The organism is uncultured Paracoccus sp. (genome assembly GCF_947496875.1).
GTDB lineage: Bacteria > Pseudomonadota > Alphaproteobacteria > Rhodobacterales > Rhodobacteraceae > Paracoccus.
Genome location: NZ_CANMEH010000005.1, coordinates 111916 through 167414 on the forward strand (window position 1 = coordinate 111916; position 55499 = coordinate 167414).

Annotated in this window: 55 protein-coding genes, 1 tRNA gene, 1 pseudogene, 1 riboswitch and 1 other annotated feature (2 of these 59 only partly in view); of the genes and pseudogenes, 31 read left to right on the forward strand and 26 right to left on the reverse strand. The window is 70.4% G+C overall.

What is annotated here, in order from left to right:
• The 7 genes from lexA to Q0938_RS08520 form a co-directional block, all read right to left on the reverse strand.
• Positions 1 to 590, reverse strand: partial view of a transcriptional repressor LexA gene (lexA, locus tag Q0938_RS08490; protein WP_299360938.1) — the 5' portion only. Its footprint begins 133 nt before the window's first position; only the first 590 of its 723 coding nucleotides appear in the window; it begins with the start codon at positions 588 to 590; the stop codon falls past the left edge of the window.
• Between the two features lie 107 nt (positions 591 to 697).
• On the reverse strand, positions 698 to 1882 hold the full coding sequence (gene glp, locus Q0938_RS08495) for a gephyrin-like molybdotransferase Glp (protein WP_299360939.1): 1185 nt from the start codon (positions 1880 to 1882) through the stop codon (positions 698 to 700).
• Positions 1879 to 2352, reverse strand: a complete 474-nt coding sequence (gene moaC, locus Q0938_RS08500; protein WP_299360940.1) for a cyclic pyranopterin monophosphate synthase MoaC — start codon at positions 2350 to 2352, stop codon at positions 1879 to 1881. Before moaC ends, glp begins: the two co-directional genes overlap by 4 nt.
• Positions 2349 to 3155, reverse strand: coding sequence for an indole-3-glycerol phosphate synthase TrpC (trpC, locus tag Q0938_RS08505; protein WP_299360941.1), 807 nt, complete (start codon positions 3153 to 3155; stop codon positions 2349 to 2351). The genes moaC and trpC overlap by 4 nt, the downstream gene beginning before the upstream one ends.
• Positions 3142 to 3891, reverse strand: coding sequence for a uracil-DNA glycosylase (locus Q0938_RS08510; protein WP_299360943.1), 750 nt, complete (start codon positions 3889 to 3891; stop codon positions 3142 to 3144). The genes trpC and Q0938_RS08510 overlap by 14 nt, the downstream gene beginning before the upstream one ends.
• Before the next feature lie 7 nt (positions 3892 to 3898).
• Positions 3899 to 4930: an anthranilate phosphoribosyltransferase gene (gene trpD / locus Q0938_RS08515; protein WP_299360945.1), complete on the reverse strand. Its 1032-nt coding sequence runs from the start codon at positions 4928 to 4930 to the stop codon at positions 3899 to 3901.
• Positions 4927 to 5511, reverse strand: a complete 585-nt coding sequence (locus Q0938_RS08520) for an aminodeoxychorismate/anthranilate synthase component II (protein WP_299361171.1) — start codon at positions 5509 to 5511, stop codon at positions 4927 to 4929. Before Q0938_RS08520 ends, trpD begins: the two co-directional genes overlap by 4 nt.
• A gap of 235 nt (positions 5512 to 5746) precedes the next feature.
• Here Q0938_RS08520 and Q0938_RS08525 point away from each other — a divergent pair, with 235 nt between their 5' ends.
• The 11 genes and pseudogenes from Q0938_RS08525 (at position 5747) to Q0938_RS08575 (ending at position 16460) form a co-directional block, all read left to right on the forward strand.
• The gene (locus Q0938_RS08525) at positions 5747 to 6874 is read left to right on the forward strand and encodes a hypothetical protein (protein WP_299360946.1); all 1128 of its coding nucleotides are present in this window, start codon (positions 5747 to 5749) and stop codon (positions 6872 to 6874) included.
• Between the two features lies 1 nt (position 6875).
• Positions 6876 to 8051, forward strand: coding sequence for an aminotransferase (locus Q0938_RS08530; RefSeq protein ID WP_299360948.1), 1176 nt, complete (start codon positions 6876 to 6878; stop codon positions 8049 to 8051).
• 143 nt (positions 8052 to 8194) lie between these two features.
• Entirely contained in the window at positions 8195 to 10162 is a 1968-nt protein-coding gene (locus Q0938_RS08535; protein WP_299360950.1) for a peptidylprolyl isomerase, read from the forward strand.
• A complete protein-coding gene (trpE, locus tag Q0938_RS08540) occupies positions 10162 to 11676 on the forward strand; it encodes an anthranilate synthase component I (protein ID WP_299360951.1) in 1515 nt (504 codons plus the stop codon). The genes Q0938_RS08535 and trpE overlap by 1 nt, the downstream gene beginning before the upstream one ends.
• A gap of 97 nt (positions 11677 to 11773) precedes the next feature.
• On the forward strand, positions 11774 to 11947 hold the full coding sequence (locus Q0938_RS08545) for a hypothetical protein (protein ID WP_299360952.1): 174 nt from the start codon (positions 11774 to 11776) through the stop codon (positions 11945 to 11947).
• A gap of 29 nt (positions 11948 to 11976) precedes the next feature.
• Positions 11977 to 12162: a hypothetical protein gene (locus Q0938_RS08550; RefSeq protein WP_299360953.1), complete on the forward strand. Its 186-nt coding sequence runs from the start codon at positions 11977 to 11979 to the stop codon at positions 12160 to 12162.
• Positions 12163 to 12436: 274 nt separating this feature from the next.
• On the forward strand, positions 12437 to 12802 hold the full coding sequence (locus tag Q0938_RS08555) for a DUF2849 domain-containing protein (protein WP_299360955.1): 366 nt from the start codon (positions 12437 to 12439) through the stop codon (positions 12800 to 12802).
• Positions 12795 to 14450, forward strand: a complete 1656-nt coding sequence (locus Q0938_RS08560) for a nitrite/sulfite reductase (protein WP_299360956.1) — start codon at positions 12795 to 12797, stop codon at positions 14448 to 14450. The genes Q0938_RS08555 and Q0938_RS08560 overlap by 8 nt, the downstream gene beginning before the upstream one ends.
• A pseudogene (locus Q0938_RS08565) lies at positions 14443 to 15150 on the forward strand (phosphoadenylyl-sulfate reductase); the annotation flags it as partial. The gene Q0938_RS08560 and the pseudogene Q0938_RS08565, both read left to right, overlap by 8 nt.
• Before the next feature lie 87 nt (positions 15151 to 15237).
• A complete protein-coding gene (locus tag Q0938_RS08570) occupies positions 15238 to 15627 on the forward strand; it encodes a DUF934 domain-containing protein (RefSeq protein ID WP_299361173.1) in 390 nt (129 codons plus the stop codon).
• Complete coding sequence (locus Q0938_RS08575; protein ID WP_299360957.1) at positions 15624 to 16460, forward strand: ferredoxin--NADP reductase; 837 nt, start codon at positions 15624 to 15626, stop codon at positions 16458 to 16460. Before Q0938_RS08570 ends, Q0938_RS08575 begins: the two co-directional genes overlap by 4 nt.
• 40 nt (positions 16461 to 16500) lie before the next feature.
• On the opposite strand, the gene Q0938_RS08580 is transcribed toward Q0938_RS08575, so the two are convergent.
• Entirely contained in the window at positions 16501 to 17445 is a 945-nt protein-coding gene (locus tag Q0938_RS08580) for a LysR family transcriptional regulator (RefSeq protein ID WP_299360958.1), read from the reverse strand.
• Positions 17446 to 17597: 152 nt separating this feature from the next.
• On the opposite strand from Q0938_RS08580, the gene Q0938_RS08585 reads away from it, so the two are divergent.
• The 4 genes from Q0938_RS08585 to Q0938_RS08600 all read left to right on the forward strand — a co-directional run bounded on the left by Q0938_RS08585 (position 17598) and on the right by Q0938_RS08600 (position 22112).
• A complete protein-coding gene (locus tag Q0938_RS08585; protein ID WP_299360959.1) occupies positions 17598 to 18740 on the forward strand; it encodes a TAXI family TRAP transporter solute-binding subunit in 1143 nt (380 codons plus the stop codon).
• 65 nt (positions 18741 to 18805) lie between these two features.
• Positions 18806 to 20815, forward strand: coding sequence for a TRAP transporter fused permease subunit (locus tag Q0938_RS08590; RefSeq protein ID WP_299360960.1), 2010 nt, complete (start codon positions 18806 to 18808; stop codon positions 20813 to 20815).
• The gene (locus Q0938_RS08595; protein ID WP_366942739.1) at positions 20812 to 21480 is read left to right on the forward strand and encodes a 3-oxoacid CoA-transferase subunit A; all 669 of its coding nucleotides are present in this window, start codon (positions 20812 to 20814) and stop codon (positions 21478 to 21480) included. The genes Q0938_RS08590 and Q0938_RS08595 overlap by 4 nt, the downstream gene beginning before the upstream one ends.
• Positions 21477 to 22112, forward strand: coding sequence for a 3-oxoacid CoA-transferase subunit B (locus Q0938_RS08600; RefSeq protein ID WP_299360962.1), 636 nt, complete (start codon positions 21477 to 21479; stop codon positions 22110 to 22112). The genes Q0938_RS08595 and Q0938_RS08600 overlap by 4 nt, the downstream gene beginning before the upstream one ends.
• A gap of 61 nt (positions 22113 to 22173) precedes the next feature.
• Here Q0938_RS08600 and Q0938_RS08605 read toward each other — a convergent pair whose 3' ends face one another.
• The 13 genes from Q0938_RS08605 to pdxH form a co-directional block, all read right to left on the reverse strand.
• Positions 22174 to 23598 carry a hypothetical protein gene (locus tag Q0938_RS08605; RefSeq protein WP_299360963.1) on the reverse strand — a complete coding sequence of 475 codons (1425 nt, stop codon included), beginning with the start codon at positions 23596 to 23598 and terminating at the stop codon, positions 22174 to 22176.
• Positions 23599 to 23607: 9 nt separating this feature from the next.
• Positions 23608 to 24528: an SDR family NAD(P)-dependent oxidoreductase gene (locus tag Q0938_RS08610; protein WP_299360964.1), complete on the reverse strand. Its 921-nt coding sequence runs from the start codon at positions 24526 to 24528 to the stop codon at positions 23608 to 23610.
• Between the two features lie 11 nt (positions 24529 to 24539).
• A complete protein-coding gene (locus tag Q0938_RS08615) occupies positions 24540 to 24773 on the reverse strand; it encodes a hypothetical protein (protein WP_299360966.1) in 234 nt (77 codons plus the stop codon).
• A gap of 106 nt (positions 24774 to 24879) precedes the next feature.
• The gene (locus Q0938_RS08620) at positions 24880 to 25743 is read right to left on the reverse strand and encodes a MaoC/PaaZ C-terminal domain-containing protein (RefSeq protein ID WP_299360968.1); all 864 of its coding nucleotides are present in this window, start codon (positions 25741 to 25743) and stop codon (positions 24880 to 24882) included.
• Positions 25733 to 27826, reverse strand: a complete 2094-nt coding sequence (locus tag Q0938_RS08625) for an acetate--CoA ligase family protein (protein ID WP_299360970.1) — start codon at positions 27824 to 27826, stop codon at positions 25733 to 25735. The genes Q0938_RS08620 and Q0938_RS08625 overlap by 11 nt, the downstream gene beginning before the upstream one ends.
• 29 nt (positions 27827 to 27855) lie before the next feature.
• Positions 27856 to 29007 carry a thiolase gene (locus Q0938_RS08630; RefSeq protein ID WP_299360971.1) on the reverse strand — a complete coding sequence of 384 codons (1152 nt, stop codon included), beginning with the start codon at positions 29005 to 29007 and terminating at the stop codon, positions 27856 to 27858.
• Complete coding sequence (locus Q0938_RS08635; protein ID WP_299360973.1) at positions 29007 to 29408, reverse strand: OB-fold domain-containing protein; 402 nt, start codon at positions 29406 to 29408, stop codon at positions 29007 to 29009. Before Q0938_RS08635 ends, Q0938_RS08630 begins: the two co-directional genes overlap by 1 nt.
• A gap of 192 nt (positions 29409 to 29600) precedes the next feature.
• Entirely contained in the window at positions 29601 to 30464 is an 864-nt protein-coding gene (locus Q0938_RS08640) for a universal stress protein (RefSeq protein WP_299360975.1), read from the reverse strand.
• Between the two features lie 16 nt (positions 30465 to 30480).
• Positions 30481 to 31971, reverse strand: a complete 1491-nt coding sequence (locus tag Q0938_RS08645) for a SulP family inorganic anion transporter (protein ID WP_299360976.1) — start codon at positions 31969 to 31971, stop codon at positions 30481 to 30483.
• Positions 31972 to 32025: 54 nt separating this feature from the next.
• Positions 32026 to 32083: a sequence feature (sul1 is cis-regulatory element that is thought to sense ions involved in sulfur or methionine metabolism; They are found in Alphaproteobacteria), on the reverse strand.
• A 160-nt stretch (positions 32084 to 32243) separates the two neighbouring features.
• Positions 32244 to 32320, reverse strand: a tRNA-Pro gene (locus Q0938_RS08650).
• Between the two features lie 86 nt (positions 32321 to 32406).
• Positions 32407 to 32913, reverse strand: a complete 507-nt coding sequence (locus Q0938_RS08655) for a DUF192 domain-containing protein (RefSeq protein ID WP_299360977.1) — start codon at positions 32911 to 32913, stop codon at positions 32407 to 32409.
• A 31-nt stretch (positions 32914 to 32944) separates the two neighbouring features.
• Positions 32945 to 33667 (reverse strand): cold shock domain-containing protein, encoded by a 723-nt coding sequence (locus tag Q0938_RS08660; RefSeq protein WP_366942740.1) that lies wholly within the window; start codon positions 33665 to 33667, stop codon positions 32945 to 32947.
• Between the two features lie 143 nt (positions 33668 to 33810).
• A complete protein-coding gene (gene pdxH / locus Q0938_RS08665; protein ID WP_299360979.1) occupies positions 33811 to 34425 on the reverse strand; it encodes a pyridoxamine 5'-phosphate oxidase in 615 nt (204 codons plus the stop codon).
• A gap of 63 nt (positions 34426 to 34488) precedes the next feature.
• On the opposite strand from pdxH, the gene fabI reads away from it, so the two are divergent.
• The 11 genes from fabI (at position 34489) to lpxK (ending at position 45917) form a co-directional block, all read left to right on the forward strand.
• Positions 34489 to 35328, forward strand: coding sequence for an enoyl-ACP reductase FabI (gene fabI, locus Q0938_RS08670; protein WP_299360980.1), 840 nt, complete (start codon positions 34489 to 34491; stop codon positions 35326 to 35328).
• Between the two features lie 34 nt (positions 35329 to 35362).
• Complete coding sequence (locus tag Q0938_RS08675) at positions 35363 to 35974, forward strand: LysE family translocator (protein WP_299360982.1); 612 nt, start codon at positions 35363 to 35365, stop codon at positions 35972 to 35974.
• An 8-nt stretch (positions 35975 to 35982) separates the two neighbouring features.
• Positions 35983 to 36504 carry a xanthine phosphoribosyltransferase gene (gpt, locus tag Q0938_RS08680; RefSeq protein ID WP_299360987.1) on the forward strand — a complete coding sequence of 174 codons (522 nt, stop codon included), beginning with the start codon at positions 35983 to 35985 and terminating at the stop codon, positions 36502 to 36504.
• Between the two features lie 111 nt (positions 36505 to 36615).
• Complete coding sequence (locus Q0938_RS08685; RefSeq protein WP_299360990.1) at positions 36616 to 38148, forward strand: phospholipase D-like domain-containing protein; 1533 nt, start codon at positions 36616 to 36618, stop codon at positions 38146 to 38148.
• Positions 38149 to 38202: 54 nt separating this feature from the next.
• A riboswitch (cobalamin riboswitch) is annotated at positions 38203 to 38403 on the forward strand.
• Between the two features lie 127 nt (positions 38404 to 38530).
• Positions 38531 to 40408 carry a TonB-dependent siderophore receptor gene (locus Q0938_RS08690; RefSeq protein WP_299360993.1) on the forward strand — a complete coding sequence of 626 codons (1878 nt, stop codon included), beginning with the start codon at positions 38531 to 38533 and terminating at the stop codon, positions 40406 to 40408.
• A gap of 1 nt (position 40409) precedes the next feature.
• Complete coding sequence (locus Q0938_RS08695) at positions 40410 to 41285, forward strand: ABC transporter substrate-binding protein (RefSeq protein ID WP_299360995.1); 876 nt, start codon at positions 40410 to 40412, stop codon at positions 41283 to 41285.
• An 11-nt stretch (positions 41286 to 41296) separates the two neighbouring features.
• Positions 41297 to 42295 carry an iron ABC transporter permease gene (locus Q0938_RS08700; protein WP_299360997.1) on the forward strand — a complete coding sequence of 333 codons (999 nt, stop codon included), beginning with the start codon at positions 41297 to 41299 and terminating at the stop codon, positions 42293 to 42295.
• Positions 42292 to 43068, forward strand: a complete 777-nt coding sequence (locus Q0938_RS08705; RefSeq protein WP_299361000.1) for an ABC transporter ATP-binding protein — start codon at positions 42292 to 42294, stop codon at positions 43066 to 43068. Before Q0938_RS08700 ends, Q0938_RS08705 begins: the two co-directional genes overlap by 4 nt.
• Positions 43069 to 43309: 241 nt before the next feature.
• Positions 43310 to 43555 carry a DUF4170 domain-containing protein gene (locus tag Q0938_RS08710; protein WP_299361002.1) on the forward strand — a complete coding sequence of 82 codons (246 nt, stop codon included), beginning with the start codon at positions 43310 to 43312 and terminating at the stop codon, positions 43553 to 43555.
• 6 nt (positions 43556 to 43561) lie between these two features.
• A complete protein-coding gene (locus tag Q0938_RS08715) occupies positions 43562 to 44779 on the forward strand; it encodes a glycosyltransferase N-terminal domain-containing protein (protein WP_299361005.1) in 1218 nt (405 codons plus the stop codon).
• Positions 44780 to 44930: 151 nt separating this feature from the next.
• The gene (gene lpxK / locus Q0938_RS08720) at positions 44931 to 45917 is read left to right on the forward strand and encodes a tetraacyldisaccharide 4'-kinase (RefSeq protein ID WP_299361008.1); all 987 of its coding nucleotides are present in this window, start codon (positions 44931 to 44933) and stop codon (positions 45915 to 45917) included.
• A gap of 10 nt (positions 45918 to 45927) precedes the next feature.
• Here the strand turns inward: lpxK and Q0938_RS08725 are convergent, their stop codons facing one another.
• Positions 45928 to 46926 (reverse strand): A/G-specific adenine glycosylase, encoded by a 999-nt coding sequence (locus Q0938_RS08725; RefSeq protein WP_299361177.1) that lies wholly within the window; start codon positions 46924 to 46926, stop codon positions 45928 to 45930.
• Between the two features lie 168 nt (positions 46927 to 47094).
• On the opposite strand from Q0938_RS08725, the gene Q0938_RS08730 reads away from it, so the two are divergent.
• Genes Q0938_RS08730 through Q0938_RS08740 form a run of 3 tightly spaced genes read left to right on the forward strand, consistent with a single transcriptional unit; the run spans position 47095 to position 49446 of the window.
• Entirely contained in the window at positions 47095 to 47667 is a 573-nt protein-coding gene (locus Q0938_RS08730; protein ID WP_299361011.1) for a DUF721 domain-containing protein, read from the forward strand.
• Positions 47664 to 48335 (forward strand): DsbA family protein, encoded by a 672-nt coding sequence (locus tag Q0938_RS08735; RefSeq protein WP_299361014.1) that lies wholly within the window; start codon positions 47664 to 47666, stop codon positions 48333 to 48335. Before Q0938_RS08730 ends, Q0938_RS08735 begins: the two co-directional genes overlap by 4 nt.
• Before the next feature lie 4 nt (positions 48336 to 48339).
• On the forward strand, positions 48340 to 49446 hold the full coding sequence (locus tag Q0938_RS08740; protein ID WP_299361017.1) for a CaiB/BaiF CoA-transferase family protein: 1107 nt from the start codon (positions 48340 to 48342) through the stop codon (positions 49444 to 49446).
• Positions 49447 to 49524: 78 nt separating this feature from the next.
• Here Q0938_RS08740 and argF read toward each other — a convergent pair whose 3' ends face one another.
• The 3 genes from argF to metG form a co-directional block, all read right to left on the reverse strand.
• Positions 49525 to 50451: an ornithine carbamoyltransferase gene (gene argF / locus Q0938_RS08745; RefSeq protein WP_299361019.1), complete on the reverse strand. Its 927-nt coding sequence runs from the start codon at positions 50449 to 50451 to the stop codon at positions 49525 to 49527.
• A 125-nt stretch (positions 50452 to 50576) separates the two neighbouring features.
• The gene (gene rocF, locus Q0938_RS08750) at positions 50577 to 51497 is read right to left on the reverse strand and encodes an arginase (RefSeq protein ID WP_299361021.1); all 921 of its coding nucleotides are present in this window, start codon (positions 51495 to 51497) and stop codon (positions 50577 to 50579) included.
• Between the two features lie 109 nt (positions 51498 to 51606).
• Positions 51607 to 53325 (reverse strand): methionine--tRNA ligase, encoded by a 1719-nt coding sequence (gene metG / locus Q0938_RS08755; RefSeq protein ID WP_299361024.1) that lies wholly within the window; start codon positions 53323 to 53325, stop codon positions 51607 to 51609.
• Between the two features lie 142 nt (positions 53326 to 53467).
• Between metG and Q0938_RS08760 the strand changes: the two genes are divergently transcribed.
• Positions 53468 to 54136 carry a hypothetical protein gene (locus tag Q0938_RS08760; protein ID WP_299361027.1) on the forward strand — a complete coding sequence of 223 codons (669 nt, stop codon included), beginning with the start codon at positions 53468 to 53470 and terminating at the stop codon, positions 54134 to 54136.
• A 15-nt stretch (positions 54137 to 54151) separates the two neighbouring features.
• Here the strand turns inward: Q0938_RS08760 and Q0938_RS08765 are convergent, their stop codons facing one another.
• Positions 54152 to 54826 carry a GcrA family cell cycle regulator gene (locus tag Q0938_RS08765; RefSeq protein WP_299361030.1) on the reverse strand — a complete coding sequence of 225 codons (675 nt, stop codon included), beginning with the start codon at positions 54824 to 54826 and terminating at the stop codon, positions 54152 to 54154.
• Positions 54827 to 54949: 123 nt separating this feature from the next.
• On the opposite strand from Q0938_RS08765, the gene Q0938_RS08770 reads away from it, so the two are divergent.
• A protein-coding gene (locus Q0938_RS08770; protein ID WP_299361032.1) for an ABC transporter permease crosses the window boundary here: on the forward strand, positions 54950 to 55499 show its 5' portion. It continues 281 nt past the right edge of the window; only the first 550 of its 831 coding nucleotides appear in the window; its start codon is at positions 54950 to 54952; its stop codon lies off the right edge, out of view.

Consider the following 55499-nt stretch of genomic DNA (forward strand, 5'->3'; position numbering starts at 1 on the left):
GTCGCCTCGGCGCCGTCGACCAGCGCCACGACGATGTCGCCGTTCTCGGCGTGGTCCTGTTCGCGGATGATCACCACGTCGCCATCGTTGATGCCGGCGTCGATCATCGAGTCGCCCCGCACCTCGAGCGCGTAGTGGTGGTCGCGGCCCTTCAGCATCGCGCCGGGCACGGCGATGTGGTGCGACACCTCGGAGATCGCCTCGATCGGGACGCCGGCGGCGATCCGGCCCATCACCGGCAGGTCCACCGCGGGGCTGTCCACGATCGGCATCGCGCCGTGCGGCCGGGGCGGGCGGAAATCGCCCCGGGCCGGGCCGTCGCCGGCGATCACCCGCGGCGTGAAGCCGCCATCGGCGCGGTCGTCGCCGCGCATGTTGTCGGGCAGCCGGATGATTTCCAGCGCCCGGGCGCGGTGCGGCAGGCGGCGGATGAAGCCGCGTTCCTCGAGCGCCGTGACCAGCCGGTGGATGCCCGACTTCGACCGCAGGTCGAGGGCGAGCTTCATCTCGTCGAAGGAGGGCGAGACGCCGTCCCGTGCCATCCGCGCCTGGATGAACTCGAGAAGCTGGATCTGCTTTCTGGTGAGCATGACATGTCGCCTGTTCTGCCGGTCGCGGGATGCTGCGATGTTCGAGGAATGTTCTAGGCGAATCACGGTTTGCCGGTCAAGCCCAAGGTGATTCGGCGCAGAGCGGGTCAGCCCTGTCGCAGCGGCAGATAGCGGACCGGCGCGCCCCGCTGCCGGGCCGGGTCGCCGGGCGGGCGGACCAGCAGCGCGTCGGCCTGCGCCATCAGCGCCAGCCGGGCGCTGTCCTGATCGGGGAACGGGGTGACCACGGCGCCGTCGGGTCCGTGCTGCAGCGTCGCGCGCAGGTAATGCTGCCGGTCGCCCTCGGCCGGCAGGTCGCGGCCCAGGATGCCGTGGCGCAGGTCGGGGCCGCCATCCTGCCCCTGCATCCGGTCCAGCAGCGGCCGCAGGAACAGGGTCGCGCAGACCATCGCCGAGACCGGGTTGCCGGGCAGCCCCAGCATCACCGCGCCGTCCGCCAGACGGCCCGCCATCAGCGGTTTGCCGGGACGCATCCGGACCTTGTAGAAGGCCCGGTCCATGCCGAGATCGGCGGCCACCCGCCCGACCAGATCGTGGTCGCCGACCGAGGCGCCGCCGATCGTCACGATCACGTCGGCGTCGGCGGCATCGGCAAACACCGCCCGCAGGCTGGCCTCGGTATCCCGGGCCAGCGGCATGATCCGCACCTCGGCGCCGGCCTGCCGGGCCAGCGCCGCCACCGCGATGTCGTTCGAACTGATGATCTGCCCGTCGCCGGGATCGGTGCCGGGGGGCACCAGCTCGTCCCCGCCCGCGATCACGGCGACGCGGGGCGGGCGGGCCACGGTGACGCGGGGCAGGTTCATCGCCGCCAGCAGCCCCAGATCGGCGGGGGCGAGGCGGCGGCCCGCGGGCAGGGTGTCGCCTTGGGCAAAGTCGTTGCCGCGCGGCCGGATATGCGGGCCGGTCGCGTCGGCGGCCACGGTGATCGCGTCGCCGTCGCGGGTCACGTGTTCCTGCATCACCACCCGGTCGAAGCCGGGCGGCACCGGCGCGCCGGTGAAGATCCGCAGCGCCGTGCCGGCGGCAGCGTCACCCGACCAGCCGCGCCCGGCCGCGGCCTCGCCCACCACCCGCAGCGGCCCGGGCAGGTCGGCGCTGCGCAGCGCATAGCCGTCCATCGCGGCGGCGTCGAAGGGCGGCTGGGTCATCCGCGACACCGCCGGTTCCAGCAGCACCCGCCCCAGCGCGTCGGCCAGCGCGCAATCCTGCGGCTGCGGGGCGGGGGCAAGGGACAGGACGGCGGCCAGCGCCTCGTCGACCGGGATCATGGCGCGGCCTCGAAGGTGCCGGACTTGCCGCCGGTCTTTCTCAGCAGCCGGACATTCTCGATCCGCATGTCCTTTTGCGCGGCCTTCAGCATGTCGTAGACGGTCAGCGCCGCGACGGTGGCGGCGGTCAGCGCCTCCATCTCGACGCCGGTGCGGCCGGTCGTGCGGGCGGTGGCGGTGATCCGGATGCCGGGCAGCGCCGGGTCGGCGGTCAGGTCCAGCGCCACCTTGTCCAGCGGCAGCGGGTGGCAGAGCGGGATCAGCTCGGCGGTGCGCTTGGCGCCCATGATCCCGGCCAGCCGGGCCACGCCCAGCACGTCGCCCTTGGCCGCGCCGCCCTGGGCCAGCGCCAGGGTTTCGGGCGACATGACCACCGCCGCCTCGGCCACCGCCTCGCGCGCGGTGGCGGTCTTGCCGGAGACGTCGACCATGTGGGCCTGCCCGGCGGCGTCGAAATGGGTCAGGGTCATGCGACCTCCTGCGGGGGGCTGCGGCCGAGGATCGCGCGGGTCGCGGCGGCGACGTCGGGCTGGCGCATCAGGCTTTCGCCGATCAGGAAGCGCCGGATCCCGGCCTCCATCATCCGGGCCAGGTCGTCATGGGTGAACAGGCCACTTTCGCAGATCACGTGGCGGTCGGCGGGGACATGCGGGGCCAGCGTCAGGGTGGTGTCGAGGCTGACCGCAAAGCTGCGCAGGTCGCGGTTGTTGATCCCGATCAGCGGCGAGGCGAGGCGCAGGGCGCGATCCAGCTCGGCGCGGTCATGCACCTCGATCAGCGCGTCCATGCCCCAGTGGCGGGCGGCGTCTTCCAGCTCGGCGGCCAGCGTGTCGTCGACCGAGGCCATGATGATCAGGATGCAGTCGGCGCCCCAGGCCCGCCCCTCGGCCACCTGGTAGGGGTCGTGCAGGAAATCCTTGCGCAGCACCGGCAGGTCGCAGGCGGCGCGGGCGGCGGTCAGGAATTCGGGGGCGCCCTGGAAGCTCGGCCCGTCGGTCAGCACCGACAGGCAGGCGGCGCCGCCGTCCTGATAGGCGCGGGCCAATGCCGGCGGGTCGAAATCGGGGCGGATCAGGCCTTTCGACGGGCTGGCCTTCTTGATCTCGGCGATCAGGGCGGGGCCGGACGACGCGGCGCGGGTCAGGGCGTCGGCGAAGCCGCGCACCGGCGGGGCGGCGCGGGCCGCGTCCTCGACCACCGGCAGGGGGCGGGCGGCGCGGGCCGCGGCGATCTCGGTCAGCTTGTAGCGGCGGATCTTGTCAAGAATGTCCATGCGGGGGTGATACAGGGCCGGGGCGGGGCTGTGCAACGGGGCCGGTTCCGTCGATGCCGGTCCAGTCGATGGCGGGCAGGCCGCGGGACAGCAGCCAGTCGTTGATCCGGCTGAACGGCCGCGACCCGAAGAACCCGCGCCGCGCCGACAGGGGCGAGGGGTGGGCGGTGGCGATCGCCAAATCCCGGTCGCGGGGCAGACCGGACGCGGCGCGCTGGGCGTGGGCGCCCCACAGCAGGAAGGCCACCGGGCCGTGGCGCTGGCTGTCGGCGATGGCCTGCCGGGCCAGGTCGTCCCAGCTCCAGCCGGCATGCGAGCCGGCCCCGTTCGGCGCGACGGATAGTGCCGTGTTGAGCAGCAGCACCCCCTGGCGGGCCCAGGGGGTCAGGTCGCCCGACGCCGGGGCGGCGCCCAGGTCGGCGCGCAGTTCGGCGAAGATGTTGGCGAGCGAGCGGGGCAGCGCCACGCCGGGACTGACCGAGAACGCCAGCCCGTTGGCATGGCCGGGGGTCGGATAGGGATCCTGGCCCAGGATCACGACCCGCACCCCGGAGGGCGCCACCGCCTGCAGCGCGGCAAACACCCGGTCCGGGCCGGGCAGCCAGTCGGCGCCGGACAGGCGGTCGCGGATCGCCGGCCAGCTGTCGGCAAAGAACGGCAGATGCGCCCAAGCGGGCGGCGGTCCGGGTGGGGCCGGGGCGAGGTGAGCCCGAGCCGTGCCGCTTGCCGCGGTCACGGCGCGATCACGGGGCCGGGGCGCCGGTCAGGCGGATCAGGCAGGCCAGCCGGTCGCGGGCGGCGCCGGAATCGATCGCCTCGACGGCCCGCGCCACGCCCTCGCGCAGGTCGGCGGCGACGCCCGCCACCAGCAGCCCGGCGGCGGCGTTCAGCAGCACCGCGTCGCGATAGGCGCCGGGCGCGCCGTCCAGCAGGTCCCGCAGCGCCGCGGCGTTGTGGGCCGGGTCGCCGCCCACGATGCTGTCGAACGGGTGGACCGGCAGGCCCGCATCCTCGGGCGCGATGTCGAATTCGGTGACCTCGCCGTCCCTGAGCTGGGCGACGTGGGACGGTTCGGCGATCGACAGCTCGTCGGTGCCGTCGCCGCCATGCACGATCCAGACCGAGGTCGAGCCCAGCTCGCGCAGCACCTCGGCCATCGGGCGGACCCAGTCGTTGGAGAAGGTGCCGGTCAGCTGCCGGGTCACCCCGGCGGGGTTGGTCATCGGTCCCAGCAGGTTGAAGATGGTGCGGGTCCCCAGCTCGGCCCGGGCCGGGCCAACGTTGCGCATCGACGGGTGGTGCATCGGCGCCATCATGAAGCAGATGCCGCAGTCGGCGATCGCCCGCTGGGCGGCGTCGGGGCTGCCCAGCACGTTCAGCCCCAGGCTGGCCAGCGCGTCGGCGCTGCCCGATTTCGACGACAGGTTGCGGTTGCCGTGCTTGGCGACCGGAACCCCCGCCCCGGCCACCACCAGCGCCGCGGCGGTCGAGATGTTCAGCGTGCCCTTGCCGTCGCCGCCGGTGCCGACGATGTCGATCGCGTCGGCGGGCGCGGTGATCCGGTTCATCCGGGCCCGCATCGCGCGGGCAGCGGCGGCGATTTCCTCGACCGTCTCGCCGCGCACCCGCATCGCCATCAGCAGCCCGCCGATCTGCGCCGGGGTCGCGGCGCCGTCGAACAGCGCGGCAAACGCCGCCTCGGCCTCGTCGGCGGTCAGCGGGCGGCTGGCGGCCAGCCCGATCAGCGGCCGGATGTCGGTCGGATGGTCGGTCATGCGGCGGAACGCCCCGGGGTGGCGCAGCGGCGCAGGAAGGTCTGGATCATGGCGTGCCCGTGTTCGGATCGGATGCTCTCGGGGTGGAACTGCACGCCCTCGATCGGCAGGTCGCGGTGCGCCAGCCCCATGATGCTGCCGTCGGCGGCGGTGGCGGTGACGCGCAGCCCGGCCGGCAGGCTGTCCGGGTCGACGGTCAGCGAGTGGTAGCGGGTCGCCCGCAGCGGCGAGGGCAGGCCGGCGAACAGCCCGGTGCCGTCGTGGTGGATGTCGTCGACCTTGCCGTGCACGATCCGGGCCGCGCGCACGACGCGGCCGCCGAACGCCTCGCCGATCGCCTGATGGCCGAGGCAGACCCCCATCACCGGCACGCCCGCCTCGGCGGCGGCCCGGATCAGCGGCACGATGATCCCGGCCTGGGCCGGGTCGCACGGGCCCGGCGAGATCAGGAGCCCCGCGGCGCCGCGGGCCAGCGCCTCGTCCACGCTCAGCGCGTCGTTGCGCACCACCTCGACCCGGGCGCCCGCCTCGCCCAGGTAGTGAACGAGGTTCCAGGTGAAGCTGTCGTAATTGTCGATCATCAGGATCGGGACGGCGGCGGAAGAGGTCACCGGCCCCAGCACCGGTGGGGACGTCGGAGACGTCCCGGACGGGGCCGCGGGGACCGCGTGCGACGGCCGGGGCGACGGGGACGGGGCAGGCGCGTGCATGGGGGTGGCTCCGCAGGATCGGTGGGCTATAGATGGGCGAAAGCCCGACGGGGGGTCAACCCGCCGCGGGCCGGCATCGGCGACGGACCGGATCAGGGGCGGAATGATGGCAGGCGGATTCTGGACCGGGCTGGTGCATGGAACGGTGCTGTGCGGCGCCGCGCTGGCCGCGCTGTCGCTGGCGGCGCCGGGACCGGAGGGTGAGGGGCCGGACGCGGCGGCATCCGTGGCCGCGCCTGCGGCACCGGAGCCGGGGCCATCGGAGCCGTGGCCGCCGGAATCCGGGCCGGCGGAGTCGGTGACGCGCGCTGATGGCGGCGCCGGCAGGCCCGCCGAGAACCCCGACATGGACTCCGACGCGGACCCCGACGTGGATCCCTTGCCCGAGGCGGCTTCTCCGGCACCCGCGTCGCCTGGACCCGACGACAGCGCCGCTGTGATCGCCGCGCCACCGGCCGATGGCGTGCCGGGTCCGGACCCGCAGGCCGCGGCCGCCGATATCCCATCTGCCGACGGCTCCTCTGAGGAGGCAGAGCCGGGGCCGGCGACCGGCACGCTGCCCGATCCGGTCGGATCGGAATTCGCCCGCGGCACCGATCAGCCGCCGGCCGCACCGCAGCCGCTGGACGCGACGGTGGCCGCGACGGCCAGCCGCGCGCCGACGGTCCCGACCTCGGCCGAGGAACCGGCCCCCGCGGCCGCGCGCAGCCCGGGCGAGCGGCCCGGCGGGGTCGATGCGCCGCAGGCGCCCGCGGCCCCGGCGACGCTGTCGGGGGGACCGGCGCGGCCGGGGGCGGCGGACAGTCCGACGCTGTCCGTGGCCCGCCCGGATCTCGCCCGCGCGCCCGCGGCGGACCGCCTGCCGCGGCAGCAGACCGCCGGCGATGCCGGGGCGGCGGCCACCCCCGACAGCGCCGGGGCGCCGTCTGCGGACGCGGCCGATCCGGACGCCGCGGGAGACGAGCAGGTGCCGGTGACGACGGCCGAGCGCGGCGCAACCGCGCCCGAGGCGGCGGAGGACGAAGATCCGGCGCCGGACGATGCCGGGGATGCCGGGGATGCCGCGGAGACCGCCGCGCAGGACGGGGCCGGTGACGGCGCACGGACCGCCGACCGGCCGCAGGGGAGCGACGGCCCGACGATGGCGCCGCCCACCCCGACGCTCGCCGCGCCGGCGCTGGACTTGTCCACGCCGCCCGATCTTTCCGACCTTCGCGTGATGGACAGGAACTGACATGCTGCCGCTGAACCCCGCCCTTGCCGCCACCTTCCGCCCCCCGGTCATGGAGGCGCGGCGCTGGCTGGAGGGCGTCAGCTTTCCCGCCGAGCGGCCGCTGATCAATGTCAGCCAGGCGGCGCCGGTCGAGCCGCCGCCGGTGCCGCTGCGCCAGGCGGTGGCGGATGCGGCGCTGGAGCGGCCCGAGATGCATCTCTACGGCCCGGTGCTGGGCAGTCCGGAGCTGCGCGACGAGGTCGCGCGCCACTGGACGGCCGCGTATGGCGGCCACGTCACCGCCGGCAACGTTGCCATCACCCAGGGCTGCAACCAGGCGTTCTGCGCGGCGATCGCGTCGCTGGCCGGGGCCGGGGACGAGGTGATCGTGCCGGTGCCGTGGTATTTCAATCACAAGATGTGGCTGGACATGCAGGGCACGACGCTGGTGCCGCTGTCCTGCGGGCAGGGGATGATCCCCGACCCGGCGCAGGCGGCGGCGCTGATCACGCCGCGCACCCGGGCGATCGTGCTGGTCACCCCCAACAATCCCTCGGGCGCCGAATACCCGCCCGAGATCATGCGCGCCTTCTTCGACCTGGCCCGGGACCGCGGCCTTGCCCTGGTCGTGGACGAGACCTATCGCGACTTCGATTCCCGCGGCCATGCCCCGCATGACTTGTTCGCCGACCCGGACTGGGACGACACGCTGATCCAGCTGTATTCCTTTTCCAAGGCCTATCGCCTGACCGGGCACCGGGTCGGGGCGCTGGTCGCCAGCCCCGCGCGGCTGGCCGAGATCGAGAAGTTCCTGGACACGGTGGCGATCTGCACCGGGCAGTTGGGCCAGTTCGCCGCCTTGTGGGGGATGCAGAACCTCGGCGACTGGCTGGCCGCCGAACGGCTGGAGATCCTGCGCCGCCGCGACAGCATGGCCGCGGCGGTGGCGGGGCTGGACGGGTGGCGCCTGAAGGGCTGCGGCGCCTATTTCGCCTGGGTCGAGCATCCGTTCGATCTGTCCTCGGCCGATCTGGCGCCGCGGCTGGTGGGCGAGGCCGGCGTGCTGCTGCTGCCCGGGACGATGTTCATGCCGCAGGCCGATCCGGCCGGGGCGCGGCATGTCCGGATCGCCTTTGCCAATGTGGACCGCGACGGCATCGCCACGCTGATGGACAGGCTGTCGGCCTGGCAGCCCTGAGCCGGCGGACCGGCCCGGGCGCCTGCCGGACCGGCGGCCCCGGCCGGGGTGGGTTGTCCGGCCCGCGGCCCCGCCCTAAAGAATGGCGCGGATGATGAGGGTCGCGGCGGATTGCGCAAGGCGGCCGGGAACGGGGACGACACATGACCAGCACGCGGACCAAGGGCAAGTCGACCATCGTGTGGCTGCTGATGGGCCTGCTGCTGCTGGGGCTGGGCGGCTTTGGCGTCACCAGCTTCTCGGGCAACTCGGCCAGCGACCTGGGGCGGGTCGGGTCCACCCCGGTCGAGGCGGACGACTATCTGCGCACCCTGCAGGCCGACATGCAGGCGTTCTCGGCCCAGACCGGGCAGCCGGTCACCGCCGAGATGGCCCGCCAGATCGGCCTGACCCAGTCCGTGCAGGCGCGGCTGTTCGCCGCCGCCGCGCTGGAGGACGAGGCGCGCCGGCTGGGCCTGTCGGTGGGCGACGAGGCGGTGGCGCGCGAGATCCGGGAGGCGCCGTCCTTCAAGGGGCTGACCGGTCAGTTCGATCCGGCCCGCTATCAGGAACTGCTGCGCAGCGAGGGGCTGACCCCGGCCGAGTTCGAGCATGACGTGCGGATGGACCAGGCCCGCCTGATCCTGCAGCAGGCGATCACCGGCGGGGTGACGGCGGCGCCCGCGATCAGCAAGGGGATCGCCGCCTGGATCCTGGAGACCCGCGACATCGACTGGCAGGAACTGACCGACGGCGATCTGCCCGAGCCGATCGCGCCCCCCGACGAGGCGACGCTGCAGGCGTGGCACGAGGCGAACGGCGACCGTTTCACCGCGCCCGAGACCAGGCAGATCACCTATGCGTGGCTGACCCCGGACATGCTGGTGGACAGTGTCGAACTGGACGAACAGGCGCTGCGGGCGCTGTATGACCAGCAGATCGCCACCTACCAGCAGCCGGAGCGGCGCCTGGTCGATCGGCTGGTCTATCCGGACGAGGCGCAGGCGCGGGACGCCAAGGCCCGGCTGGATGCCGGCCAGGCGACGTTCGAGCAGCTCGCCGCCGAGCGCGGCCTGGAACTGGCCGACATCGATCTGGGCGAGGTCACCGAGCAGGAGCTGGGGGCGGCCGGCGCGCCGGTCTTTGCGCTGGACCAGCCGGCGGTCGTCGGGCCGGTGATGACCGATCTGGGCCCGGCGCTGTTCTCGATGAACGCGATCCTCGAGGCGGTGGACGTGCCGTTCGAGCAGGCCGCCGAGGAGCTGCGGGCCGAGGCGGCGCTGGACGCGGCGCGGCGCCAGATCGACGACCAGCTGTCGGGCTACGAGGACCTGCTGGCCGGCGGCGCCAGCCTGGAGGACATGGCCGAGGAAACCCCCATGCAGCTGGGCGAGATCGCCTGGTCCGCCGAGATGGACGAGACCCAGGACAGCATCGCCGCCTATCCGGCGTTCCGGGAGCGCGCCGCCGCCCTGACCGACAAGGATTTCCCCGAGCTGCACCAGCTGGACGACGGCGGCGTGTTCGCGCTGCGGCTGGACGGGGTGACGCCGCCCGCGGTGATCCCGTTCAACGAAGTGCGCGACGCGGTGCTGGCCGACTGGACGGCGGCTGAACGCCGCCGCCGCCTGCAGGCGGTGGCCGAGGAACGCAGGCTGATGCTGATGGCGCAGGACGAAGCGCCGGCGCCGCCCGCGGCCGACGCGGCGCCAGCGGCCGCCAGCGGGTCGCCGACCACGCCGCCCGCCGCGTCCGCACCCACGGCGACGGACGGGACCGGTGCTGCGCCCGGCGCGCGGCCACAACTGGTCAGCGCCACGGGCATCCTGCGCGACGGCGTGATCGAGGCCGCCGCCCCCGCGGTGGTGACCGCGGCGTTCGACATGGACGAACCCGGCGAGGCCGAGGTGGTCACCGCCGGCGACCGGGTGTTCCTGGTCCGGCTGGCGGACGTGCACGCGGCGGACCTGAACCGCGACGACGCGCAGCAGACCGTGTCCGCGGTGGCCGAGCGGGTGGCGGCGTCGCTGCAGGGCGACCTGTTCGAATACCACACCCGCGCCGTGCAGGCGGAAAACGGGGTGGAGCTGAACGCGGCCGCGCTGGCGGCGGCGAACGCCCGCCTGCAGTGATGGACCTGTCGCCCGATTTCGACGCCTTTGCCGCCGGCTGGGCGCAGGGGCGCAACCAGCTGGTCACCGTCAGCCTGCCCGCCGATCTGGACACGCCGGTCAGCCTGATGCTGAAGCTGGCCGACGCGCAGCCGCACAGCTTCGTCCTGGAAAGCGTGACCGGCGGCGAGGTGCGCGGCCGCTATTCCATCGTGGGCATGAAGCCCGACTTGGTCTGGGAATGCCGCGACGGGCAGGCCCGCATCAACCGGCGGGCCCGCTATGCCGATAGCTTCGACGCCGACGACCGGCCGGCGCTGGACAGCCTGCGCGCCCTGCTGGCCGAAAGCCGGATCGAGATGCCCGGGGGCATTCCGCCGGTGGCGGCGGGGCTGTTCGGTTATCTGGGCTATGACATGATCCGGCTGGTCGAGCACCTGCCGGACGTGAACCCGGACCCGATCGGAACCCCCGATGCGATGCTGATGCGCCCGTCGGTGGTCGCGGTGCTGGACGGGGTCAAGGGCGAGGTGACCCTGTGCGCGCCGGCCTGGCACGATTCCGGGATGCCCGCCCGCGTCGCCTATGGGCAGGCGGCCGAACGGGTGATGGAGGCGCTGCGCAGCCTGGACCGGCTGCCGGCCGAACACCGGCCGCTTGGCCCGACCGCCACGGTGGGCGAGCCGCGGTCGAACATCGGCCACGATGCCTATCTGGCGGCGGTCGCGCGCGCCAAGGACTACATCCGCGCGGGCGACATCTTCCAGGTGGTGCCGTCGCAACGCTGGGCGCTGGATTTTCCGCTGCCGCCCTTCGCGCTGTACCGGTCGCTGCGCCGCACCAACCCGTCGCCCTTCATGTTCTTCCTGAACATGCAGAGCGACAGCGGCGGGTTCCAGATCGTGGGCGCCAGCCCCGAGATCCTGGTGCGTCTGCGCGACGGCGAGGTCACGATCCGGCCGATCGCCGGCACACGGCCGCGCGGCGCCACGCCCGATCAGGACCGCGCCAACGAGGCCGAGTTGCTGGCCGACGAAAAGGAGCTGGCCGAGCATCTGATGCTGCTGGACCTCGGCCGCAACGATGTGGCGCGGGTGTCGCGGATCGGCACCGTGCGCCCGACCGAGGAATTCGTCATCGAACGCTACAGCCACGTCATGCACATCGTGTCGAACGTGGTGGGCGAGCTGAACGTCGGCGAGGACGCGCTGTCGGCGCTGCTGTCGGGGCTGCCGGCGGGGACCGTCAGCGGCGCCCCCAAGGTGCGGGCGATGCAGATCATCGACGAGCTGGAACCCGAGAAGCGCGGGATTTATGGCGGCGCGGTCGGCTATTTCGCCGCAAATGGCGAGATGGACATGTGCATCGCGCTGCGCACCGGGGTGATCAAGGATGGCACGCTGTACGTCCAGGCGGGCGGCGGTGTGGTCCATGACAGCGACCCGGAATCCGAGTTCCAGGAGACGCTGAACAAGTCGCGCGCCCTGATCCGCGCGGCCGAGGGGGCGGCGCGCTTTGTCCGCGGCGGCGGCTGAGATCAGCCTGACGCCGTGGGCCGTGCTGCGCCGCGGCGCTGCGCGGCGTCGGAACCCGGGTCGGTCGGCATCGGTTGTGTCCGGAAAGGAGACTGCGATGACAGCGAACCAGCCGCGTGACCCCAACAAGGTCCCCGCCGAGGGCGGCATCCTGAACGACGAGGGCGAAGGCGACGCCGTGCGCGAGGGGATCCCCGGGAACGGCACCCGCTCGACCGAGCCGCAGGGCCCGCAGGACATGACCGGCGGCGCGACCCCGCCGACCGCCTGACCTTCACCCCCCACAGAAAGGAACAGCGCATGGGCAACCTTCCCTTCGAACGCACCCGCTACAGCCCGGTGCAGGACGTCACCCCCGAGGAGGCGGAGAAGAACAAGCAGAAGATGAACATCGAACAGGCGATCCAGGAACGCACCGACGAGAAGGCGCCGGACACCGGCCCGACCCCCACCTCGGGTCAGGGCGAGGGCGGCGGCGACGTCTGATCTCCGGGACACTGGACAAAGCGGGCGGCAGCGAGACTGCCGCCCGTTTTTTCTGTCGCGGCACATGCGGTCCCGGTGAGGGGGTTGGGTGCGCGGCGAAACGTCCGGCAATCCGGCCGAGGGTAGGCGGTTGTTCCGGGAGGATTTCGCGTCCGCAGGACAGGTATCGCGGACGTAGGGACCCATAGCGGATGACGTCCTTATATCTTCCGAGCTATGGCGGTTTGACGGAAAGATATTCTAATCTTGGGGCACCAGTCGTCAGAGGTGACCCATGTCGAAACCGTTCACGCCAACGCAGCAGAAACCGGCGGTGCTGACCGCCAATGCCCTGCGGGACGGCCGCTGCGTGTGGTGGACGCAGGACGGATGGTCCGCCGATCCGCGCGCCGCGACCTTGTTCGACGATCCCGCCTGCGCCGAGGCGGCGCTGCAGCAGGCCGAGGCGCAGGCCGACCTCGTGGTGGGCTCGTATCTGGTCGAGGCAAGGCGCGGCCCCGCGGGGGCCGAACCCGTGCATTTCCGCGAAGCCTTCCGGCAGCGCGGGCCGTCGGTCGAACCGGCCGCGCAGCAGATCGCGGCGCAGCTGTCCGTCGCCTCCCTCCAACCATCAGCCGCATCCAGGGGGCATCATGTTTGACGCGGGCCATGACGAGAACGCCTATCTGCGCCACCGTGCCGCGCAGTTCCGCGACCAGGTCAGGCGCCGCATCGACGGCGCGCTGACCGAGGACGAGTTCCGGCCGCTGCGGCTGATGAACGGCGTCTATCTGCAACTGCACGCCTACATGCTGCGGGTGGCCATCCCCTATGGCACGATCAGCCCCCGGCAGATGCGGGCGCTGGCCGTTCTGGCCGAGCGGTACGACCGCGGCTACGGCCATTTCACCACCCGCCAGAACATCCAGTTCCACTGGCCGCGGCTGGTCGACATCCCCGACATGCTGGACATCCTGGCCGAGGTCGGGCTGCACGCCATCCAGACCAGCGGCAACACGATCCGCAATGTCACCACCGACGCCTTTGCCGGGGCCGGCCCCGACGAGGTCGCCGATCCCCGCCCCTGGGCCGAGCTGCTGCGGTTCTGGTCGACCGACCACGCCGAGTTCCAGTTCCTGCCGCGCAAGTTCAAGATCGCGATTTCCGGCGGCGAGGCGGATCGGGCCCTGATCCCGGCCCATGACATCGGCCTGCGGCTGGCCCGGCAGGACGGCCAGATCGGGTTCGAGGTGTGGATCGGCGGCGGGCTGGGGCGCACCCCGCTGCTGGGCCAGATCGTGCGGCCGTTCCTGGCGGCCGGCGACCTGTTGCCCTATGTCGAGGCGATCCTGGCGGCCTACAACCTCAGCGGCCGGCGCGACAACAAGTACAAGGCACGGCTGAAGATCACCGTGGCCGAGCGCGGGCTGGACGTGCTGCGCGACGAGATCGAGGCCGAGTTCCTGCGCCGGCGCGCCGAGTTCCCGGGGATCGACCCGACCGTGCTGGCCGGCTTTGCCGAGCGGTTTGCGCCGCCGGCGTTCCGCGACGCCGACGACGCGGCCTATGATGCGGCCCGGGGCCGCGATCCGGTGTTCCGGTCCTGGTCCGACACCAACCTGTCGCCGCACCGCGCGCCAAGCCACGCCAGCGTCACCGTGACGCTGAAGGCGCCGGGGGCCACGCCGGGGGATGTCACCGCCGGGCAGATGCGGCTGCTGGCCGATCTGGCCGAGCAGTACGGCTATGGCGACCTGCGGATCGCCCATGACCAGAACGTGGTCCTGCCGCATGTGCATCGCGGCGACCTGCCGGCGCTGCATGCGCAACTGCGCAGCGCCGGGCTGGGCACCGCCAATGCGGGCCGCCTGACCGACATGATCGCCTGCCCGGGGATGGATTTCTGCACCCTGGCCACGGCGCGGTCAATCCCGATCGCCCACGACATCGCCGCCTATGTCCGCGGCCGCGACCTGGATGACGAGATCGGCGATTTCGACCTGCGCATCTCGGGCTGCATCAATGCCTGCGGCCACCATCATCTGGGCCATGTCGGGATCCTGGGTCTGGACCGCGCGGGAGAGGAGAACTACCAGATCACCCTGGGCGGCGACGGCTATGACCAGCCGGCGATCGGGGAACGCGCCGGCCCCGGCTTTCCGGCCGACGAGGTGGTGCCGGCGCTGGGCCGGTTGCTGGACGCCTACCTGGTCCTGCGCGATGCGCCGGAAGAACGCTTCATCGACGCGCTGCGGCGGCTGGGTCCGGGGCCCTTCCGTCAGGCGCTGTATGGGGATGCAGATGCTTGACGTCGCGATCCACGACCGGGCACGGGGGCTGAACGACCGGTTCCGCCATCACGCCGCCATCGAGGTGCTGCGCCATGCCGCGGCCGATCCGGCGGTCGGGCGGCTGGCGCTGGTCAGTTCCTTTGGCGCGGAATCGGTCGTGCTGCTGCACATGCTGTCGGTGGTCGCGCCGGCCACGCCGGTGCTGTTCGTCGACACGCTCATGCTGTTTCCCGAAACGCTCGCCTATCAGCGCGACATCGCCGAACGGCTGCCGCTGACCGACATCAGGGTGATCCGGGCCGAGCCCGCGGCGCTCGCCGCGGGCGACCCCAGTGGCACGCTGCACGGGCGCGACAGCGACGCCTGCTGCGCCCTGCGCAAGGTCGCGCCGCTGGAAGCGGCACTGGCGGAGTTCGACGCCTGGATCAGCGGGCGCAAGCGTTTTCAGGGCGGTGAACGGCAGGAGCTCGACTTCTTCGAAGTGGAATCCCCGGTTCGGCTGCGGGTCAATCCGCTGGCCCACTGGCGGCCGCAGGACGTGCGCGACTATATCGTCGAGAATGGCCTGCCGGTGCATCCGCTGGTCGCGCGGGGCTATCCCTCGATCGGCTGCGCGCCCTGCACGTCGCCGGTTGCGGCGGGCGAGGATCCGCGCGCCGGGCGCTGGCGCGGTGCGGCCAAGACCGAATGCGGCATCCACTTCATCGGCGGCCGCGCCACCCAGGCGCCTTCGGACGCTCCCGCGCCGGAAGTCGCCGCCACCACCCCCGCCAGCCACGACATGCCGGAAACTAGAACCATGACCATGATTGCCGACACACCCCTTCTGGTCCGCGACGACGGGTTTCACCCGATCGCCGAGGACCCGGATGTCGTCCTGCCCCCCGACAGCGATCCGGCCGATCTGGGCGACCACCTGCACCATGCGGTGATCGCGGTGGAATTCCCGTCGATGCCGGACGGGCGCGGGTTCACCCTGGCCCGCCAGCTGCGGGCGCGAGGTTATGCCGGGTGCCTTCGTGCCACCGGCGGGCTGATCGCCGACCAGTACGCGATGGCGCGGCGGGTCGGGTTCGACGAGGTCGAGATTTCCGCCGCGCTGGCCCGGCGCCAGCCCCCCGAACAATGGCGTGCCCGCGCGGACTGGCATGCCTGGGACCACCGTGCCCGCCTGACCGGAGAATTGACGCGATGAACCAGATCACACAACTGGCCAGCGCCCGCCCGGTTGCGGGGCCGAGATCCGACCTGCAGACGGTGACGCATGTGCGGCACTGGACGGACTGGCTGTTCTCGTTCCGGGTGACGCGGCCGGCGAGCCTGCGGTTCCGGTCGGGCGAGTTCGTGATGATCGGGCTGCCCGACGACGCCGGCAAGCCGATCCTGCGGGCCTATTCGATCGCCTCGCCGGCCTGGGACGACGAGCTGGAGTTCTATTCGATCAAGGTGCCGGACGGGCCGCTGACCTCGCGGCTGCAGCATATTCGCCCCGGCGACCCGATCATCCTGCGACCCAAGCCGGTCGGCACGCTGGTGCTGGACGCGCTGCTGCCCGGCCAACGGCTGTGGCTGCTGGCGACCGGCACCGGGATCGCGCCCTTCGCGTCGCTGCTGCGCGACCCCGACACCTACGGGCGCTATGCGCAGGTGGTGCTGATGCACACCTGCCGGACCGAGGCCGAGCTGGCCTATGGGCGCGACCTGGTCGCGGGGCTGGAGGACGACCCGCTGCTGGCCGAGCTGTTCGGCGAGGGCTTTGCGGACCGGCTGCTCTACTATCCCACCACCACGCGCGAGCCGTCGGCGCGGATGGGGCGGATCACCGACACCCTGCGCTCGGGCCGGGTGTTCGCCGACCTCGGCCTGCCGCCGATGAACGCGGCGGACGACCGGGCGATGGTGTGCGGGTCGCTGCCGTTCAACCTGGACGTCAAGGCGGTGCTGGAGGGCTTCGGCCTGCACGAGGGCGCCAACAGCGACCCGCGCGAGTTCGTGGTGGAAAAGGCCTTCGTCGGCGAGGGGGTCTGAGGGCAGTAGGCGGGCGGCCGGGAGGCGGGTGAGATGCCGGTCAGTCCGCCTCCGGCGCGTCCGGTTCGACGACCAGCGCCCCCTTCCACGCCCCGGCCGCGACGGTGTCGTGGATGTGGCTGACGATGATCTCGGCGAACCGCCGGGTCAGGTGGCTGCGCTGCACTTCGGGCAGCCACAGCACCAGGGTGCGCCGCAGGTCGGGGCTGGTGATCGGCCTGGCCGTCACCCGCCCGTCGCGCAGCCGCTGGTCGACCGAGTTCAGCGACAGGATCGTGCGCGCGCCGCCGCGCTCGACGAAGTTCAGCATCGCCGACACGATGTCGACCTCCAGATAGACATCCGGGATCAGCCCGCGCGCCGCCGCCGCCAGATCGATCAGCTGCCGCAGCCCGTGCGCCGGGCTGGGCAGGATCAGCGGCTTGCCGAACGCCTCGGCGAAGCTCACCGGCTCGTCGGTCCGCCCGTCCCCGGGTGGGCCGATCAGATACAGATGTTCCTGCAGCAGCGTCGTGGCGCGGGGGCTGCGCGCCGCCGTGATCTCGTAGGTGACGCCCACGTCGATCGAGCCGCGCTGCAGCCAGTCGCGCACATGGCCGGTGAAACCCGACGCGATGCGCAGCCTGCACAGCGGGTATTCCGCCAGGAACCGGTCGATCAGCGGTGTGGCGATGGTTTCCGCCAGCGCCGGCGGCAGCCCCAGCGTCACGGTGCCGCGCAGTTCCCCGTCGCGGCCCGACACCTCGCGCACGATCTGGTCGGCCTGGTCCAGCAGGTCGCGGCCGCGCAGCGACAGCATCTCGCCCTCGGGGGTGGGGCTGACGCCGCGGCCATGCCGGTGCAGCAGCGTGACGCCGAGTTCGTGTTCCAGCGCCTTGACCTGCCGGGTCAGGGCCGGCTGGGCCACGTTCAGCCGTTCGGCCGCCGAGGTGATGCTGCCGAGCCGGCAGATTTCGACAAAGTTGCGCAGCTGACGCAGGTCCATGATGCTGCCCTAGTATCGCTGAAATGCTGCCGCTGCATTTCAAATCTGCAGCGGCGTTTGCAACACCTGTCGGAGTGGGAGAGACTGGCAAGCGTGCCGCCGTCGCGCGGGCACGCAAGACCAACGAACAAAACGATCAGGGAGGAAAGCGCATGGATTTTGCGAGAATGATGACGACCGGCCGGCTGATGATGTCCGCGGCCGCGCTGGCGGTGGCCGGGTCGGCCGCGGTGGCGCAGGAGCTGCCGGACACGATGATCTGGACGGCCTATGACGTCGGCTCGGCCGGCTATGCCGAGGCGTCCGCCATTGCCGACGCGTTCGGCCAGAAATACGGCACCAAGGTCCGCATCCAGCCGTCCGGCAGCGGCATCGGCCGGCTGCAGCCTCTGCTGCAGGGGCGGGCCGATTACGGGTTCCTGTCGACCGAGACCTTCTTCCTCGCCGAAGGCGACTATGACTTCGCAACGCCCGAATTCGGGCCGACCGAGCTGCGGGCGGTAGCCGGCCGTCCGGCCTCGATCACCATGGTCGCCGCAGCCGACGCGGGCATCGAGACGATCGCCGATGCCAAGGGCAAGCGGGCCGCGTTCATCGCCGGCAACCCGTCGATCAACGTCAAGTGCGAGGCGATCCTGGCGTTCGGCGGGCTGACGCTGGATGACGTCGAGGTCGTCATGTTCCCGACCTATGCCGCCGCGATGAGTTCGATGACCAAGAACGAATCGGACTTTACCTGCACCACGCCGACCACCAGCCAGCTTTACGAGCTGGCGGAATCGCCGCGGGGCATCAAGTGGGTGCCGCTGGACCCGAACAATGCCGAGGCCTGGGCAAAGCTGGACGGCATCCTGCCGATCATGGGCCATTTCGAGGAGGACATCGCCGCCGGGCTGGAGCCGGGCGAGAAGGTCGACATGGCCTCGTATCGCTATCCGGTGATCGCCACGACCAAGGACAAGTCCGCCGACGAGGTCTATGCGTTCATCAAGGCGCTGGACGAGACCTTCGACATGTACAAGTCCGGCACCGCCACGATGGGCCGCTGGGCGCTGGAACAGTCGGGCGTGCCGCCGATCGACGTGCCGTTCCACGAGGGCGCGATCCGCTACCTGAAGGAAAAGGGCATCTGGACCGCCGAACATGACGCCTGGAACGAGGAGCGGACCCGGCGCATGGATGCCCTGGTCGCCGCCTGGGGCGAATTCAAGGCGGCCAATCCCGACCTGTCGGGCGAGGAATTCGCCACGCAGTGGAATGCCAGGCAGGACGAGGTTCTGGCGTCCCTGAACTGACGGCTGATCCAGGGGCCCGCCTCTGACCGGAGGCGGGCCTGCTTCACCCGGGAGGAGCCGGCGCCATGACCAATGCCACCGAGGAGAGCCTGCCGCCGGGGACGCCCCCGATCGCGGCGGCGGTGCCGGCGACGGCACAGGATCCCGGCCACCACTTGCGCACGCCGGACCCCGAACCGCCGCCGCGGCCCGCCGGCCTGGCCCGTGCCGCGACCTATCTGCTGGGCGGGATCGGGGTGCTGCTGGCGATCAACCAGGTGTTCCTGCTGGACGGGCTGGGGCTCGGGTTCCAGCCGCTCGGCAACTCGTATCTGTACTATCTCATCGGCATCTTCCTTGCCGCGGCGTTCCTGACCATTCCGGCGCGGGCCGCCGATGCCGGGCGGGTGCGCTGGTATGACTGGCTGTTCGGCGCGATCGCGCTGGGGCCGGCGCTGTATCTGGGCTGGAACGGCCTGAACATCATTCAGCAGGGGTGGGAATACGCGGCCCCCCTGTCGGCGCAGATCGCCGCCGCCCTGATGCTGATCGCGGTGCTGGAAGGCGTGCGGCGGGCGGGCGGCCCGATCCTGCTGGCGACCGCGGTGCTGTTCGGCTCCTACCCGCTGTTCGCGGATTACATGCCAGGCTTTCTGTGGGGCACCTCGTTCGACCTGGCGGGCACCATCCGGGCGCATATCCTGGGCGTCGAAAGCGTCATCGGCATCCCCATGCAGGTGGTCGCCGAACTGGTGATCGGGTTCGTGATCTTCGGGTCGGTGCTGACCATCACCAAGGGCAGCGATTTCTTCATGGACCTCGCCGCCGCACTGCTGGGCCACACGCGGGGCGGGCCGGCCAAGGTCGCGGTGATGGGATCGGGGATCCTGGGCTCGCTGTCCGGCAGCGTCATTTCCAACATCCTGACCAGTGCGCCGTTCACGGTCCCGACGATGCGGCGGGCCGGCTATCCCGCGACCTATGCCGCGGCGATCGAGGCCTGTGCGTCGACGGGCGCGACGCTGATGCCGCCGGTGATGGGAACGGTGGCGTTCATCATGGCCTCGTTCCTTGGCGTCGCCTATGCCGATGTCGCGACCGCGGCGTTCCTGCCGGCCCTGCTGTTCTATGTCGCGCTGCTGCTGCAGGTCGACATGTATGCGGCGCGCAACGGACTGCGCGGCATGGCGCGGGACGAGATCCCCTCGGTCGGGTCCACCCTGATGGAAGGGTGGCCCTATCTGCTGGGGCTGGTGGTGCTGATCTACGTGCTGATGGGGCTGCGGATGGAAACCTATTCGCCCTACGCCGCCTCGGTCACGATGCTGGTCGCCACCGCCTTCAACCGCCACACCCGGCTGACCTGGACGCGGGCCAAGCTGCTGCTGATGGACATCGCCAAGAACATCGCGTCGCTGGTGGCGGTGCTGGCCGGGATCGGCCTGGTCGTGGGCGGGCTGTCCTATACCGGCGTGGCCGGCGCGTTCTCGCGCGAGCTGCTGCTGTATGCGGGTGGCAGCATCCCGTTGATGCTGATGGCCGGCGCGATCACCAGCTTTGTCCTCGGCATGGGGATGACGGTCAGCGCCTGCTACATCTTCCTGTCGATCTTGCTGGCGCCGGCGCTGATCGACGCCGGGCTGAACCCGCTGGGCAGCCACCTGTTCATCCTGTACTGGGGGATGCTGTCCTACATCACGCCGCCGGTGGCGCTGGCGTCGATCACCGCGGCGAACATCGCCGGGTCCAACCCGATCCGCACCGGGTTCTATTCCATGCGGCTGGGCGGCACGCTGTTCATCCTGCCGTTCATCTTCATCTACGACCCGGCGCTGATCATGGCGGGGAGCTGGGCCGAGATCGTCAAGGCGGTCGGGATTGCAGGGATCGCCATCCTGGCGCTGACCGCGGCCTTCGAAGGCTATCTGTACGGGGTGGGCCGGCTGGGCATGGTCACCCGGGTGATGCTGGGCGTGGCCGGTGCGCTGACGATCATTCCCGAAACCTACAGCGACATCGCCGGGCTGGCGCTGATGGCGGTGGCCATCGGGATCGCGCTGGTCGCCGCGCGCCGGACACAGAAGGTGACCCCATGATCGACAAGCGTGTGCCCGATCTGTCCGCGGCGGTCGCCCCGATCCATGACGGGGCGGCGGTGATGATCGGCGGGTTCGGCAGTTCGGGCATCCCGATGGGGCTGATCCACGCCCTGCTGGACAGGGGCGCCCGCGGACTGACGGTGATTTCGAACAACGCCGGCGCGGGCGAGGTCGGCATTTCGGCCCTGCTGCGCGAGGGGCTGGTCAGCAAGGTGGTCTGTTCCTACCCCCGGACCCCCGGCTCGATCTGGTTCGAGCGCCGCTACGAGGCCGGCGAGGTCGAGCTGGAGGTGGTTCCGCAGGGCACCCTGGCCGAGCGCATCCGCGCGGCGGGGGCCGGGCTGGGCGGGTTCCTGACCCCCACCGCCTATGGAACCCTGCTGGCTGAGGGCAAGGAGACGCGGGTGATCGATGGGATCGGTTATGTGCTGGAGCCGCCGCTCCCCGCCGATTTCGCCCTCGTCCGGGGCGAGGCCGGCGACCGCTGGGGGAACGTCCGCTATCACGCGACGGCGCGCAACTTCAATCCGGTGATGGCCATGGCGGCGCGGCACACGATCGCCGAGGTCCGGACCCTGTCCGACACGCCGCTTGACCCGCACAGCGTCGTCACGCCGGGGATCTTCGTGCACGCCATCGTCGAACATGGGGAACGGCCATGATGCGGCTGACCGAGGACCAGATCGCCGCGCGGCTCGCCGCCGACATTCCCGACAGCGCCTATGTCAACCTGGGGATCGGCCTGCCGAACAGGGTGGCGCAGCACGTTCCCGAGGGGCGCGAGGTGTTCTATCAGACCGAGAACGGCCTGCTGGGGGTCGGCCCCGCCCCGCTGCCGGGGCAGGAGGATCCGGAACTGATCGACGCCAGCAAGAAGCTGGTGACGACGCTGCCCGGCGCCGCCTTCTTCGATCAGGCCGAGTCGTTCGCGATCATGCGCGGCGGGCATCTGAACATCGCGGTGTTGGGCGCCTATCAGGTGGCCCAGAACGGCGATCTGGCGAACTGGGCGACGCTGGACGACAAGCATCCGCCGGCGGTCGGCGGGGCCATGGATCTTGTGGCCGGGGTGCCACAGATCCTGGTGATCATGCGCCACACCGACCGGGCGGGCGAACCCAAGCTGCTGGAACGCTGCACCTATCCGCTGACCGGTGCCGGTGTCGTCAACCGGGTCTATACGGATCTGGGCGTCTTTGCGGTCACCCCGGACGGATTCCGCGTGGTCGAACTTGCCGCGGGCAACAGCCTGGACGAGGTGCAGGCGGAGACCGGCGCCCGGCTGCTGGCCTGACCCACGGGACGGGCAGGTCCGGTCGGGCCGATCACGGGGCGGCCGATCGGGGCGATCCGGATCAGATCACGCCCATCGCTACCGCCAACGCCATGCCGGCGGTCCACATGACCAGCGAGGACAGGCAGTAAAGCCCGTTCCAGCGGAATCCGACGGTGGACGGGGACCGCCCGATCAGCGCGCCGGCATAGGCGACCGTGGTGATGAACGGGGTGAACCCCATCACGCAGGACCAGGCGCCGGCCAGCGACAGCGCCGCGGCGGGCAAGCTGAGCCCCGGCAGATGCAGCTGGGCGACCACCGAGCCGATCACCGAGGCGCTGATGATCGGGTTGATGCCCACGGTTGCCAGCACGAACAGCGACAGGTTCAGCAGCGCCACCATCTGCCAGGCCGGCATCGCCAGTGCGACGACCAGGTCCTGGACCCGGTCGAGCGGGATCAGTTCCAGCGCCAGCACCGACAGCAGCCCGGCCGAGGCGAACACCCCGATCTCGCCCGCGGCCAGCGGAAACCGTCGCACCGTGGCGGCCAGGGTGCGCCGCATCGCGCCCGCCGATCCGCCGGGCTGATGGCGGCCGGTCCGGGCGGCCCAGATCAGGCTGTATCCGGGGACGGCGATCAGCAGCGCCTGCTGAAAGTCCCAGCCGATGGCGAAATGCAGCAGGAACACCAGCCCGCCTAGCATCACGACATGCCCGATCAGGATCAGGACGCCGGTCCGGTCGGCAGGCTCGGTCGGGGGCGGCTGCAGGGTTCCGGGGGCGACCCTGGGTCCGGTCAGCCAGTCGAGGAACCATCCCCAGAGCAGGAACAGCATCGCCACGCCCAGGCCGCGCGGCCCGACCTGGGCGTAGGTCAGCCCCGGCATGGCCAGCAGCAGGGCGTTCATCCCGAACCCGAAGGGCGACCACATCGGGATCAGGACGAACCCGCGCAGCGTCGCCACCGTCATCCGGCGCAGCTTCCACTCGCGCTGGCGCTCGGTCAGCTGAACGTCCGGGCGGTCGAGCGATCCCCGCGCCATTTCCAGCAGCAGCGCCAGCCCGCCCAGGTTGATCAGCAGCCCGAAGACGTGGCCGCCGAAATTCATCGCTAGATAGCGGCGCCCCGGCGGCTGGGCGGTCAGGAATCGTCCGGCGCGGGCGATCTCCGGCGCGTCCGACGCGACGACGCGCAGGATCCCCAGCAGCGCCAGCAGCGATGACAGGAAGGCCATCCTGTTCACCGCCTCAATCAGCGTCGCGCTGTCGGTGCCGCGAATCCCGGCGATCAGCAGCAGCACTGCGGACAGCACGATCGGCACCCAGGTCGCCACCGTGAACTGCCGCCAGGTCAGTACGAAATACAGCGCCAGCGCGACCGCGGCCACCACGCTGAGGGGCGCGGCGGTCACCAGGATCTGGGCGATCGAGATCGCGATCACCGTCAGCAGGCACAGCTGCGCGACCAGATTGCCCAGGTTGCGGGCGGCGGGGGGTGACATGATGCCCGGTCAGATCGGGTCCCAGCTGAACACGTCGCCCGACCGGTCGAGCGGGGTCATCCCGGCCCGCAGGGCAGGCAGCGCGCGTTCGGCGATCGTTTCGGGGGTCCAGCCGCCATCCGCATGGACGCTGCGGACGGGACGGGGCTGGCCGAACAGGAACAGTTCGTTCAGTCGCGCGGCAAAGATCTGCCCGGTTACTTCGCGTGCCGCATCGGACGCCAGGAACACCGCCAGCGGCGCGTTCGTTTCCGGGGTCATCCGCTTCATCCGCTCGACCCGCGCCTGTTCCTCGGGGGTGCTGGCGGGGATTGAATCCGTCATCCGGCTCCACGCGAAGGGGGCGATGCAGTTCGAGCGCACGTTGTAGCGTTTCATGTCCAGCGCGATGGACTTCGACAGTGCCGCGATGCCCAGCTTCGCCGCGGAATAGTTCGCCTGCCCGAAATTGCCGATCAGCCCCGAGGCCGAGGTCATGTGGACGAAGGCGCCGCTTTCCTGAGCGCGGAACGGTTCGGCGGCGGCCCGACTGACGTAGAAGCTGCCGTTCAGATGGACGTCGATCACCGATTTCCAGTCGCCCGGGTCCATCTTGTGGAAGATCGCGTCGCGCAGGATGCCGGCGTTGTTCACGACGGCGTCGACCCGGCCGAAGCTGTCAAGCGCGCATTGCACGATCTTGCGGGCGCTGTCCCAGTCGGACACGCTGTCGGTGCTGATCGCGGCCTGTCCGCCGGCGGATTCGATCAGGCTGCGGGTTTCCTCGGCCGGGCTGGACGATCCGCCCTCGCCGCCCAGCGAGACGCCGATGTCGTTGATCACCACTCGCGCCCCGGCGCGGGCCATGGCCAGCGCGATGCCCCGGCCGATGCCGCCGCCCGCGCCGGTGACGATCACCACCTTGTCCCGCAATCCCAGATCGATGCTCATGATTGTTCCTTTCACCGGATGCTGTCGCGCAGGCCCGGCACCTGCCTGGCTGCGATGGTCTTCTGATACTCGGAGGCGCCGCCATCGGTCGAATGGGGACGTGCCTGGATGAAGGCGCTGGGCGGGTCCAGCGACGGGGCGCCGGGCAGCGGATCGACCGGCGCGGCATGCGGGCCGGCCCGGTCGACGATGTGATCGGTGGCGCGCGGGCAAAGGGTCGACCGGTTGATCGTCAGCATCGACACGCCGAGCTCCGGCCCATCGCCGCGCGGAGGCCGCCCTGCCGGGATGCCATGCCGGCGGCAGTGTCGATCAGCAGCGGCCGCTGGTTTGGCCGGTCAGGATGGTCCATCAGCCGTCCCCCGCCGCGACCTCGAACCGGCCATTGGCGATCACCACCACGTCACGTTCGACCACCCGGGTGCGGAACGATCCGTCCCGCCAGATCTCTGTCCGCAGCGTTTCGCCCGGGTAGACGGGCGCCGTAAAGCGGGCATCGAGGGTGCGAAACCGGCCCGCATTCCCACCGGCAAGGGTCCGGAGCAGCGCCTGCGCGGCGACCCCCAGTGTGCACAGGCCATGCAGGATCGGGCGCTCGAACCCGGCGCGGGCCGCAACGGCGGGGTTCAGGTGCAACGGGTTGTCGTCGCAGTTCCACCTGTACCACAGCGCCTGTTCGGGCCGGGTGGGGATCTCGATCGCGATGTCGGGCGGGGTGTCCGGCAGCTGGTGAACCTGCTTTGGCTCTGCATTCGTGCCGCCGCAGCCGCCATCCCCGCGCAGGAAGGTGGTGCTGCGCGTCGTGGCCAGCAGCGTGCCGGTGTCGGCGTCGACCAGGTCCTTTTCGGAATACATCAGCGCGCCCTTGCCGGCGCCCTTGTCGATCAGCCCGGTCACCCGGGTGCGCCCGATCACGGTGCCGGCAGGGGGCAGGGGCGCGTGCAGGGTCATGCCCTGCTCGCCATGCAGCACCCGGGTGGCATCGACCCCGGTGCGGGGGTCGGCCAGCCAGAACCCCGGATGCCCCAGCACCAGCGCCATTGTCGGGAACGCCACGATCTCGTCCAGACCGCCGGCAAAGCGCAGCTGGTCGGTGTCCAGCGGATCCTGGCCCAGGCCGATCGACAGCGCGTAGAACGCGACCTCACGGTGGCCATAGCCCTGCCGTTGCTCGGGGATCTCGAAGTTCAGGAGGGTCTGCGGGTCAAGCGGCATCGGCGGCCTCGTCCAGTTCGATGACGGCGTCCAGCGCCCAGGCGCCCTGGCCCTGCGGCATCACCAGCACCGGGTTCAGGTCGACCGAGACCAGGCGCGGCCCGGCCGACGCGGCAAAGACCGACAGCCGGGACAGCATCTCGGCCAACGCGTCGAGGTCCGCGGGCGGGCGGCCGCGGGCGCCCTGCAGGATCGCCGCGCCGCGGATCGCGCCGATCATCTCGCGTGCCTCGGCGACGCCGAACGGGCAGGGGCGGATCACCACGTCCTTCAGCACCTCGACGAAGATCCCGCCCAGGCCGAAGGCCGCCATCGGACCGAAGGTCGGGTCGCGGCTGATCCCCATGAAGCATTCCGTGCCACCCGTGATCTGGCGCGCGACCAGCACGCCGGACAGCCGCGCGTCGGGTGCCGCTGCCGCGACGGCGTCCCGGATGGCGTGATGCGCCTCCTCGGCTTCGGCGGCGCTGCCGATCCCCAGCCGCACCCCGCCGATGTCGGATTTGTGGAGGATGTCGGCGGACAGGATCTTCATCACCACGGGAAAGCCCAGCCGCGCCGCCGCCGCCCCGGCCTCTGCTGCCGTCTGGACGACCGCCTCCGGCGCGGCGTTGATGCCTGCGGCCGCAAGGATCGTCTTCGCCTCGTGCTCGTCAGGCTGTGCCGGTGGCAGGGCCGGCGCGGCGGGCAGCGGTGGGGCCTCGACCGCCGGCTGCGCCAGCATGTCGCCCACGCGGCCCATCGCGGCCAGCGCCCGGACGCAGCGGCTGGGGTCCTGGAACACCAGGAATCCCGCATCCTCGTAGCTGCGGATCACGTCGGGCGGGCCGATGACGCACAGGGCCAGCAGCCGGTCCGGAAAATCCGACCGCAGCGGCGCCAGCGTGTCCAGCAGCACGGGGGCCAGATCCTTGCCGCCCGCGACATAGGTCATGAAGCAGGCCACCGACCGGTATCCGCCATCCTGCAGCGCCGCTCGCATGAAGCGTTCGAACAGGGTCGGGTCGTTCAGCGCCTGGGCGGTGCAGTCCAGCGGGTTGACCGGCGACGAGATCGGCAGCAGCGCCTTGAGCCTCGCCTGCGCGTCGGCGGGCATCGGCGGCATCGGCAGGCCGAGCTGCTCTGCCTCGTCCGAGGCGATGATCCCGGCGCCACCCGACACGGTGATGAACCCCATGCTGTTGCCGACGGGATAGATTCGGTGATGCGCCGTATAGGCATAGTCCATCATCTGGTCGGTATCCTCGACTCGGATCACCCCGTGCCGGGCAAGCACCGCCGACACCACCGCATCATCGCCGGTCAGCGATGCGGTGTGCGAGGCCGCGGCATGGGCGCCAAGTTCGCTGCGGCCGGCCTTGAGCAGGAAGATCGGCTTGCCGTTCGCGCGCGCCAGGTCGGCCGCGGCGATCAGCCCGGCGGGGTCGTTGATCCCTTCCATATAGGCGCAGATCACCTCGACCTGGTCGGACCCGGCCATCCACCGGATCGCGTCCGCCACCGTTACGTCAGCCTCGTTCCCGGTCGAGACGAGCATCGACACGCCGAGCCCCCGGTCGCGGGCGACCGCGCCCAGATGGGCCCCATAGGCGCCGGACTGGCTGGCGATGCCGATATTGCCGTCGCGCGGAAACCCGGTGTCCAGCGACGACGAGAAGGTCCCGTAATAGGCCAGCCGGGTGTTGTAGACGCCGAGGCTGTTCGGCCCCAGCATCCGCATGCCGTGCCGGCGGGTGATCTCCAGCAGCCGGTCCTGCGCGGCGCGCCCCGCCTCGCCGGTTTCGGCGAACCCGGCGGTGAACAGCGTGACGGCCCGGCAGCCGCGCTGGCCCAGTGCCTCGACCGCGTCGAGGGCGCCGGCCGCCGGAACCGCGACGATGGCGGCGTCCGGCGTTTCGGGCAGGTCGGCGACCGAGGGATGGCAGGCCAGACCCTGGATTCGGTCCCGGTTCGGGTTCACCGGCAGGATGCGCCCGCGATAGCCCGCCCGCAGCATGGCGTCGATCGGGCGGCCGCCGATCCGCAGACGGTCCGCGGACGCGCCGATGATCGCGACGCTTTCGGGGGCAAGCAGCGCCGTCAATCCGCGGTCGTCGGATGCGGATGGCCCGCTCACAGCGCGGCCTCGGATCCAAGAAACGCCGTCACCTGGCTGGACAGGGTGCCGCCATTGCCGTGCAGCAGGGCAATGTCGCAGCGATCCAGCTGCCGGTCCCCCGCGTCGCCACGGATCTGGGTGACGGCCTCGGCGATCAGGAACATGCCGTACATGCCCGGATGCACGCAGGACAGGCCGCCGCCGTTGGTGTTGACCGCCAGGTCGCCGCCGGGTGCGATCCGGCCCCCCTGGACGAAGCGCCCGCCCTCGCCCTTGGGGCAGAAGCCGAGATCCTCGAGGAACAGCACGGTGTTGATGGTGAACGCGTCATACAGCATCACCAGATCGACATCGGCATGGGTCAGCCCGGCCATGTCGAAGGCGCGGGGACCGCTGTCGGACGCGGCGGTGACGGTCAGATCCGGCATGGCCACGATCGACCGGTGCCAGTTCGCCCCCGCGGCACCCAGGAAATAGGCGGGCCTGGTCGGGAAGTCGGCGACCCGGTCCGCGCGCACCATGATGCAGGCGGCGGCCCCGTCGGTCACCAGGCAGCAGTCGCCGGCGGTCAGCGGGTCGGACACCATCCGCGTCGACAGCACGTCCTCGCGCGTCAGCGGGCCGCGGGCGAAGGCCTGGGGGTTCAGGTTGGCCCACTCCCGCGCCGCGACGGCGACGTCGGCCAGCTGTTCGCGGGTGGTCCCGTACTGGTGCATGTGCCGGCTGGTGGCCAGCGCATAGGCGGTGATCGGGTGCCGCGGCCGGTAGGGGGTTTCGTGCCACTGGGGCTCGGACATCGACACCAGCCGGCCGCCCGCGGTGCGCTGGTTCGAGCCGTAGCAGATCAGGGCCACGTCACACAGCCCCGCCTGCAGCGCCAGCGAGGCCTGCAGCAGGTGCATCTCGAAGCTGGAGCCGCCGACATTGGTGCTGTCGAAGAATTTCGGCCGCAGGCCCAGATATTCCACGACACTCATCGACGGAAAGGCATGGCTGCTGGTCGCGGCGAACACGGCGTCGATATCGGAGAGTTTCAGCCCGCAATCGTCCAGCGCCGCCATGCTGGCCTGGGCCAGCAGTTCCATCGCCGAAAAGCCCGGCGCCTCGCCCACCCCGGCAGTGGCCATGCCCACGATGGCAGTCTTTCCCCGCAGCGGATGAGCCATCACGCGCCCTCCTTCCGGGCAGGCGCGTCGTCCGTGGCGACCGGGTCGAACACCACCCGCGTCGTTTCGCCGACCGTCTCGATTCGGGCACGGACGGGGGTGCCGATCGGAACCGTCTCGACCGCGGGCAGGGTGGTCATCATGCGCGGCCCCTCGGCCAGATCGACCAGCGCGACGTTGTAGGCGCCCTGGCGCGACCGATTGACGGTGATGGCGTAGACGACGCCGTCGCCGCTGGCCGGAACCCACTCCAGGTCCATGGCGCCGGACGGGGCCGCGACCCTTGGCCAGAACACGTGTTCGCCGGTGCTGCGCGACCGCTGGATCATGAACCGGCCCTGCGCCAGAAACGCCTCGAACCGCGCCTGGGGGCCACCCTCCACTGCCTTGTCGTCGGTCATGCCATGTGTCCTGCCGGTTGCTGCGTGCGGGCGCATGATCCCGCGCCCGCACCCGGCAGGCCAATGCATGTTCGCAATTTCATGCATATCGGTCCGGCATAGGTCGGATCATCAGGTAGCCGGCCGTATCGGAGAAGAGGGCGAAGGCGTCATGGTCTGCCTTCGCGCCGCGGTGTCCGCCACGCCTGACGGTCACCGGACCAGCAGCACCGGCAGCTGCGCCTCGCGCAGGATCGCGGTCGTGGTGGAGCCGATCATCAGGGTCCTGATGCGGGAATGGCCATAGGCGCCCATCACCAGGACGTCCGACCCGGACTTCTCCAGATGCCGCAGCAGGGCGCGTTCGGGCTGGGTGCGGTCGGCTGCCGTCCCGATCACCCGTGGCGTGGCATCGATGCCGGCGGCCGCCAGGATCCGCTGCGGTTCGTTCAGCGATGACTGCGCCTCGGGTCCGCCCACCGTGACCAGATCCGTGCTCAGCCCCCGATAGGCGGGGAGCTGCGCGACCCGGTCCACGGCCCGGCGCGCGGACGGGCCGCCGTCCCAGGCGATGGTGACCCGTTCGATCGGCCGGGTCCGGCGCGGCGCCATCAGCACCGGCAGGCGGCTGGCCCGGACGATCCGTTCGAAGTTCGACCCCAGATGCCCCTGCGCCCGTTCCGCCGTCTCGCCGCGCTTGCCGATGACGATCAGGCCCAGCTCGGACTCCTGCGCGGCGACAGTGTCCAGCAGATCGCCCTGGCGCAGCTGGGCGGTGATCCGGGTGACACCGGCGCGTTTCAGCAGGTCGGTCGCATCGTCCAGGATCGCCCGGCCCTGCGTCATGGCCAGCCTCGCCCGCTGCTCATCCAGTTCGGACAGCTCGTTCAGCAGGGCGGTGCGGGCACCCAGCCGGATGGCGCCCGACAAATCCGGTTTCGGCGGTGTCCGGCCCGGCAGCACGTGCAGCAGTCGCACCGGCGCGTCGTTGCGGGTCGCAGCCCAGGCGGTCATGTCCAGCACCGGGCCGGAGAACTCGGACCCGTCGATCATCGCGATGATGGTGTTGGTTGTCATCGGATCGCTCCCTTCCTCAATGCGCGGTCAAGCTGTCCAGGGCGCCCGGCTTGTCATGGATCGCCAGCCGGTCGACCAGCGTTTCCGAGGCCTCGTTCATGCCGGTGATGTCCACCTCGGCCCCGTCGCGGCGGAATTTCAGCACCGCCATGTCCAGCGCCTGCACTGACGAAATGTCCCAGATATGCGCCCGGCTGACGTCGATCGTCACCCGCTCGACGGCCTCGCGGAAGTCGAAGCTGCGCATGAAATCCTCGACCGAGGCGTAGAACAGCTGGCCCTCGACCACATAGGTTCGGTGGCGCCCGTCCTCGCTGATCGTCGAGGTGACCCGGAACAGCTGCGCGATCTTGGCGGCAAAGAAGATGCCCGACAGCAGCACGCCGACCAGGACGCCGATGGCCAGGTTGTGGGTGTAGACGACGGTGACGACGGTCGCCAGCATCACCACCGAGGATGACAGCGGATGCGTCCGCATGTTGCCCAGCGACGACCACGAAAACGTCCCCACCGACACCATGATCATGATCGCGACCAGCGCGGCCATCGGGATGATCCGGACGAGATCGGACAGGAACACGACCAGGATCAGCAGCACCAGTCCCGCCGTAAAGGTGGACAGCCGGCCGCGGCCGCCGGATTTCACGTTGATGATCGATTGACCGATCATCGCGCAGCCCGCCATGCCGCCGATGAACCCGGTTGCGGTGTTCGCGATGCCCTGGCCGATGCATTCCTGGTTGCGGTCGGAGGGGGTGTCGGTCAGTTCGTCCACGATGTTCTGCGTCATCAGGCTTTCCAGCAGCCCGACGACGGCGACCGCGACGGAATACGGCAGGATGATCGCCAGTGTCTCCGGGTTCAGCGGGATGTCCGGGATCAGGAACACCGGCAGCGTGTCGGGCAGGGCGCCCATGTCGCCCACGCTGCGCACGTCCCACCCGGTCGCCCAGACCAGCACGGTCAGCACGATGATGGTGACCAGCGGCGACGGGATGGTGCGGGTCAGCATCGGGAACAGGTAGATGATCGCCAGTCCGGCGCCGACCAGCGCGTAGGTCAGCACCCCGACCCGCGACGGATCGAGTTCCGGCAACTGCGCCATGAAGATCAGGATCGCCAGCGCGTTCACGAAGCCGGTCATTACCGATTTCGACACGAAGCGCATGAACCGCCCCAGCCGCAGCAGCCCCGCGCCGATCTGGATCAGTCCCGCAAGGACGGTGGCGGCCAGCAGGTATTCCAGCCCGTGATCGCGGACGAGGGTGACCATCAGCACGGCCGTGGCCGCGGTGGCGGCGGAAATCATGCCGGGCCGGCCGCCCAGGAACGCGGTCAGCACGGCAATGGAAAAGCTGGCATAGAGCCCGACCTTGGGATCGACCCCGGCGATGATGGAAAAGGCGATCGCCTCGGGGATCAGGGCGAGCGCGACAACCAGCCCCGACAGCAGATCGGCGCGGATGTTGCCGAACCATTCCTCGCGGTAGTTCTGTGAGATTATCATGTGGCGTCCATTGGCGGCGCCCCGGGGCGCCGTCTTGCGGATCTTGCGTGATCGATTTGTCCGGCGGATCGGCGGCCGGAAGAGCCACCCGGGAATCGCACCCGGGTCCTGACGAATTCGGAGCCTCGTAGCCGCACCGGGTGGCGTTGCCAACCCGGTGCGCTGGATGCTTGCTGCAGGTCCGCGCGGGTCCGGTGCGCTGCGGCCGCACCAACACGCCGCCGCCGCGGGAATCCGGCGCTTCCGAGGGCTGCGGTTCAGTGCGTTCAGCGTGGTCGGGGCGAGAGGATTCGAACCTCCGGCCTACGGTACCCAAAACCGTCGCGCTACCAGGCTGCGCCACGCCCCGACGCGGCTCTTGTAACCGCGGCTGGCCGGGGGGGAAAGGGGGCCTGTACGCTGCCGCCTGCACGCTGCGCGGCAGCCTGCGTCGGCTCAGGGGCAGGGTGCGGCGGCGATGTGCTGGGGCAGGCGGGGATGGCGGAGGATCGATCCGGTGGTCAGCCCCAGCCGCGCCGCCTCTCCGCCGCCGATTTCCAGCACCATCAGCCGTTCCGGGCTTGGATCGTCCTCGGTCGCGCCGGGTATCGACGTCAGATCATGCGGCCGTGCATTCGGATGGATGTGCCGGACGCGGCCCGCCGCGTCGATGAACAGCAGATCCAGCGGGATCAGGGTGTTCTTCATCCAGAAGGCGACCTGCTGGGGCGAGGAATAGATGAACAGCATTCCCTGTCCCGGCGGCAGGGATGTCCGGTGCATCAGCCCGCGCGCGCGCTCGTCCGCGTCGTCGGCGATCTCGACCCGGACCGGGATCTCGCCACTTTCCGAGACCAGGATCGCGACATCTTCCTGACAGGACAATGCGCCTGATGATCCGGCGTGGACCGTCCCGCCGACGGGCAGCGCCAGGGCCAGAGCAAGCGTCAGGGGGCGCAACATTGCGGACCTGAAACCCATGCCGAACCGACGGTCAGCCCTGGGCCGCGAGCGGAACCCTGCAGCGGGGCAGGGGCGCTGCGGGCTCGGCGCGCGCCCGTCGCGCGCCGCGGTTCCAGTCGTCGGGCAGCGCGTATTCGTCGGCCAGGGACATGGCGCCGGCCCCGTTCGGGTGCTCCATGCTGCCCCGTGGTCCGTTCCCGCCATCGCCCAGGCCATCGTCCTCGGTGGCGCGGTCCCAGCTGAACAGCTGCGCCGCCATCAGGCCGCGGCGGCCATCGACCACACGCATGCCGATCGCCTCCCCCTGGATCAGGTCGGCGAACCCGCAATGGCGGACCACCTCGATATGCAGGAACACGTCGTCGCGCCTGCCGAAGACATTGGCAAACCCGAACCCCTTGGCCCGGTCGAACCACTTGACCCGTGCGGGCAGGGGGGGCAGCTGCATCAGCTCGGCCGTGGACAGGTTGCACAGATCGGCGATCGGCGGGGCGGACATGTCCGATCCGGTGTCGATCGACACCACGCGGGTGGCCTGGCGGCCGCGGTCTGTCTCGGCAACCTCGACCACCACCCGGGTGCCTTCGGCCAGCGATCCCTGACCGAACTTGCGCACCACATTGCCGTGGACCAGCACGTCCTGACCGCCCGCGTCATCCACGAGAAACCCGAAGCCGCGGCCGGGGTCGAACCACTTCATGTGGCCAACCACGACGCGCCCATCGTCCAGCGGCTGTTCCAGTACCGTGCCCATCGGCCCTTTCCCCGTGTTCCGCGTCCCTGTCCTGTCCCGGAAAGACGCGGATCTGTCTGCTTCAACGCAGAGTCTTTCGCCGATCTTACGACTCATCCATGCAGCACACCAGCCTGCAGGCGAACTGGACGTGATTTTACCCGTCAGGGGCTGAGTCGGACCACATCCCAATGCTCGCCGGTGCGGGTCCAGCGGAACCGGTCGTGCAGGCGGAATGCGCCATCCGCCCAGAACTCGATCTGGACCGGGGTGATCCGGAACCCGCCCCAGAACGGCGGGCGCGACGGGTTCAACCCGTGAACCATCCCCTGCCGCGCGGCCTCGGCAACCAGCGCCGCGCGACTGTCCAGCGGCTGGCTTTGCCGGCTGGCCCACGCCCCGATCCGGGACTGCAGCGCCCGGCTGGCGTAATAGGCATCGGCCTGGGGCCCATCCTCGCGGGTGACCGTGCCCCGGACCCGGATCTGCCGGCGCAGGGATTTCCAGTGCAGGACCAATGCCGCCATGCCGGTCCCGGCGATCTGCACGCCCTTGGCGCTGTCGTAGTTGGTATAGAACACGAAGGCGGCGGGCTCGATGTCCTTCAGCAGGACCATCCGGACATCCGGCATCCCCTGGGGGTCCACCGTCGCAAGCGCCATGGCGTTCGGATCGTTGGGTTCGCTGGCCTCCGCCTCGGCCAGCCACGCCCGCGCCAGCACGAAGGGGTCGTCGCCGGCAAAGATCCCGGTGCGGTCCGCTGCTGCGCGCTCGGTCATGCTTGCTGCCCCGCCGGCTTTGCCCTAATCCTCACCAACGGTTGAACACACGAGGAAACGGACATGTCAAGCGGTGCCACGACGGGCCTGATGGCGGGAAAGCGCGGCCTGATCATGGGGCTGGCCAATGACAAGTCGATCGCCTGGGGCATCGCTCGAACCCTGGCGCAGCACGGCGCGGAACTGGCGTTCTCGTACCAGGGCGAGGCGCTGAAAAAACGGGTCGGGCCGCTGGCGGAACAGCTCGGATCGTCCCTGGTGCTGCCCTGCGACGTGGCCGACATGCAGTCGGTCGATGACCTGTTCGCGGCGCTGGAACGCGAATGGGGCAGGCTGGACTTCATCGTTCACGCGATCGGCTTTTCCGACAAGGACGAGTTGCGCGGCCGCTATGTCGACACGACCCGCGACAACTTCCTGCGCACGATGGACATCTCGGTCTATTCCTTCACCGCCGTCACCCAGCGGGCGGCCCGGATGATGCCCGAAGGGGGCAGCGTCCTGACGATGACCTATTACGGGTCCGAACGGGTCATGCCGCATTACAACGTGATGGGCGTGGCCAAGGCCGCGCTGGAGGCGTCGGTCCGGTATCTGGCCGAGGATCTGGGAAAGGACCGGATCCGCGTCAACGCGATCAGCGCCGGGCCGATCAAGACCCTGGCGGCCTCGGGCATCGGGGATTTCCGCTATATCCTCAAGTGGAACGAGCTGAATTCGCCGCTGCGCCGCAACACCAACCTGGACGACGTGGGCAAGTCTGCCCTGTATCTGCTGTCGGACCTCGGGTCGGGCGTCACCGGCGAGGTGCATCACGTCGATTCAGGGTATCATGTCGTCGGGATGAAGGCCGTGGACGCGCCCGACATCGACGCGGTGGTGAACCGCAAGGCCGCCGAATGACGGGTGCGGCGGGGCGGTCCGTCGGCCTGCGGTGATGGACGCCGTCACGTTTCCACAGCTGCTGCTGTTCGTCGGCACGCTGGCGCTGGCGATCCTGTCGCCGGGGCCCGCGATCATCGCCGCCAGCCGCTCGGCCGCGGCGCGGGGGCGGCGGGCGTCGATGCCCTATGCGATCGGACTCGCGCTCGGTGCCTCGCTGTGGTGCCTGTTCGCGCTGTTCGGGCTGACGATCCTGTTCCGGCTGGTGCCGTCGCTGTATGTCGGGCTGAAGATCCTCGGCGGGCTGTATCTGGTCTGGATCGCCGTGCAGATGGTGCGCCAGGCCGCCGATCCGCTGGCGATGGAGGGCGAGACCGTTACCGGCCCCGGTTTCGGGCAAGGCGTGGCGCTGAACCTGTCGAACCCCAAGCCGGCGCTGTTCTATGCCGGGGTGATCCTGTCGATCTTTCCCGCGCTGCACGGCGTCGCCGCCGCCGTCATCTATCTGGTCGCGCTGGCGGTCGAGCTGGCCTTCTATGCCGGGGTCACCGTCCTGATGGCCACCGGTCCCGTCCGTCGCGCCTATCTGCGCGCCGGCGTGTGGATCGACCGGATCGCCGGGGCGCTGATCGGCGCGCTCGGCCTGTCGCTTGTCCTTCGCCCCTGAGGTCTTCCATGGTCCGTCCGTCTCTCGAACAGCGCCTGCCCCATGAGCGCGGCTTTCACGTCAGCTGGGATCAGCTGCACCGCGACGCGCGGGCGCTGGCGTGGCGGCTGCAGGACAAGGCGCCGGTGGGCGGCGGCGAATGGCGGGCGGTCGTGGCCATCACCCGCGGCGGCATGGTGCCCGCAATGATCGTGGCGCGGGAACTGGACATCCGCACCATCGACACGATCAGCGTCAAATCCTATCGCAAGGGCGAACAGGGTGACGTGGTGGTGCTGAAATCGCCCGACGCCCAGATGATGGGCGACGGCGAAGGGGTCCTGGTCGTCGACGATCTGGTCGACAGCGGCCGTACCCTGGAACTGGTGCGGCAGATGTACCCCCGCGCCCATTTCGCCACCGTCTATGCCAAGCCCAAGGGCCAGCCGATGGTCCAGACCTACATCACCGAGGTCAGCCAGGACACCTGGATATTCTTTCCGTGGGACATGGCCCTGCAGTATGTCGAACCCTATCGCGGCACTGACTGATCTGTGTTCCCGGGCGGTCGGGCGACGCCGGGACAAGGCCGCGGGATCAGGCTAGACGATGCGCCAGAACCGGCCCGGTCACGGGTGGGAAAATGCGGGGACCCCCAGATCATGAAGGACTTCGAACTGCTGCCGGGACGCAATTGCTGGCGGGCGGAACGGACGAACCGGTTTTCGCTGATCATCGACGCCCAGGATTATTTCCGCGCCCTGCGCGAGGTCCTGATCGACGCCCATGACCAGGTCCTGATGATCGGCTGGGATTTCGATTTCGAGATCGAGATGCTGCCCGGCGAAAGCGACGAAGAGGGATTGGCCCCGGACGGGTTGCCGAACCAGATCGGCCCGTTCTTCGACGCGCTGGCCGACCGCAAGCCGCAGCTGGACATCTATCTGCTGAAGTGGAGCGGGGGTGCCCTGATCGCGCCCGGGCGGCTTATCCCCAGCCTGCGGATCAAGCTGCTCAGCCCCGATCAGGTGCACCTCGCCTTCGACGGGCGCCACCCGATCGGCGCCTGCCACCACCAGAAGATCGTCGTGGTGGACGACCGGCTGGCCTTCTGCGGGGGGATCGACGTCACCGACGGGCGCTGGGACAGCCGCGGCCACCTGCCGGGTGATCCCCGCCGCAAGCTGAAATCGGGGGTCGAGGCGCAGCCTTGGCATGACGCGGCGGCGGTGTTCGACGGCGCTGCGGCCAAGGCGATGGGTGAACTGGCCCGGATGCGCTGGCACCGCGCCAATGACGAGGAACTGCCGCCAGCGCGGGACCCGGGCGTCGATCTGTGGCCCGACAGCATCCGGCCCGATTTTGCCGACATCGGCGTCGGCATTTCCCGGACCGAGCCGCCGGGCAGCGACAAACCCCCGATCGCCGAGATCGAGACCCTGTATCTGGACGGCATCGCCAGTGCCCGGGACGCGATCTACATGGAATCGCAATACTTCTCCGCCGGCAGCATCGTGCGCGCCATCGCCGCGCGGCTGTCCGAGCGGCACGGGCCCGAGGTCGTCGTGATCAATCCGCGCGCAGCCCAGGGGGCCGTCGAGGATCGGGCGATGCACGTGATCCGCAGCCGCGCGATCCGCTATCTGTCCCGCCACGACCCCCATGACCGGTTCCGGATCCTGTATCCCGTCAACGAGGCCGGCGAACCGATCTATGTCCATGCCAAGCTTCTGATCGTCGACGACCGGCTGCTGCGGGTCGGGTCCAGCAACATCGATCGCCGCTCGATGGGGTTCGACACCGAGGCGGACGTGTCGCTGGTGGCGTCCCGGGCCGAGGATCGCGCCTGCATCCGGCGCATCCGTGCCGGGCTGATCGGCGAACACCTGGACCAGTCGCCGGAAACGGTCGAGGCTGCCTTGTCCCGCCGCGGCAGCATGGTCCGCACCATCGACGCCCTGAACGAAAGGCGGGGCCGCGGACTGAAGCCGGTTCCTCGCCGCCGGGAAACCCTGATCAACAGGTTGTTTGCCGACACGAAGCTGTTCGATCCGCGCTATCGCCGCAGCGCTCGCGATCGGCTGGGCCTGACCGGCCGGCATCTGATGATCGGCGCCGGTGTCGTCGGCCTGACCGCCGGATTGCTGGTATTCAGCCGACGCGGGGCACGCGCCGACCGGAATCCGCAGGACTGATCGGCCGGTCCCGCAGCTGCCCGCCATGCCCATTGACAGGCCGGGTCCGGAACGGCTAAGTGCCCGCATCCAAGTTCCGGCATCTGCCGCCGGATGAAAAGGGAACGCGCAAGGGCCATCGGCCCGATCCGCGGCTGCCCCCGCAACTGTAAGCGGTGAGCGGCGCCGACATGCCACTGGGGCAACATGCCCCGGGAAGGCCGGCGCCGCGCTGATCCGCCAGCCAGGAGACCTGCTTGGACACCACCCTTTCCCTGGTGCGGGGCGCGCCAAGGAAGCGGCGTGCCGCAGCGGTGATTTCACTGTCTGCGGGCCGATTGCCCCGGACCAGATCAAACCGGCAGGGCTTCGCCCCTGCCTTGTTCGAAGGGACACGGGGATCATGGATCAATCGCATCAAGCCCCTGCCACACGGCGCCTGCTGGCGCTGACCGTCACCATCGTGCTGCCCGTCGGGGCCGGCCCCGGCGCCGCGCAGGAGCCGGTGGTGCTGGATCCACTGGTGATCTCGGGCGGGTTCGCACCGATTCCGGCGGCCGCCTATGGCCGCGCCACCACCACCCTGCACGGCGAGGATCTGCGCGAACGCGGCATCCTGACGGTCCAGGACGCGCTGCGGGGCGTTCCCGGCCTGTCGGTCAGTTCGTCGGGGACCAGCAACACGCTGGTCCGGATCCGCGGGGCCGAGGCGAACCACACGCTGATCCTGATCGACGGGATCGAGGCGTCGGCCGGTGACGGGCAATATGCGCTGAGCGGGATCGACACGGCCACGGTCGACCGCATCGAGGTTCTGCGCGGCCCGCAATCGGTGTTCTACGGGGCCGATGCGGCCGCCGGGGTCGTCAACATCATCACCACCCGCGAGGGCGGAGGCCGGGCCGGGGTCGAGATCGGCAACGGCGTCGCGGGCTGGCTGTCGACGGGCATCGACGGGCCGCGCGGGGGGCTGTCGCTGTCCTATTCCGGCCGCGATGATCGCGGCTATGACGTGTCCGGCGACGGCGGCGAGGAGGATGGCATCCGCCGCCACGGGCTGTCGCTGGCGGGGGACGCGCGGCTGACCGACGGTCTGCGCGCCGGGTTCCTCCTGCGCCTGGCCGAGGAACGCTATGACTACGACCTGACCTCCTTCAACGCCGCGACCGCGGACGAGTATCTCGTCGACGGCCCGGGGGAAGGCGAACGGGACGAACGCGCGGCGGAGACGTTCCTGGAATACGACGCGATGGACGGGCGGGTGCTGCACCGCCTGGCCTACCAGGAAACCCGGCTGGACCTGGCACAGGACGACGATCCGGCCATCGAGGCCCGCACCCGCGCCCTGAAATACCGCGCGACAATCGGGCTGGACGGGCCGGCAGAGGATGCGGACCGGACGCTGAGCCTCGCGCTGGACCACCGCCGGGACGAGAACAGCCTGTCGCCCGACAACCGCCGGCGCAACAATTCGGTCGCGCTGGAATATCGTGCCGCCCTGCCCAGCGGCATCGACCTGCAGCTGGGGCTGCGTCACGACGACAACTCGGTCTTTGCATCCACCACCACCTATGCGGCCGCGATCTCGTGGCAACCGCCCGGCAGCCCGTACCGCCTGCACGCGTCGGCCGGGACCGGCAGCGTCAATCCCGACTATTTCGAACTGCTGGGTGGCTATGGTCTGGTCGGCAATCCCGACCTGCGCCCCGAACAGAACCGCAGCTTCGACATCGGCGTCGAGGCTGGCTTTGCCGCGGGGCGCGGGCTGATCGACGTCACCTATTTCAACGAGCGTCTCGAAGACGAGATCGCCTTTTCGGGGGTGGTGCTGGCGGACGGCACGAACTTCTCCAACGACGCGGGCACCAGCCGTCGCGAGGGGGTCGAGATCGCAGCCCGCTATGACCTGTCGGACGATCTGACCGTCGCCGGTGCGTATACCTATCTGGATGCCAGCAATGCCGATGGCAGCGTGGAGCTGCGCCGGCCGCGGCACGAACTGGCGCTGAACGCCCGGCTGCGGGTGGCCGAGGGGCGCGGGGTGCTGGCGGCCGATCTGAAGCACGTGCGCGGCAATTTCGACGCGCAGTATTTCGGCAACTATGCCGTTGCAGAATTGCCGGACTACACGGTGGTCGGCGTGGCGGGCAGCTATGACCTGACCGACACCGTCCGCGCCACCGCACGGATCACCAACCTGCTCGACGACGATCACGTCGATGTCTGGGGCTATGCTGGCGAGGGACGGACCGCCTGGGTCGGCCTGCAGACAAGGTGGTAGGATGCTGACCGCTGGGCGGGGGCGCGCGGTCCTGCTGCGGTATGCCGCCGCGCTCGCATCCGTTCTCCTCGCAGCGGTCCCTGCCGCGCCGACGCGCGCAGATCTGCCACAGTCTGCCGCGGCCCCGCGCCGGGTCGTGTCGATCAACCTGTGCACCGACCAGCTGGCGATGACGCTGGCGTCGCCCGGTCAGTTGATCTCGGTCTCGGCGCTGGCGCGCGATCCCGGCAGCTCGCTGATGGCCGACGAGGCTGCGGCGTTTCCGGTCAACCACAGCCGTGCGGAAGAGGTTTACCTGCTGCGCCCCGACCTGGTGCTGGCGAGCAGCTTTACCAGCCCGGCGACGCTGGCGATGCTGCGCCGGCTGGACGTTCCGGTGATGGTGCAGGCGCCGGCGACGTCCCTGGCCGAGGTGCGCGAGTCCATCGTCGCGATGGGCGTCGCGCTGGGCCAGCAGGACCGCGCGGCCGTGCTGGCCCGGCGGTTCGACGAGGCGCTGGGCATCCTGCGGATGCCGGTCGATCCGGCCGCGCCACTCGCCGCCACATGGCAGGCGAACGGCTATGTCACCGGCACCGCAACCCTGTCGGCCGATGTCCTGCAGGCGGCCGGGTTCGACCTGCTGGCCCGCAAGCTCGGGCTGCAGTTCGGCGGCAGCCTGCCGCTGGAGACGCTGCTGCTGGCCGATCCCGACCTCCTGGTCACCGACCCGCCGGCGCGGGGGTCGGCCCGGGCGGATGACGTGGTGCGCCATCCGGCCCTGGCCCACGCCCGCGCAACGCGGGTCGAGGTGCCCGGCCGCGACTGGGTCTGCGGCCTGCCGCAGGTTCTGGACGTCGTCGCCCGGCTGCGCGACCTGCGGATCGCCGGACCGTGACACGCGGGGCCATGACACCCGGGGCCTTGCTGCCGGCTCTGAGCATTGCCTGCGCGCTGCTGTTCATGGCGTCGGTGCTGACGGGTCCGGCCGCCCTGGGCATTGGCGACAGCCTGCGTGCGCTGATCGCGGGCGGCGAGGGGCCGCTGCCCCTGATCATGCGCGAGATCCGGTTGCCCCGCGCGCTGCTGGCCGTTCTGGTGGGGGCCAGTCTGGGGCTGTCCGGGGCCGCGGTGCAGGGTCTGCTGCGAAACCCGCTGGCGGAACCCGGGCTGATCGGCGTCAGCTCGTCGGCGGCACTGGGTGCGGTGCTGGCCATCCAGACTGGCGCCGCCGCGACATTTGCGCTGATGCTGCCGCTTGCGGGGCTTGCGGGTGCGGCGGCCGGCGCGACGCTGGTCCTGCTGCTGGCCGGGCGCGGCGGCTATGGCCGGGGCGACAATTTCGCGCTGATCCTGGCCGGCATCGCGGTGTCATCGCTTGGCGGGGCGCTGACCTCGCTGGTGCTGAACCTGGCGCCGAACCCGTTCGCGGCAAGCGAGATCGTGTTCTGGATGATGGGATCGCTCGCCGATCGCAGCTGGCCCGATGTCTGGACCGCGCTGCCGCTGATGCTGCTGGGCTGGACCGTCCTGATGCTGTCGGCCGGGGATCTGGACGCGCTGACCCTGGGCGAGGATGCGGCCGCGTCGCTGGGCGTCGACCTGCCGGGCTTGCGGCTGCGCGTCATCCTTGGGGTGGCGGCCTCGGTCGGGGCGGCGACGTCCGTGGCGGGGGCGATCGGGTTCGTGGGGCTGGTGGTGCCGCATCTGTTGCGCCGCGCCGTCGGCGGGGTCCCCTCGCGGCTGCTGCCGGCGGCGGCGATCGGCGGGGCAGCGCTGGTGCTGGCCGCCGACATCGCGGTCCGCGTGATCCTTCCCGAACGCGACCTGAAGCTGGGGGTCATGACCGCCCTGGTCGGGGCGCCGGTTTTTCTGCACCTGATCCACCGGGTCCGGCGGGGCGCGTGAGACCCGCGGCGAGCCCCTCGGGCCTGGTGCTGTCCGGCCTGACCGTGCGGCGGGGTGAGGCGACAGTGCTGCGGGACGTGTCGCTGTCGGTGCCCGCGGGCCGCTTCGTGGCCCTGATCGGGCCGAACGGCGCCGGCAAGACGACGCTGCTGCGCGCGGCCATGGGCCTGATCCCGGCCCATGGTACCAGCAATCTCGCGCGGCTTCCTGCGGGGGCGCGGGCCCGGGCCGCCGCATTCCTGCCGCAGGGCCGGGATGTCGCGTGGCCCGTTCGGGTCGAGATGCTGGTCCGGCTGGGCCGGCGCCCGCATCCCGACCGGCGCGCCGATGATCGCGCGGTCGCCGCGGCGATGGAACGGCTGGAGCTGGGTGATCTGGGTGGCCGCATCGCCACCGAACTGTCGGGGGGCGAGCTTGCCCGGGTGCTGATCGCGCGGCTGCTGGCCCAGGACACCCCGGTGATCCTGGCCGACGAGCCGATCGCCGGACTGGACCCGGCCCACCAGTTCGGGGTGATGCAGGTCTTTGCCGATCTGGCGCGCGAGGGGCGGACGGTCGTCGTGTCGCTGCACGACCTGTCGCTGGCGGCGCGCTACTGTGATCGCCTGATCCTGCTGGACCGGGGCCGGCTGACGGCCGACGGACCCCCCGGCCAGGTGCTGACGCCCGAGCGGCTGAACGCGAGTTTCGGGATCGCTGGCGGCTTGCTGCCGTCGGCAGACGGGCCGGTGTTCGTCCCAGCGCCGCTGCACGGGTCCGGAACGGGCGGGTGACCGGCGGATAATGGCGCAGGACCGGCTTAAAGCGGCTACCTGCGGCCTGGCCGCCGCTGCCCGGCGAGCTTGAACTCCGGATGGCGGCACGGCCTCCTTGTCGGGCAGCACCGCAGCGGACGACGGTCCGGCACCTCGGATGACGGTGCTCTGACCGCCCACCGTGCATCGGCCGTGAATCTGCTTGGGCGATCGGGTCGCTTCGGCTATGCCTCGTTGCGAGATCGGGATGGAGGCTTCGATGACGCAGCGGCTGCATCTGGTGTTCGGGGGCGAACTGGTCGACTCGCAACGGCATGAGTTCGCCGACCCGTCGGCAATCCACGTGGTCGGCGTCTTTCCCGATTATCGCAGCGCCCACGCCGCGTGGGCGGCCGAAGCGCAGCGCACCGTGGACAGCGCGCAGACCCGCTATTTCATCGCGCATCTGCACCGGCTGCACGACGAGAGCAGCGAGACGAGCCCGACGGGTGAGCTGGGCGCCTGACCGGCCATGGGATCTGGCCTGCCGGAGCTTGGGTTATGGCGGCGGCTGCGTCCCGTTCCGGCGGCCGAGGGCGAACTGGCGACGGTCGCGCCCCCCGGCACCGGACCGCTGATCCTGCTGCATGGCGGGGGCGGCGCCGCCGGGCTGGTCGCGGGCGCGGTTCTGGCCCGACGCAAGGATGCCCGGCTGGCCACGCTTGGTCCGCGCGGCGCTGATGATCTGCATGATCTGGTGCAGATGCAGCTGCAGGTTCCGACGGATCTGGGCGCCGCCCGCCACCTGATCGCGCAGTGCAACCCGGCCGCGATGGTGCTGTTCGACACCGATCTGCCCCGCGCGCTGCTGCTTGCCGCCGACGAGGCAGGGTTGCCCGTCACGCTGATCCAGACCCAGCCTATCCAGCCGGCGCAGCGGTCGTGGTGGCGCAGCCCGACCTCCCGCACCGCCTTGGGCCGCGTGTCGCGCCTGCTGGTCCCGGACCGGGTCACCTGGGCCGAGGCGTTGCGGCTGGGGATCGCGCCGGCGCGCATCGAGGTCATCGGTCCGCTGGTCCCGACCCGTTCGGTCCTGCGCTGCAATCCCCGGGAACAGGCCGCCCTGCAGGCGCAGCTGCACAACCGTCAGGTCTGGCTTGCCGCCGCCCTGCCGCTGGACGAGGCGCAGGCGGTGTTCGAGGCGCATCTGGCCGTCCTGACCTACAAGCACGGGGCGCTGCTGATCGCGGCGCCAGCCGATCCGGCGGCCGAGCCAGAACTCGCCCTAATCGCCGAACAGGCCGGACTGACCGTCGCCCGTCGGGCCATGGACCAGGAACCCACGACCGAGATCCAGGTGCTGCTGGCAGAGGACGGGGCCGAGCTGGGGCTGTGGTACCGACTGGCGTCGGTCAGCTTTCTCGGCGGGACGCTGCCGCCGGCGACAGGGGCCGGGCGGCCACGGCTGGCGATGCGCCACCCGTTCGAACCGGCGGCGCTGGGCTCGGCGATCATCCGCGGCCCCTGCACCGACGCCTATCCGGCCGAGTGGCAGCAGCTGGACTCCGCCCGCGCCGCGCGGATCGTGCAGGACGCGGACGGGCTGGCCGCTGCGGCGTCCGATCTGACCGCCCCCGATCAGACCGCCCGTCTGGCCCTGGCCGCATGGGAGGTGGCGACCAGCGGTGCCGCGGTGGCCAGCCATGTGGCCGGGGTCATCCTGTCGGACATCGAAGGGACGACCGCCTGATGCGCCGAGCACGGGACAAGGCGAAGCCGGGCATCGGCCCCGCCGCGCGGCCGGCGCGGGGCCTATGCCCCCTCCTCGTATTGCCCGCAGCCCGCGCCCTCGCCGGCCGCCGCCATTCGGCGTCGCCGCTGCGCCTCGCGCCGGGCTGGCGATGAGCGGGCGGGCCCCGGATTTCTGGTATGATCGGCCCGGTCCGATCACCCGGGCCCTGTCGCCTCTGGGGGCGCTCTATGCACGGGGCACTGCGCGCCGACTGCGGCGGGGGCGGCGGCAGCGGGTGGGTGTGCCGGTAATCTGCGTGGGCAATCTGAACGCCGGCGGCACGGGCAAGACCCCCACCGTGATCGCGCTTCTGCAGCGACTGGCGGACCGCGGGGTGCCGGCCCATGTCGTCAGCCGCGGCCATGGCGGGACCGAACGCGGGCCGCTGCGCGTGGTGCCGCAGCTTCACGGTGCCGCGCGGGTCGGCGACGAGCCGCGGCTGATGGCCGAGTTCGGCCCCGTCTGGGTGGGGCGGGACAGGGTGGCGACCGCGCGGCAGGCGGTCGAGGCGGGCGCGGGCGCCATCCTGCTGGACGACGGGTTTCAGGATCCTGCGCTGGCCCATGACCTGGCGATCGTGGTTGTCGATGCGGTCCGAGGGTGGGGCAACGGTCTGTGCCTGCCGGCCGGGCCGCTGCGCGAACCCGTCGCCCAGGGACTGGCCCGCGCCGACCTGATCCTGGCCATCGGACCCGCCGAGGCGCAGCGCCGTTTTGTCGCGCGCTGGCCGGACCTGCCAGTGCCGCGCCTGACCGCGCGGCTCGAGCCCTTGCAGACCGGCATGGACTGGACCGGGACACCGGTTCTGGCCTTTGCGGGGATCGGTCATCCGGAGAAATTCTTTGCCACGTTGGCGGCGCAAGGCGCGCAGATCATCCGGGCCGAAGCGCTTGCGGATCACCAGGCGTTTTCGCCGCAACTCCTGACCCGGTTGGAGACCGAGGCGCGGCTGGCGGGGGCGCAGCTGGTCACGACCGAAAAGGATGCGGCGCGGCTGCCCGACTCGTTCCGCCGCAAGGTGCTGACCCTGCCGGTCCGTCTGCAGATCGACGATCCGTCGGCGCTGGACGCCCGGCTGGACGCCATCGGCCTGTGAGAGGCCGCCCTCAACGCGCCAGCGCCCAGACCTTTCGCATCAGGCCGGGCAGGCTCTGCGGGTTCAGGTCGCGGCGCGGCATCAGGCTGCCCCGGACCACCGCAGCCCGTGGCGGTAGCGCGGCCAGCATGACCTGCAGGCGCAGGTCGAAATGCGTCAGGACGTGGCGCACCTCGCCCGCCTCCTGCCATGCCGCGTCGAGCGGCGGGGGCAGATCGGTGCCGTCCCACCCAGTTGTCGGAAAGCCCAGCGTGCCGCCCAGCAGGCCCCGGGCGGGCCGGTGATCGACAAGGACGTGACGATCGTCGCGGGCGACCCAGACCGTCCCGTGCCGAGTGGGGCGAGGTCGCTTGGGGCTGCGTCGGGGCAGGTCGGCCTGGATGCCGGCCGCACGGGCCGCACACAGGTCCATCAGCGGGCAGATGCCGCAGGCGGGGCTGCGCGGCGTGCAGATGGTCGCGCCCAGATCCATCATCGCCTGCGCGAAATCGCCGGGGCGCTGCGCCGGGGTCAGGCGGCCGGCCAGCACGGTCAGCGGCTTCTTGGCTGCGGGCAGGGGCGTCTGCACAGCAAACAGCCGCGCCACGACCCGCTCGACATTGCCGTCGACCACCGTTTCCGGCCGGTCGAAGGCGATCGCCGCGATCGCCGCCGCCGTGTAGGGGCCGATGCCGGGCAGGGCCTGCAGCCCGTCCCGGGTGTCGGGAAATGGCCCGGCCGCAGCCACTGCCCGAGCGGTCGCCAGCAGGTTGCGGGCGCGGGCATAGTATCCCAGCCCCGCCCATTCGGCCATCACCTCGGCATCGTCGGCGGCCGCCAGCGCATGGACATCGGGCCAGCGGGCGGTGAAGCGGTGGAAGTAGTCGCGCACCGCCGCCACGGTCGTCTGCTGCAGCATGATTTCGGACAGCCACACCCGGTAGGGTGCCGGTGCCGGGCTGCCGGGTGGCGCGCGCCAGGGCAGAGCACGGCCGTGGCGGTCGTACCAGTCCAGCAGCCGATCGGCGATCTGGCCCGGGGCGGCGTTCCCCGCGAGGGTCGCAGCCTCGGCAGCGGGATGATCGGCGGACTCACACAAACTTCACCCTTTCCGTTGCGGCGCGGACTGGCATCCCGGTGGCGGAGCGGTCAGACTGACGGCTGTTTCTGCCAACCCAGCACGGGAACCCGCCTCCGCATGGTCCGATCTTCCCGCAAACGCAAGTCTGCGCCCGGGGGCGTCCCGCCCCGCCGGATGCGCGGGTTCGAACCGGCGGCGCTGCTGGTGGCGCAGCGGGTGCGCGAAGGGGCAGAGGGGCGGGGCTTTGCCGTGACCCGGCTGCTGACCAACTGGTCGGAAATCGTGGGCGACGAGCTGGCCCGCTGCACCCGCCCGGTCCGCATCACCCACGGCAAGGGCTTTGGCGGCACGCTGACCATCCTGACCACCGGGCCGCTGGCGCCGCTGGTCCAGATGCAGCTGCCGCTGATCCGCGACAAGGTTAACGCGTGCTACGGGTTCAACGCCGTGTCGCGCATCAGCATTACCCAGACCGCCGCGCAGGGCTTTGCCGAGGGGCAGGCGGTGTTCGACGCGCCCCGCCAGGGCCCGAACGCAGCGTCTGCCCCGGCGCCCAGCCCCGAGCGCATCGCCGAGGCGGACAGGCTGGCGCGCGACTTTTCCGACCCTGCGCTGTCCCGTGCCATGCGGCAGCTGGCGATCAACATCCTGTCCCGACGGGACGCAAACGACCGAAAGGCCACTACATGACCCCGATCCTTCGCGCACTCGCATCCGCGATCGCCCTGTCGGCGACAGCCCTGCCCGCACTGGCCCAGACCACCGCCGCCCCGGCGGGCGAGACAGCGGCCGCCGGGCAGGTCGAGACGCTGCCCGACGTGGTGCTGGGGCAGGCCGATGCACCGCTGACCGTGGTCGAATATGCCAGCTTTACCTGCAGCCACTGTGCTGCCTTCCACGAGGAGGGATTCCCGAAGCTGAAGGCCGAGTACATCGACACCGGCAAGGTCAAGTTCATCCAGCGCGACGTCTATTTCGACCAGGTCGGCCTGTGGGCCGGGGTGCTGGCGCATTGCGGCGGGGACGAGAAGTACTATGCCGTGTCCGACCTGCTGCTGAGCCAGCAGGAAAAATGGCTGGACGCGAAAAGCGGCGACGATCTGGCCGCCAACCTGCGAAAGCTGGGTGCCGGCGCCGGATTCAGCGACGCCCAGATGGACGCCTGCTGGGCGGACCAGCAGAAGGTCGAGCAGCTGGTCGCGACATTCCAGAAGAACGCGGGCGCGGACGAGATCGAAGGCACCCCGACCTTCGTCATCGGCGGCGAGAAGGTCCAGAACCAGCCCTGGAACCAGTTGAAGGCCAAGATCGACGAAAAGCTGGCAGAGGCCGACACGGCCGCACCCGCGCAGAACTGACGCCATGCGGCCGCTCGACGGACTGAAGGTCGTTGAACTGGCGCGGATCCTGGCCGGCCCCTGGGCCGGTCAGATCCTGGCCGATCTGGGCGCCGAAGTGGTCAAGGTCGAGGCGCCCGAGGGCGACGACACCCGCCAGTGGGGGCCGCCCTTCATCGACCGCGAGGGCGACCGCTCGGCGGCCTATTTCCATGCGGCGAACCGCGGCAAGCGGTCCGTCATCGCGGATTTCCGGACCCCCGAGGGGCAGGCGGCGGTGCGCGAGCTCGTCGCCGATGCCGACGTGCTGATCGAGAACTTCAAGGTGGGCGGGCTGGCCAAGTACGGCCTGGACTCGCCCAGCCTGCAGGCGGTGAACCCGCGGCTGGTGTACTGTTCGATCACCGGGTTCGGACAGGACGGGCCGTATGCCACCCGCGCCGGCTATGACTACATCATCCAGGGCATGTCGGGCTTGATGAGCGTCACCGGCGAGCCCGGGGCACAGCCCCAGAAGGTCGGGGTGGCCGTGGTCGACGTGTTCACCGGCATCTACGGGGTGGTGGGAATCCTCGCCGCGCTACGCCAGCGGGACAGCACCGGTCGGGGCCAGCACGTGGACATGGCGCTGCTGGACGTGGCGACGGCGGTGATGGCGAACCAGGCCATGAACTATCTGGCCACCGGCGTCGCGCCGCAGCGGCTGGGCAATGCCCATCCGAACATCGTGCCCTACGCGGTGTTCGACTGCGCCGACGGCTGGATCATCATCGCCGCGGGCAATGACGGCCAGTATCGACGGCTGGTCGAGGTGCTGGGCCTGCCCGCGCTGGCAGATGCCCCGGATTACCGCACGAACGCGGACCGGATCGCCAACCGTGACGCCCTGACCGAGATGCTGACCACCGTCACGCGCGGCCGGACCCGCGACGACCTGCTGGCGGCGCTGGAACGGGCAGGGGTGCCCGCGGGGCCGATCAACGACATGGCCGACGTCTTTGCCGATCCCCAGGTGGTCGCCCGGGGGCTGAAGATCACGCCAGAGGGGGTTCCCGGTGTGCGCACCCCGATCCGGTTTTCCGACGCGGAACTGGCGCTGGATCGGGCCTCACCGAAGCTGGGCGCCGGCTGACGGGCGAACCGTGGGCCGCTGGGCGTAAAGTCTGCCTGGAGGCCGCTGCGGGTCGTCCGGTCCGATGCGCTCGCTGCGTCAGGCGTTCAGGCACCAGCGCATCACCGCCTTTTGCGCGTGCAGCCGGTTTTCGGCCTCGTCCCACACGACGCTCTGCGGGCCGTCCATCACCTCGGACGTGACCTCGTCGTCGCGATGCGCCGGCAGGCAGTGCATGAACAGCGCGTCGGGCTTCGCGTGGCGCATCAGATCGGTGTTCACCTGATAGCCGCGCAGCTGGTTATGGCGGCGTTCGCGCGCCGACTGCGGATCGTGCATGGACACCCAGGTGTCGGTCACGACCAGATCGGCCCCCTGCACGGCCTTGGAGGGGTCCCGTTCGATCACCGCCTGCACACCCTGGGCGCGCGCGAAGTCCATCCATTCCCGTTCAGGGTCCAGCGGCTTGGGGCCGGTGAAGGTGAAGTCGAAGCCGAACTGGCCCGCCGCGTGGATCAGGCTGGCGCAGACATTGTTGCCGTCGCCGGACCAGACGACCTTGCGCCCGGCGATCGGGCCGCGATGTTCCTCGAACGTCATCACGTCGGCCATGATCTGGCAGGGATGGGTGCGGTTGGTCAGGCCGTTGATCACCGGCACGTCGGCATACTCCGCCATTTCCTGCAGGGTCGCCTCCTCGAAGGTGCGGATCATGATCATGTCGACATAGCGGCTGAGCACGCGGGCGGTGTCGGCGATGGTCTCGCCATGGCCCAGCTGCATCTCGGCGCCCGACAGCACCATCGTCTGGCCGCCCATCTGCCGCACGCCAAGATCGAAGCTGACGCGGGTCCGGGTGGACGGCTTCTCGAAGATCAGCGCGACCATCCGGTTCTTCAGCGGCTGTTCGGCATCCGGTGTGCCCTTGGGCGCGCCGTTCCGGGCATCCTTCATCCGGCGTGCGGTATCGATGATCGCGCGCAGGTCGTTCTTGGAGGTGGTATGGATGTCGAGAAAGCTGCTCATGATCGGTGTCAGTCTTGTTGAGGGCCGAAGCGATGCCGTTCGGCGGCCGGACCCGCCCGAAAGGGGCAGATGATCGCGGCACATGACCGGCCTTGCCCCGACGGGTCAACCCCCGCCGGCCGATTTCAGCTGCTGCGTGTCGGCCGGTCGAACACCTTGCGGCCCATCAGGCTGCCGACCAGATCGACCATCATCCGTGTCGTCCGGCCGCGGTCGTCCAGGAACGGGTTCAGCTCGACAAGGTCGAGCGAGGTCATCAGCCCGCTTTCGTGGATCAGTTCGCAGACCAGATGCGCCTCGCGGAAGGTGGCGCCGCCGGGCACCGTCGTGCCCACCGCGGGCGCGACCGAAGGATCCAGAAAGTCGACATCGAGGCTGACATGCAGCAGGCCGTTCTCTGCCGCGACGCGTTCAAGGAACGCGCGCATCGGGACGGCAAAGCCGTACTCGTCCAGCACCCGCATGTCGTTCACGACGATGTCGGTCTGCGCCAGTGCGGCGTGTTCGTCCGGATCGATCGAGCGGATTCCGAACAGGCAGATGTTGCGTTCGGGGACCGGCGCGGGAAACGGCGGAAACGGATCGAACCCCGGCCGACCGGCCAAGTAGCCCAGCGGCGTGCCGTGCAGGTTGCCGGACCGGGTGGTGTCCAGACTGTGAATGTCGGAATGCGCGTCCAGCCACAGCACGAACAGCGGACGCTGCAGCCGCGCCGCGTGGCGGGCGACCCCGGCGACCGAGCCGAGCGACAGCGCGTGATCCCCGCCCATGAAGATCGGCATGCCGTCGGCGCAGGCGGCCTCGGCCACGTGGGCCAGCGCGCGTGTCCAGCCGATCACCTCGGGCAGATGATGGACCAGCGGGTTGGTGCAGGCCTGCATCCCCACCTCGCCCAGCGTGACGTCGCCGCGGTCCTCGACACCGTGGTCCAGCCCCGCAAGGGTGCGGCCCAACCCCGCGACACGATAGGCGGCAGGACCCATCAGGCAGCCCGGACGCTGCTGCCCTTCGTCGACCGGGGCGCCGATCAGGATGCAATGGGTCAATTTCGCGTCCTGTGATCCGCTAACGGTGGTGCCATGCTAGCGGGGCGCAGTGCCGGTGGCCACCGGAACGGCTGGCGAGGCGCATCACCGGACATGCAACCAGCGGGTCTCAGTCGCGTACCCCCTTGAAACGCGACTGCCAATCCTCTCGCTGCTCATCGGTGATCTTGACGAACAGCACCTCGGGGACACCGAAGGCGTGACCCGGGGCGAGGGCGGTCAGCGCCGCCGCCACGCTATCCGGCCAACTCCAGTCGCCGCTCCGCATCGCCGCCAGCATCGCATCGGCAGCAAAGGGGATGAACGGGGCCGACAGCACCGCGTAGAGGCGGATCAGGTTCAGTCCCAGCCGCACCTGCATCGCGGCGCGGTCCGGATCGGTCTTGAAGGTTGCCCAGGGTGCCGCCGACTGCAGGTATTCGTTGCCGAGCACCCAGATTGCCCGCAGTTCGGTCGCGGCCTTGCGGACCTCCATCGCGGCCATGAACCCCTCATAGGCCCGGATCCGGGTGGTCAGCGCGTCGAGCAGCCCCTGTTCGGCCTCGCCCCACTCGCCCCCGGTCGGGACGCTTTCTCCGAATTTCGACCGGCAGAACTTGGTGATGCGGCTGACGAAGTTGCCCAGCACGTCGGCCAGGTCCTTGTTCACGGTCGCCTGGAAGTTTTCCCAGGTGAATTCGGCGTCCGACCCCTCGGGTGCATGCGACAGCAGCCACCAGCGCCAGTAATCCGCGGGCAGGATGTCCAGCGCCTGGTCCATGAACACGCCGCGGCCCTGGCTGGTCGAGAACTGGCCGCCGTCGTAGTTCAGGTAGTTGAACGACTTGATGTAGTCGACCAGTTTCCACGGCTCGCCGGATCCCATGATCGTGGCCGGGAAGCTGAGCGTGTGGAACGGCACGTTGTCCTTGCCCATGAACTGCGTGTAGGTGACGTCCCCCGCCCCCTCGTCCAGCCGCCACCAGCGCCGCCAGGCGGCATCGGGTTCGCCCCGTTCGTCGGTCAGCTCCTTGGTGGCGGCGATGTACTCGATGGGCGCGTCGAACCAGACGTAGAAAACCTTGCCCTCCATTTCCGGCCAGGGCTCGGTGCCCTTCCTCACCGGGACGCCCCAGTCCAGATCGCGGGTGATGCCGCGGTCCTGCAGCCCCTCGCCGTCGTTCAGCCACTTCTTCGCGATCGACGTGGTCAGGATCGGCCAGTCGGTCTTGCTGTCGATCCACGCGGCCAGACGGTCCTTCAGCGCCGACTGGCGAAGGTAGAGGTGCTTGGTTTCCCGCACCTCCAGATCGGTCGAGCCGCTGATCGCGCTACGCGGCTCGATCAGATCGGTGGGGTCCAGCTGCTTGGTGCAGTTCTCGCACTGGTCGCCGCGGGCCCGGTCATAGCCGCAATTGGGGCAGGTCCCCTCGATATAGCGGTCCGGCAGAAAGCGGCCGTCGGCATGCGAATACATCTGCCGCTCGCTGACCTCGGCGATCAGCCCCTTCTCGGCCAGCTTCCCGGCGAAATGCTGGGTGAGCGCGTGGTTCTGCGGGCTGGAGGAGCGGCCGAACTTGTCGAACGACAGGCCGAAGCGGTCAGCGATGTCGGCCTGCACCGCATGCATCTCGGCGCAGAACACGTCCACCGGTTTGCCGGCCTTGGCCGCCGCCAGCTCGGCCGGGGTGCCGTGTTCGTCGGTGGCGCAGATGAACATCACCTCATGTCCGCGGGCCCGCTGGTAGCGGGCGAACAGGTCCGCCGGCAACTGGCTGCCCACCAGGTTCCCCAGATGCTTGATGCCGTTGATATAGGGGATGGCAGAGGTGATCAGATGCCGGGCCATGTCGCGTCCTTCTGTGCTGCGGCCTGTCTAGCGGCGACCCCGGGCCAGGTGAAGGGCCGCGCGTCGGGGCCGGCTGCCGAGTTGCCGCTGACAGGCGATCGTTCTAAGTCTGGCGCGCCCCCGAACCCGAGCAGGAGCCGACGTGCTGCGGTTGACGCATCCCTCGCTTTTTCTGGCATGGACGCTGTCCGTCACGCTGGTCTTCATCGGCATCGACCTGATGCTGTACGACGACGTGTCCCGGGTCTTCAAGGAAGAGGGCGCGATCGAATACATCAGTGCGGTGCACCTGATCGGGGCGACGGTGCTGTGGTACAGCCTGCATCCGGGACCGGCATCGCGGCGGGACTGGCACATTCCCGTGCTGCTGATCCTGGCGGCGATGCGCGAGCTCGATTTCGACAAGCGCTTCACCAGCAACGGGGTGCTGCAACTGCGGCTGTACAGCGCCGACGGGCCCCTGGTGGAAAAGCTGATCGGGGCCACGGTGGTGATCTTGCTGCTGGTCGCTCTGGTGCGGCTTGTCCGGCGCAACCTGCGCGGCTGGCTGCACCGGCTGCGCCATGCCGACCCGTCGGCGTGGCTCGTGCTTCTTGCCCTTGCGGCGATCGCCGTCGCCAAGAGCCTGGACGGCGCGGGGCGCAAGCTGGCGCCGCTGGGCATCGACCTGGACCCGTCGGTTGGGATCCGTCTCGGGCGGCTGGAAGAGCTGCTGGAACTGGTCGCAGCGCTGACCCTGATCCAGGCGATCGTCTATTTCCGCCGCGACTGGGGGCAGGGATCCCCGAAACCGGCCGATCGTCGCCCCTGACGCCGATCGCCGCCCTCAGCGCCGGCGGTCGCGGCGCGAGCTCATCGGCTGGAACGCCACCCCGACATGCGCCTCGCAATAGGGTTTGCCGGGCTGGCTGGGCAGGCCGCAGAACCAGAACTTGTCGGTCGCGGGATCGCCGATCGGCCATTTGCAGGTCCGCTCGGTCAGTTCCATCAGCGACAGCTTTCGCGCCTTCTTCTCCACCTCGCGGACCGAGGCGAGCGCCTCGGGCGAAATCTCGTTGGCCGATGGCTGGGGGGGCAGCGGCTGACCCGCCGGCACGATGGGGCGGCGCGAGGTGAAGACGGGCGCGACGGGTGCCGGCGCCGTTGCCGGGGCGACGGTCTCATCCCCGGTGTCGTCTGCGGCGGCATCGGCGTCACCGGGCGCCGGATCCGCCGGCGGGGCCACCTCGTTCGCGGGCTGCGGGCTGCCCGGCTCGAAGATGGGGTCCGTGTCTGCCGGCAATTCGGCCGGCGGCTGTTCGGGTGAGGCGGCCGGTTCGGGCGCCGGGGCCGCGCCCGCCGTCTCTACCGTCTCCGTGCGGTTCGACAGCCCCAGCCGGTGAACCTTGCCGATCACGGCATTCCGCGTGACCCCACCCAGATCCTTGGCGATCTGGCTGGCCGAAAGACCTTCGGCCCACATGCGTTTCAGCGTCTCGACGCGTTCATCCGTCCAGGACATGGCTTGCCTTCCTCGCGGGGCGCGCGATCGCCGCCCGCAGCTTGCATTTCGGCACCGGACTGTCTTTAACCGGGCTGATTGGGAATAGTTCCTGACCCTTCCGATTTCAAGGATGACCCGCGCATGCGCCCTCGATCCGCCGATGCCGGCATGACGTCCGATGCGTCGATGGGCGTGCGCCGGTTCGGCCGGATCAACTGGCTGGGCCTGCGCACCCTGATCTGGCGCGAGATCATGCGGTTCATGGCCGTGTGGCAGCAGACCGTGTTCGCGCCGCTGATGACCGCCGGGCTGTTCGTGATGGTCTTTGCCCTGGCGCTGGGGCGCGACCGGGGCGAGGTGATGGGCCTGCCCTACATCGTGTTCCTGGGGCCGGGCATCCTGATGATGACGGTCATCCAGAACGCCTTTGCCAACAGCTCGTCGTCGGTGATCTCGGCCAAGATGCAGGGCAACATCGTCGACACGCTGATGCCGCCACTGTCCCCGGGCGAGATCCTGGTCGGCTATCTGGTGGGCTCGCTGGCGCGGGCGTCGCTGGTCGCGCTGGTGATCGGAACCGGGCTGGCGCTGGCCCTGGGCGTGGTTCCGGCGCAACCGCTGTGGGCCGCAACCTTTGTCGTGCTGGCCGCGCTGCTGATGGGCGGGCTGGGCCTGCTGGGCGGGATCTTTG

Excerpts from the sequence above, each read along its gene's own strand:
- Q0938_RS08555 (WP_299360955.1), top strand. The coding sequence starts at position 12,437 with ATGTCGAAACCGTTCACGCCAACGCAGCAGAAACCGGCGGTGCTGACC.
- Q0938_RS08685 (WP_299360990.1), top strand. The coding sequence starts at position 36,616 with ATGAAGGACTTCGAACTGCTGCCGGGACGCAATTGCTGGCGGGCGGAA.
- Q0938_RS08595 (WP_366942739.1), top strand. The coding sequence starts at position 20,812 with ATGATCGACAAGCGTGTGCCCGATCTGTCCGCGGCGGTCGCCCCGATC.
- Q0938_RS08735 (WP_299361014.1), top strand. The coding sequence starts at position 47,664 with ATGACCCCGATCCTTCGCGCACTCGCATCCGCGATCGCCCTGTCGGCG.
- Q0938_RS08690 (WP_299360993.1), top strand. The coding sequence starts at position 38,531 with ATGGATCAATCGCATCAAGCCCCTGCCACACGGCGCCTGCTGGCGCTG.
- pdxH (WP_299360979.1), bottom strand. The coding sequence starts at position 34,425 with ATGACCGAGCGCGCAGCAGCGGACCGCACCGGGATCTTTGCCGGCGAC.
- Q0938_RS08675 (WP_299360982.1), top strand. The coding sequence starts at position 35,363 with ATGGACGCCGTCACGTTTCCACAGCTGCTGCTGTTCGTCGGCACGCTG.
- metG (WP_299361024.1), bottom strand. The coding sequence starts at position 53,325 with ATGGCCCGGCATCTGATCACCTCTGCCATCCCCTATATCAACGGCATC.
- glp (WP_299360939.1), bottom strand. The coding sequence starts at position 1,882 with ATGATCCCGGTCGACGAGGCGCTGGCCGCCGTCCTGTCCCTTGCCCCC.
- Q0938_RS08695 (WP_299360995.1), top strand. The coding sequence starts at position 40,410 with ATGCTGACCGCTGGGCGGGGGCGCGCGGTCCTGCTGCGGTATGCCGCC.
- trpD (WP_299360945.1), bottom strand. The coding sequence starts at position 4,930 with ATGACCGACCATCCGACCGACATCCGGCCGCTGATCGGGCTGGCCGCC.
- Q0938_RS08645 (WP_299360976.1), bottom strand. The coding sequence starts at position 31,971 with ATGATAATCTCACAGAACTACCGCGAGGAATGGTTCGGCAACATCCGC.
- Q0938_RS08655 (WP_299360977.1), bottom strand. The coding sequence starts at position 32,913 with ATGTTGCGCCCCCTGACGCTTGCTCTGGCCCTGGCGCTGCCCGTCGGC.
- Q0938_RS08600 (WP_299360962.1), top strand. The coding sequence starts at position 21,477 with ATGATGCGGCTGACCGAGGACCAGATCGCCGCGCGGCTCGCCGCCGAC.
- Q0938_RS08640 (WP_299360975.1), bottom strand. The coding sequence starts at position 30,464 with ATGACAACCAACACCATCATCGCGATGATCGACGGGTCCGAGTTCTCC.
- Q0938_RS08635 (WP_299360973.1), bottom strand. The coding sequence starts at position 29,408 with ATGACCGACGACAAGGCAGTGGAGGGTGGCCCCCAGGCGCGGTTCGAG.
- Q0938_RS08710 (WP_299361002.1), top strand. The coding sequence starts at position 43,310 with ATGACGCAGCGGCTGCATCTGGTGTTCGGGGGCGAACTGGTCGACTCG.
- gpt (WP_299360987.1), top strand. The coding sequence starts at position 35,983 with ATGGTCCGTCCGTCTCTCGAACAGCGCCTGCCCCATGAGCGCGGCTTT.
- Q0938_RS08620 (WP_299360968.1), bottom strand. The coding sequence starts at position 25,743 with ATGCCGCTTGACCCGCAGACCCTCCTGAACTTCGAGATCCCCGAGCAA.
- argF (WP_299361019.1), bottom strand. The coding sequence starts at position 50,451 with ATGAGCAGCTTTCTCGACATCCATACCACCTCCAAGAACGACCTGCGC.
- Q0938_RS08765 (WP_299361030.1), bottom strand. The coding sequence starts at position 54,826 with ATGTCCTGGACGGATGAACGCGTCGAGACGCTGAAACGCATGTGGGCC.
- Q0938_RS08550 (WP_299360953.1), top strand. The coding sequence starts at position 11,977 with ATGGGCAACCTTCCCTTCGAACGCACCCGCTACAGCCCGGTGCAGGAC.
- fabI (WP_299360980.1), top strand. The coding sequence starts at position 34,489 with ATGTCAAGCGGTGCCACGACGGGCCTGATGGCGGGAAAGCGCGGCCTG.
- Q0938_RS08605 (WP_299360963.1), bottom strand. The coding sequence starts at position 23,598 with ATGTCACCCCCCGCCGCCCGCAACCTGGGCAATCTGGTCGCGCAGCTG.
- Q0938_RS08660 (WP_366942740.1), bottom strand. The coding sequence starts at position 33,667 with ATGGGCACGGTACTGGAACAGCCGCTGGACGATGGGCGCGTCGTGGTT.
- trpC (WP_299360941.1), bottom strand. The coding sequence starts at position 3,155 with ATGGACATTCTTGACAAGATCCGCCGCTACAAGCTGACCGAGATCGCC.
- Q0938_RS08740 (WP_299361017.1), top strand. The coding sequence starts at position 48,340 with ATGCGGCCGCTCGACGGACTGAAGGTCGTTGAACTGGCGCGGATCCTG.
- Q0938_RS08715 (WP_299361005.1), top strand. The coding sequence starts at position 43,562 with ATGGGATCTGGCCTGCCGGAGCTTGGGTTATGGCGGCGGCTGCGTCCC.
- Q0938_RS08610 (WP_299360964.1), bottom strand. The coding sequence starts at position 24,528 with ATGAGCATCGATCTGGGATTGCGGGACAAGGTGGTGATCGTCACCGGC.
- Q0938_RS08525 (WP_299360946.1), top strand. The coding sequence starts at position 5,747 with ATGGCAGGCGGATTCTGGACCGGGCTGGTGCATGGAACGGTGCTGTGC.
- Q0938_RS08585 (WP_299360959.1), top strand. The coding sequence starts at position 17,598 with ATGGATTTTGCGAGAATGATGACGACCGGCCGGCTGATGATGTCCGCG.
- Q0938_RS08575 (WP_299360957.1), top strand. The coding sequence starts at position 15,624 with ATGAACCAGATCACACAACTGGCCAGCGCCCGCCCGGTTGCGGGGCCG.
- Q0938_RS08700 (WP_299360997.1), top strand. The coding sequence starts at position 41,297 with ATGACACCCGGGGCCTTGCTGCCGGCTCTGAGCATTGCCTGCGCGCTG.
- Q0938_RS08630 (WP_299360971.1), bottom strand. The coding sequence starts at position 29,007 with ATGGCTCATCCGCTGCGGGGAAAGACTGCCATCGTGGGCATGGCCACT.
- Q0938_RS08730 (WP_299361011.1), top strand. The coding sequence starts at position 47,095 with ATGGTCCGATCTTCCCGCAAACGCAAGTCTGCGCCCGGGGGCGTCCCG.
- Q0938_RS08520 (WP_299361171.1), bottom strand. The coding sequence starts at position 5,511 with ATGATCGACAATTACGACAGCTTCACCTGGAACCTCGTTCACTACCTG.
- Q0938_RS08560 (WP_299360956.1), top strand. The coding sequence starts at position 12,795 with ATGTTTGACGCGGGCCATGACGAGAACGCCTATCTGCGCCACCGTGCC.
- Q0938_RS08570 (WP_299361173.1), top strand. The coding sequence starts at position 15,238 with ATGATTGCCGACACACCCCTTCTGGTCCGCGACGACGGGTTTCACCCG.
- Q0938_RS08535 (WP_299360950.1), top strand. The coding sequence starts at position 8,195 with ATGACCAGCACGCGGACCAAGGGCAAGTCGACCATCGTGTGGCTGCTG.
- Q0938_RS08530 (WP_299360948.1), top strand. The coding sequence starts at position 6,876 with ATGCTGCCGCTGAACCCCGCCCTTGCCGCCACCTTCCGCCCCCCGGTC.
- Q0938_RS08590 (WP_299360960.1), top strand. The coding sequence starts at position 18,806 with ATGACCAATGCCACCGAGGAGAGCCTGCCGCCGGGGACGCCCCCGATC.
- lpxK (WP_299361008.1), top strand. The coding sequence starts at position 44,931 with ATGAGCGGGCGGGCCCCGGATTTCTGGTATGATCGGCCCGGTCCGATC.
- moaC (WP_299360940.1), bottom strand. The coding sequence starts at position 2,352 with ATGACCCTGACCCATTTCGACGCCGCCGGGCAGGCCCACATGGTCGAC.
- Q0938_RS08580 (WP_299360958.1), bottom strand. The coding sequence starts at position 17,445 with ATGGACCTGCGTCAGCTGCGCAACTTTGTCGAAATCTGCCGGCTCGGC.
- Q0938_RS08545 (WP_299360952.1), top strand. The coding sequence starts at position 11,774 with ATGACAGCGAACCAGCCGCGTGACCCCAACAAGGTCCCCGCCGAGGGC.
- trpE (WP_299360951.1), top strand. The coding sequence starts at position 10,162 with ATGGACCTGTCGCCCGATTTCGACGCCTTTGCCGCCGGCTGGGCGCAG.